This is a genomic window from Planotetraspora phitsanulokensis, assembly GCF_016863295.1.
In the GTDB taxonomy this organism is placed as follows: domain Bacteria; phylum Actinomycetota; class Actinomycetes; order Streptosporangiales; family Streptosporangiaceae; genus Planotetraspora; species Planotetraspora phitsanulokensis.
Genome location: NZ_BOOP01000041.1, coordinates 54,946 through 105,422, shown reverse-complemented (window position 1 = coordinate 105,422; position 50,477 = coordinate 54,946). Strand labels below are relative to the sequence as shown.

43 protein-coding genes (1 of these 43 running past the window's edge) are annotated in these 50,477 nt (G+C 70.8%); 25 read left to right on the top strand and 18 right to left on the bottom strand.

Annotated features, from left to right (window positions below; genetic code table 11):
• Positions 1-327: 327 nt before the first annotated feature.
• Together Pph01_RS43050 and Pph01_RS43045 are read left to right on the top strand one after the other, a co-directional pair.
• Positions 328-537: a hypothetical protein gene (locus Pph01_RS43050; RefSeq protein WP_239117280.1), complete on the top strand. Its 210-nt coding sequence runs from the start codon at positions 328-330 to the stop codon at positions 535-537.
• 5 nt (positions 538-542) lie between these two features.
• Positions 543-941, top strand: coding sequence for an HNH endonuclease signature motif containing protein (locus tag Pph01_RS43045; RefSeq protein WP_239117279.1), 399 nt, complete (start codon positions 543-545; stop codon positions 939-941).
• A 352-nt stretch (positions 942-1,293) separates the two neighbouring features.
• Here the strand turns inward: Pph01_RS43045 and Pph01_RS36195 are convergent, their stop codons facing one another.
• The 3 genes from Pph01_RS36195 to Pph01_RS36185 all read right to left on the bottom strand — a co-directional run bounded on the left by Pph01_RS36195 (position 1,294) and on the right by Pph01_RS36185 (position 3,457).
• Positions 1,294-1,767 (bottom strand): VOC family protein, encoded by a 474-nt coding sequence (locus tag Pph01_RS36195; protein ID WP_204077723.1) that lies wholly within the window; start codon positions 1,765-1,767, stop codon positions 1,294-1,296.
• A gap of 117 nt (positions 1,768-1,884) precedes the next feature.
• Positions 1,885-2,532, bottom strand: coding sequence for a hypothetical protein (locus Pph01_RS36190; protein ID WP_239117278.1), 648 nt, complete (start codon positions 2,530-2,532; stop codon positions 1,885-1,887).
• A gap of 145 nt (positions 2,533-2,677) precedes the next feature.
• Positions 2,678-3,457 (bottom strand): HAD-IIA family hydrolase, encoded by a 780-nt coding sequence (locus Pph01_RS36185; protein WP_204077722.1) that lies wholly within the window; start codon positions 3,455-3,457, stop codon positions 2,678-2,680.
• A gap of 198 nt (positions 3,458-3,655) precedes the next feature.
• Here Pph01_RS36185 and Pph01_RS36180 point away from each other — a divergent pair, with 198 nt between their 5' ends.
• Positions 3,656-4,675 carry an LLM class flavin-dependent oxidoreductase gene (locus tag Pph01_RS36180; protein ID WP_239117277.1) on the top strand — a complete coding sequence of 340 codons (1,020 nt, stop codon included), beginning with the start codon at positions 3,656-3,658 and terminating at the stop codon, positions 4,673-4,675.
• A gap of 88 nt (positions 4,676-4,763) precedes the next feature.
• On the opposite strand, the gene Pph01_RS36175 is transcribed toward Pph01_RS36180, so the two are convergent.
• A complete protein-coding gene (locus Pph01_RS36175; protein WP_204077720.1) occupies positions 4,764-5,660 on the bottom strand; it encodes a TIGR03619 family F420-dependent LLM class oxidoreductase in 897 nt (298 codons plus the stop codon).
• Between the two features lie 60 nt (positions 5,661-5,720).
• On the opposite strand from Pph01_RS36175, the gene Pph01_RS36170 reads away from it, so the two are divergent.
• Both Pph01_RS36170 and Pph01_RS36165 read left to right on the top strand, forming a co-directional pair.
• Entirely contained in the window at positions 5,721-6,839 is a 1,119-nt protein-coding gene (locus Pph01_RS36170) for a protein kinase family protein (protein ID WP_204077719.1), read from the top strand.
• 2 nt (positions 6,840-6,841) lie between these two features.
• Positions 6,842-7,111 (top strand): TFIIB-type zinc ribbon-containing protein, encoded by a 270-nt coding sequence (locus Pph01_RS36165; protein ID WP_204077718.1) that lies wholly within the window; start codon positions 6,842-6,844, stop codon positions 7,109-7,111.
• 83 nt (positions 7,112-7,194) lie between these two features.
• On the opposite strand, the gene Pph01_RS36160 is transcribed toward Pph01_RS36165, so the two are convergent.
• On the bottom strand, positions 7,195-8,172 hold the full coding sequence (locus Pph01_RS36160; protein ID WP_204077717.1) for a hypothetical protein: 978 nt from the start codon (positions 8,170-8,172) through the stop codon (positions 7,195-7,197).
• A gap of 179 nt (positions 8,173-8,351) precedes the next feature.
• Between Pph01_RS36160 and efeU the strand changes: the two genes are divergently transcribed.
• The 7 genes from efeU to Pph01_RS36125 all read left to right on the top strand — a co-directional run bounded on the left by efeU (position 8,352) and on the right by Pph01_RS36125 (position 16,315).
• Complete coding sequence (gene efeU / locus Pph01_RS36155) at positions 8,352-9,233, top strand: iron uptake transporter permease EfeU (RefSeq protein WP_239117275.1); 882 nt, start codon at positions 8,352-8,354, stop codon at positions 9,231-9,233.
• A gap of 30 nt (positions 9,234-9,263) precedes the next feature.
• The gene (gene efeO, locus Pph01_RS36150; RefSeq protein WP_204077716.1) at positions 9,264-10,403 is read left to right on the top strand and encodes an iron uptake system protein EfeO; all 1,140 of its coding nucleotides are present in this window, start codon (positions 9,264-9,266) and stop codon (positions 10,401-10,403) included.
• A complete protein-coding gene (gene efeB, locus Pph01_RS36145; RefSeq protein ID WP_239117274.1) occupies positions 10,400-11,656 on the top strand; it encodes an iron uptake transporter deferrochelatase/peroxidase subunit in 1,257 nt (418 codons plus the stop codon). The genes efeO and efeB overlap by 4 nt, the downstream gene beginning before the upstream one ends.
• Before the next feature lie 157 nt (positions 11,657-11,813).
• Positions 11,814-12,932 carry a hypothetical protein gene (locus Pph01_RS36140; protein WP_204077714.1) on the top strand — a complete coding sequence of 373 codons (1,119 nt, stop codon included), beginning with the start codon at positions 11,814-11,816 and terminating at the stop codon, positions 12,930-12,932.
• Between the two features lie 26 nt (positions 12,933-12,958).
• Entirely contained in the window at positions 12,959-14,125 is a 1,167-nt protein-coding gene (locus Pph01_RS36135) for a toxic anion resistance protein (protein ID WP_239117273.1), read from the top strand.
• A complete protein-coding gene (locus Pph01_RS36130) occupies positions 14,122-15,708 on the top strand; it encodes a vWA domain-containing protein (RefSeq protein ID WP_204077713.1) in 1,587 nt (528 codons plus the stop codon). The genes Pph01_RS36135 and Pph01_RS36130 overlap by 4 nt, the downstream gene beginning before the upstream one ends.
• Positions 15,695-16,315 carry a hypothetical protein gene (locus tag Pph01_RS36125; protein ID WP_204077712.1) on the top strand — a complete coding sequence of 207 codons (621 nt, stop codon included), beginning with the start codon at positions 15,695-15,697 and terminating at the stop codon, positions 16,313-16,315. The genes Pph01_RS36130 and Pph01_RS36125 overlap by 14 nt, the downstream gene beginning before the upstream one ends.
• 60 nt (positions 16,316-16,375) lie before the next feature.
• On the opposite strand, the gene Pph01_RS36120 is transcribed toward Pph01_RS36125, so the two are convergent.
• The 5 genes from Pph01_RS36120 to Pph01_RS36100 form a co-directional block, all read right to left on the bottom strand.
• A complete protein-coding gene (locus tag Pph01_RS36120; RefSeq protein WP_204077711.1) occupies positions 16,376-18,421 on the bottom strand; it encodes a CehA/McbA family metallohydrolase in 2,046 nt (681 codons plus the stop codon).
• A 167-nt stretch (positions 18,422-18,588) separates the two neighbouring features.
• A complete protein-coding gene (meaB, locus tag Pph01_RS36115) occupies positions 18,589-19,554 on the bottom strand; it encodes a methylmalonyl Co-A mutase-associated GTPase MeaB (RefSeq protein WP_204077710.1) in 966 nt (321 codons plus the stop codon).
• The gene (gene scpA, locus Pph01_RS36110) at positions 19,551-21,815 is read right to left on the bottom strand and encodes a methylmalonyl-CoA mutase (protein ID WP_239117272.1); all 2,265 of its coding nucleotides are present in this window, start codon (positions 21,813-21,815) and stop codon (positions 19,551-19,553) included. The genes meaB and scpA overlap by 4 nt, the downstream gene beginning before the upstream one ends.
• Positions 21,812-23,626 carry a methylmalonyl-CoA mutase family protein gene (locus Pph01_RS36105; RefSeq protein ID WP_204077709.1) on the bottom strand — a complete coding sequence of 605 codons (1,815 nt, stop codon included), beginning with the start codon at positions 23,624-23,626 and terminating at the stop codon, positions 21,812-21,814. The genes scpA and Pph01_RS36105 overlap by 4 nt, the downstream gene beginning before the upstream one ends.
• 131 nt (positions 23,627-23,757) lie before the next feature.
• Positions 23,758-24,528, bottom strand: coding sequence for a peptidoglycan recognition protein family protein (locus Pph01_RS36100; RefSeq protein WP_204077708.1), 771 nt, complete (start codon positions 24,526-24,528; stop codon positions 23,758-23,760).
• Between the two features lie 162 nt (positions 24,529-24,690).
• Between Pph01_RS36100 and Pph01_RS36095 the strand changes: the two genes are divergently transcribed.
• From Pph01_RS36095 to Pph01_RS36070, 6 genes are all read left to right on the top strand, one after another.
• Positions 24,691-25,842, top strand: coding sequence for a DUF5925 domain-containing protein (locus Pph01_RS36095; RefSeq protein WP_239117271.1), 1,152 nt, complete (start codon positions 24,691-24,693; stop codon positions 25,840-25,842).
• Between the two features lie 245 nt (positions 25,843-26,087).
• Positions 26,088-27,317 (top strand): elongation factor Tu, encoded by a 1,230-nt coding sequence (gene tuf / locus Pph01_RS36090; RefSeq protein WP_204077707.1) that lies wholly within the window; start codon positions 26,088-26,090, stop codon positions 27,315-27,317.
• Positions 27,318-27,494: 177 nt separating this feature from the next.
• The gene (locus Pph01_RS36085) at positions 27,495-28,598 is read left to right on the top strand and encodes a C39 family peptidase (RefSeq protein WP_239117270.1); all 1,104 of its coding nucleotides are present in this window, start codon (positions 27,495-27,497) and stop codon (positions 28,596-28,598) included.
• Positions 28,595-30,544 carry a prolyl oligopeptidase family serine peptidase gene (locus Pph01_RS36080; RefSeq protein ID WP_239117269.1) on the top strand — a complete coding sequence of 650 codons (1,950 nt, stop codon included), beginning with the start codon at positions 28,595-28,597 and terminating at the stop codon, positions 30,542-30,544. The genes Pph01_RS36085 and Pph01_RS36080 overlap by 4 nt, the downstream gene beginning before the upstream one ends.
• Positions 30,541-31,827 (top strand): M20/M25/M40 family metallo-hydrolase, encoded by a 1,287-nt coding sequence (locus tag Pph01_RS36075; RefSeq protein WP_204077705.1) that lies wholly within the window; start codon positions 30,541-30,543, stop codon positions 31,825-31,827. The genes Pph01_RS36080 and Pph01_RS36075 overlap by 4 nt, the downstream gene beginning before the upstream one ends.
• 66 nt (positions 31,828-31,893) lie before the next feature.
• The gene (locus Pph01_RS36070; RefSeq protein ID WP_204077704.1) at positions 31,894-32,388 is read left to right on the top strand and encodes a hypothetical protein; all 495 of its coding nucleotides are present in this window, start codon (positions 31,894-31,896) and stop codon (positions 32,386-32,388) included.
• Between the two features lie 49 nt (positions 32,389-32,437).
• On the opposite strand, the gene Pph01_RS36065 is transcribed toward Pph01_RS36070, so the two are convergent.
• From Pph01_RS36065 to Pph01_RS36055, 3 genes are read right to left on the bottom strand one after another with little or no spacing between them, the layout of a single operon-like run.
• Entirely contained in the window at positions 32,438-33,277 is an 840-nt protein-coding gene (locus tag Pph01_RS36065; protein WP_239117268.1) for an ABC transporter permease, read from the bottom strand.
• Positions 33,264-34,193, bottom strand: a complete 930-nt coding sequence (locus Pph01_RS36060; protein ID WP_239117267.1) for an ABC transporter permease — start codon at positions 34,191-34,193, stop codon at positions 33,264-33,266. Before Pph01_RS36060 ends, Pph01_RS36065 begins: the two co-directional genes overlap by 14 nt.
• Positions 34,190-35,770, bottom strand: coding sequence for a peptide ABC transporter substrate-binding protein (locus Pph01_RS36055; protein ID WP_204077703.1), 1,581 nt, complete (start codon positions 35,768-35,770; stop codon positions 34,190-34,192). The genes Pph01_RS36060 and Pph01_RS36055 overlap by 4 nt, the downstream gene beginning before the upstream one ends.
• Before the next feature lie 121 nt (positions 35,771-35,891).
• Here Pph01_RS36055 and Pph01_RS36050 point away from each other — a divergent pair, with 121 nt between their 5' ends.
• The 3 genes from Pph01_RS36050 to Pph01_RS36040 all read left to right on the top strand — a co-directional run bounded on the left by Pph01_RS36050 (position 35,892) and on the right by Pph01_RS36040 (position 38,616).
• Positions 35,892-36,863, top strand: coding sequence for a helix-turn-helix transcriptional regulator (locus Pph01_RS36050; protein WP_204077702.1), 972 nt, complete (start codon positions 35,892-35,894; stop codon positions 36,861-36,863).
• A 51-nt stretch (positions 36,864-36,914) separates the two neighbouring features.
• Positions 36,915-37,727, top strand: coding sequence for a DUF4253 domain-containing protein (locus Pph01_RS36045; protein WP_204077701.1), 813 nt, complete (start codon positions 36,915-36,917; stop codon positions 37,725-37,727).
• A 76-nt stretch (positions 37,728-37,803) separates the two neighbouring features.
• Positions 37,804-38,616 (top strand): SAM-dependent methyltransferase, encoded by an 813-nt coding sequence (locus Pph01_RS36040; protein WP_204077700.1) that lies wholly within the window; start codon positions 37,804-37,806, stop codon positions 38,614-38,616.
• An 18-nt stretch (positions 38,617-38,634) separates the two neighbouring features.
• On the opposite strand, the gene Pph01_RS36035 is transcribed toward Pph01_RS36040, so the two are convergent.
• The 3 genes from Pph01_RS36035 to Pph01_RS36025 all read right to left on the bottom strand — a co-directional run bounded on the left by Pph01_RS36035 (position 38,635) and on the right by Pph01_RS36025 (position 40,721).
• Positions 38,635-39,660, bottom strand: a complete 1,026-nt coding sequence (locus Pph01_RS36035; RefSeq protein ID WP_204077699.1) for a lactonase family protein — start codon at positions 39,658-39,660, stop codon at positions 38,635-38,637.
• A gap of 87 nt (positions 39,661-39,747) precedes the next feature.
• Positions 39,748-39,978: a hypothetical protein gene (locus Pph01_RS36030; protein WP_204077698.1), complete on the bottom strand. Its 231-nt coding sequence runs from the start codon at positions 39,976-39,978 to the stop codon at positions 39,748-39,750.
• A gap of 89 nt (positions 39,979-40,067) precedes the next feature.
• Positions 40,068-40,721, bottom strand: coding sequence for a hypothetical protein (locus Pph01_RS36025; RefSeq protein ID WP_204077697.1), 654 nt, complete (start codon positions 40,719-40,721; stop codon positions 40,068-40,070).
• A gap of 26 nt (positions 40,722-40,747) precedes the next feature.
• Here Pph01_RS36025 and Pph01_RS36020 point away from each other — a divergent pair, with 26 nt between their 5' ends.
• Positions 40,748-40,927: a hypothetical protein gene (locus Pph01_RS36020; protein ID WP_204077696.1), complete on the top strand. Its 180-nt coding sequence runs from the start codon at positions 40,748-40,750 to the stop codon at positions 40,925-40,927.
• A gap of 102 nt (positions 40,928-41,029) precedes the next feature.
• On the opposite strand, the gene Pph01_RS36015 is transcribed toward Pph01_RS36020, so the two are convergent.
• Both Pph01_RS36015 and Pph01_RS36010 read right to left on the bottom strand, forming a co-directional pair.
• Entirely contained in the window at positions 41,030-41,767 is a 738-nt protein-coding gene (locus Pph01_RS36015) for a sulfite exporter TauE/SafE family protein (protein WP_204077695.1), read from the bottom strand.
• A 237-nt stretch (positions 41,768-42,004) separates the two neighbouring features.
• A complete protein-coding gene (locus Pph01_RS36010) occupies positions 42,005-45,466 on the bottom strand; it encodes a discoidin domain-containing protein (protein WP_204077694.1) in 3,462 nt (1,153 codons plus the stop codon).
• Positions 45,467-45,737: 271 nt separating this feature from the next.
• Here Pph01_RS36010 and Pph01_RS36005 point away from each other — a divergent pair, with 271 nt between their 5' ends.
• The 3 genes from Pph01_RS36005 to Pph01_RS35995 all read left to right on the top strand — a co-directional run.
• Positions 45,738-48,182, top strand: a complete 2,445-nt coding sequence (locus tag Pph01_RS36005) for a glycoside hydrolase family 3 C-terminal domain-containing protein (RefSeq protein WP_204077693.1) — start codon at positions 45,738-45,740, stop codon at positions 48,180-48,182.
• 147 nt (positions 48,183-48,329) lie between these two features.
• On the top strand, positions 48,330-49,382 hold the full coding sequence (locus tag Pph01_RS36000; protein ID WP_204077692.1) for a LacI family DNA-binding transcriptional regulator: 1,053 nt from the start codon (positions 48,330-48,332) through the stop codon (positions 49,380-49,382).
• A gap of 307 nt (positions 49,383-49,689) precedes the next feature.
• Positions 49,690-50,477, top strand: the 5' portion of a protein-coding gene (locus Pph01_RS35995) for a DUF1996 domain-containing protein (RefSeq protein ID WP_204077691.1). 565 nt of this gene lie beyond the right edge of the window; only the first 788 of its 1,353 coding nucleotides appear in the window; its start codon is at positions 49,690-49,692; its stop codon lies beyond the right edge, outside the window.

The window sequence follows — 50,477 nt, the reverse complement described above, 5'->3', positions numbered from 1 at the left end:
CTGAGTCTCTGCCCGACGACCACCCCGCCAACCCTGCCAACGCCGACCCCGCGAACGCTGACCACCCCGCTACCGCTGCTGACCCCACGAACTCTGACCAGCCCGCTAGCGATCCCCCGGACGCGGACCCGGCGAACGCCGGCCTTGGGAGCGCCAGCCCAGGAAGCGCCGATTCCGCCGACGCGCATCGTGGCGGCGGTCGTTCCGCCGATAGCAGCCGGTTCCATGCTCGCGCATCCGGAGCCGCCACCCGCACCACCCGCACCGGCAAGGTCAGCAGTGGCGATTCCGCGCCGGCGGGCGCGTATGACGATGTGGGCAGCGGAGATGCCTGCAGTGCTGGTCCCGGTCCCTGGTCTAGTGGCGATGGCCTCGGCCGGGGTGATCCTGGCGGGGATGGGGGCGATGGTGGTCGCAGCGGTGGGTGTGGCCGGTGCGGGCATGCCCCGAACCGGGCGGCGCCGGGTCTGCTACTGGCCACCGGCCAACTACTGCCGGTCTCCGATCTGCATCGGCTGGCCCGCACCTCGTCGCTGACCCGGATGGTGCTGGACGCCGAAGGCCAGGTACTCGACATGGGCCGGGCCGTACGGCTGGCCACCGCACCCCAGCGGCGAGCGGTCTTCGCCCGCTACTCCACCTGCTGGGTCGACGGCTGCCCGCTTCCCGCCGTCTTGTGCCAGATCGACCACGCCGACAACTGGAGCGACGGCGGCCGCACCGACCTGCGCCTGCTCGGACCCGCCTGCCAGTTCCACAACCGCGACCGCTACCGCCACCCCGACCGCTACCAACGCCGGAAAGCCGGCAAAGACCGCTGGGCCTACGCCTACACCGGCCGCCGCTACCGCCGCGGCACCCCCAACCCCATGCCCAGCCAGACAGCCGGACAAGAAACGAACGTCACCCCGAATCCACTCGACGAACCCCGAAGAACATGAGCCAAAGACATGAGCCGAAAGCCGGGGCATCGACCACGCGGCCGCAACCAACGGATCGCAGACCCCAGACACCGGCCGACACCCCCGGTGCGCACTCGTCCGCCACCGACGCGTGCGCACACAGGGGCAACCACCCCGGGAAGGCGCAGACCCACGCGGCACGCACCAGGCAGCGGGCACTCAGGCGGCACCCACGCGGCGCTCGCTCAGGCAGTGCGCTCAGGCAGTGCGCTCAGGCAGGGCGCTCAGGACGCGCACCACACGGCACGCGCCGACAGCCACTTGGTGCGCAGCTCAGGCGTGGGCACGATCCGGATCCGGCCTGCTCCCGTCCACTCATCCGGCGTCGGTCTCACGGGCCAAGTTGCGCGCGAACCTGCTCCTGCATCATCACGCTGAAACGTTCGTCCAGTTCATGCTCTGCGCGCCGTGCCGTGTACACGACCGTGTACCCGTCCGGGTCGGTGACGCGCAGGTCCCTGGTGTTCCATGGGGTGTCGACGGGACCGTGCACCACACCGCCGCCGTGCTTCCGTGCCCGCTCGGCGAGCCCGTCGAGCTGCTGTCGCGTTGCCATCATGCTGATCGTCCACTCTCCGCCTCCTGACGCTTCACCGAGGCGGACCAGAATGTCCTGGTAGCGCCAGCGGCGCAGGTGCACCAGCGCCGGCTTGCCGGTGGGATCGGGCACGGTGAACAGCACGACGAAGTCCAGGCCGTTCACATACCAGTCGATCGTGCGATCAAGATCGGTGACGGCCAGCGTGACGAACGCGGGCATTCCGTAAATATCCCGGTTGATCTCCGGGGCGACGCCTTCATCCATAGCGACCATGGTGGAATCTCACGTCGCGTGGGGGTCAAGACGCCCCGGCCAAGGGAGCAACACCCAAGGACGCCACACCCGATGGAGCAACACCCGATGAAGCCCGGACCCGGGCCTTCAGGTCGCCCGATCCTCCATCTCCCAGATGTGGTCGATGACATGCCAGGCGATCCGGCGAGCCGCGTAGCGGGCCGACCAGCCGCGCTCGGACATCTGCGCCCCGTCCGACGGCCGGCCGAGGACCTCGGCGATGTCGGCCCGCAGGGCGGCGAGGGCGGCCGTGTCCTTCACCGGCCCGAGCTTGAACGGCTTGTGCCGTACGCCGATCATCCTGGCGTAGGACCGCTCGGCCTCGATCACGTGGGCGATCATCTTGTCCCGGTCGCGGCCGCCGCCTCGTGGGCCCTTGCGCAGTTCCTCCGGCGAGACGGCGCCGACCTCGGCGAACACGGCCCACGCGGCCTGGAGCACGGCGACGGTCCTGGCGGCCTCGTCCAGCGGCACGGGCTCGGCGTCGAGCTCGGGCATGACCGCGGGCGCTCCGAAGTCGGTGGTCGAGTTGCCCTTCGCCCGCTCGACAACCACCGGATCGCCGGGCTCGAACACCAGGCCCGCGCGCTCGGCGATCACGCGGTACCTCGGCACGTAGTGCATGAGGTTCTCGAGAGCGTCCTCCTCGGACCTGCCGATCCTGCACCAACCAGGCCAGTCGACCGAGCAGGCGAAGACCTTCTTGGGGCCGAGTTCGAGATACACGCGGTTCATACGGCCCAGCGTCACACACGTACCTGCCAGGTCGTGACAGGTACCGCGGAACGCCGGGCCGTACTCATAGCGCCCGCGGAACTCATGGCGCCCGCGGAACTCATGGCACGTGCGGAAAGCCGGCGATCAGGCCGGTCCGGCAGCCTCAGACCAGATCGATGAGGTCGGCCACCGAGTTGACCACCTGGGACGGCCGGAACGGGTACCGGTCGATCTGATCCTTCTGGGTGACCCCGGTCAGCACGAGGAACGTGTGCAGGCCCGCCTCGATACCGCAGACCACGTCCGTGTCCATCCGGTCACCGATCATGGCCGTGGTCTCGCTGTGCGCGTCGATCTGGTTGAGCGCGCTGCGCATCATCATCGGGTTGGGCTTGCCCACGAAGTACGGGTCCACCCCGGTGGCCTTGGTGATCATGGCCGCCACGGCGCCGCAGGCGGGCAGCGAGCCCTCGTTCGACGGCCCCACGGCGTCGGGGTTGGTCGCGATGAAGCGGGCGCCGTTGTCGATCAGCCGGATGGCCCGGGTGATCGCGGTGAAACTGTACGTCCGCGTCTCCCCCAGCACGACGTAGTCGGGGTCGAGATCGGTGAGCACGTAGCCCACCTCGTGCAACGCGGTGGTGAGGCCCGCTTCGCCGATCACGTAGGCGGAGCCCTCAGGCCGCTGATCGGCCAGGAACTTCGCGGTGGCGAGCGCGGAGGTCCAGATCGCCTCCGGCGGCACCTCGAGCCCCGCCGCGCGCAGCCGTACGGACAGGTCCCTGGGTGTGTAGATCGAGTTGTTCGTCAGGACGAGGAACCGCTTCCCCGACTCGCGCAGACGCCTGATGAACTCGTCGGCGCCCGGCACCGGCTGGCCCTCGTGGACCAGCACCCCGTCCATGTCGGACAGCCAGGACTCGATCGGCTTTCGCTCGCTCATGTGCCCAGCATGTCAGCTCGGCATGACTCCGGCATAACCGGAGATCCTCGCCGGGTCCAGAAGACCCACCTCTGGCGGAGCCGGCGAGAACCCGAACGCGGAAAACACCCGAAAATGTCGCGGAACCAACGGAGACGACGAAATAACCGGAGCCGACCGCCGGTTGCCCCCACCATGGGCAAGGACAACATCCGTGGTGTGCCGCGTGGGTCGGCCGAGGTTCCGCTGTCGATTCTGGAGCTGGCGACCGTCAGTGAGGGAAGCTCCCCCTCCGAGTCGCTCGCCGACGCCACAGAGCTGGCGCGTAGCGCGGAGGACTGGGGCTATCACCGGATCTGGGTCGCCGAACACCACGGCATGCCCGGTATCGCCAGCTCGTCCCCGGCCGTCGTCATCGCCCACCTGGCGGCGGCGACCCGCTCGATCCGCATCGGGTCCGGCGGAGTGATGTTGCCCAACCACGCGCCACTGGTCGTCGCCGAGCAGTTCGGAACCCTGCACGCGCTGCACCCCGAGCGCATCGATCTCGGTCTCGGCCGTGCTCCCGGCACCGACATGGCGACCGCCAACGCCCTGCGCCGCTCGGCCGAGGTGGATCCGGACGACTTCCCCCGCGCGCTGGCCGAGCTCACCGGCTTTCTCGACGGCTCCTTCCCCGACGGGCACCCGTACGCGAAAATCCAGGCGGTGCCCGCCGCCTCCACGCGTCCGCCGATCTGGCTCCTCGGTTCGAGCGGCTTCAGCGCGCAGCTCGCCGGCCTGCTCGGCCTGCCGTTCGCGTTCGCGCACCACTTCAGCGCCGTCAACACCGAGCCCGCGCTGGACCTCTACCGGTCGACGTTCCAGCCGTCCGAGGTGCTCGACGAGCCGTACTGCCTGATCGGGGTCGCCGCGGTCGCAGCCGACACCGACGAGGAGGCTCTGCGCCAGGTCATGCCGAGCGCGCTGTCGTTCCTGCGCCTGCGGTCCGGCCGCCCGGGCCGGTTCCCGACGCCGGAGGCCGCGCAGGAGTACGCGTACTCGCCCCTGGAAGCCGAGTTCGTCCGAGAGCGCCTGTCCACCACGGTGTACGGCAGCCCCGACACGGTCAGGAGCGGCCTGGAAGAGCTGCGCAAGCGCACCGGCGCCCACGAACTCATGATCACGACCATGGTGCACAGCGCCGAGGTGCGCCGGCGGTCCTACGAGCTCATCGCCAAGGCGTACGGCATGGCGTGAGGCCCTGACCTGACAGGGAGAGGGCGCCCCTCGAGAGGGGGGCGCCCATCACGCCCGGGAGGCGTCTCCCACAGTGGGGGAACGCCCTTCACGATGAGGGGGCGAGCTCTTCCAGCGCCTCCTCGGCGCGGCGCATCGCCTCCACGGGGTCGGCGAGGGGGTTGCCGAACTCGGGGTTGAAGTTGAAGTCGTGGAACACCTCGGTCACTCCCTTGGCCGCCAGATCGTCGATGTCCTCGCGGATCTTGGCGTACGGCCCGACCAGCGGTCCCGCGGCCTCCTTGCCCGGCTGGGTGACCCCGCGGACGATGAACCGCAGCGTGCCCGGGTCCCGGCCGGCCTCTTGAGCGGACTCCTTCACGATGGAGATCTGCTCGTCGATCTTCGACAGGTCGGCCCGGCTGGAGCTGATCCAGCCGTCCGCCAGCCGTCCCACCCGCCTGAGGGCCACCGGGGCGGTTCCGCCCAGGAGGATCGCCGGCAGCGTGGACGGCTTGGGGTCCTGGTTGGCCGGGGGCACCTCGTAGAACTCGCCCTCGTGCTGGACCAGGTCCTCGGTCCACAACCTCCGTATCAGCTCGATCGCCTCCTCTCCCCGCTTCCCGCGCCGCTCGATCGAGACGCCGGAGGCGGCGAACTCCTCGGGAAGCCAGCCGAGCCCGAAGCCCGCGTCCAGCCTGCCGCCGGAGACGATCTGCAGGGTGGCGAGCTGCTTGGCCAGCAGCGCCGGAGAGTAGAAGGGCAGGTTCACGATGGCGACGCCCAGCCGGATCCGCTCGGTGATCCCGGCGAGGAACGACAGGACGACGGTGGGATCCTGCACGCTGCGGTAGGCCGGCGCCAGCGGGTTCTCCGCCGGGTGCAGCAACCGCTGGAAGGTCCACAGCCCGGAGTAGCCGAGGTCCTCGGCCCGAGCCGCTATCCGCTTCATGTTGTCCGGCGTGGCCCACGAACCAGAGACCGGAACGGCAAAGCCAATCTTCATATCCGCACCCTAGGCTAGAGCGGTGAACGATCAGCATCTCCCCGTCCCCGTCGGCTGATCATGTTGAGGGAGGACGCCGCCTCGGCGACACTCGTCGACGAACTCGTACGGCTCGCGCCCCGCAGCGGCCCCGTGACGGTGCTGAAGGACACCCGCGTGCTGGTCGTGCGGGTCGGCGACGTGGTGGTCAAGGCCCACCCGCCCGGCACCGAAGAGGGCGATCTGCGCCGCCGCCTGGACGCGGCCGGCGAACTGCCGGGCGTGATGCTCGCCCCCCTCGGCCTGCACCGCTTGGACAGTCCGGACCGCTTGGATCGTCTGGATCATTTAGGGCACGCAGAGGCCCCGCACGCGGGGCGTCCGAGCGGCCGGCTCGTCACGATCTGGCCCGCCGGCGAGGCCCTCTCCCCCGACGACCTCGCTGACGGAACCATGCCGCAGGACGCCTGGGAGTCGGGGGCGCGGCTGCTGGCACACCTGCACGCCAGTCCTCCGCCCGCCGCGATGCCACCGGCGGGCGGTCCGGGACGGCTGGTCAGGGCCATGGTCGAGCTCGCTCAGGTCGGCGACTCGGCGGAGACCCGCCAGATCCGGGAGGCGTACCGGACTCTGGCCGAGCCGCTGCACGTCCCCGATCCGCGCGCTGCCGGCCGCCCCACCGACGACCACCCCACTGCCGGCCCCTCTTCTGCCGACCACCGCGCCGCCGAACATCACCCCGCCCGACACATCTCCGCCGGACACCGCGCCGCCGTTCGGGGTCCCGAGCCGTCGCGGGGCCGGCGGCACGCGCTGACGCACGGCGACTGGCACCTCGGCCAACTCGTCCGCCATGAGGGCGCGTGGCTGCTCATCGACCCGGACGACCTGGGCGTGGGCGATCCCGCGTGGGACCTCGCACGTCCCGCTGCGTGGTTCGCGGCCGGACTGCTCGACCCCGAGCTGTGGCACACCTTCTTATCCGCATATGTCGGTGCGGGCGGAATCGCCGTGTCACCCGACGACCCCTGGCGGGAACTCGACCTGCCGGCTCGGGCGTTGACCGTCCAACTGGCCGCGACGGCCACGGTCACGGCGATGAGAGCGGGAAGCGCCCTCGACGACGTGGCCGCGGCGCTGGTGTCCTCCTGCGGAAGGATCGTCGCGGCGGCCGGAGAGAGACGACAGGGAGAGGGTTAGTAATGGAGTGTCCCAAGTGCCGGGGCCACATGCGGACGTTCGACCGCAACGGGATCCACATCGAGCAGTGTGACAACTGCAAGGGGATCTTCCTCGACTACGGCGAGCTGGAGTCGCTGACCCGGATGGAGACCCAGTGGGCGCAGCAGCAGTACGCGCCCCCGCCGCCCGCCCACGGCGGACCCGCCTGGGGAGCGCCGCACGGCGGCGGGCACTACGGTCACCACGGTCACCGCAACCGCAGCTGGGTGGGAATGCTCTTCTCCAGCTGAGCCCCCGAACTTCATGAGAAAGGCCGCAGTCCTTGCGACCGCGGCCTTTCCACGTCCTGCCCCGCACCCGGCAGGGAAACCGGTCAGGTCGGGAAGTCGTCCGGGTTCACGGCGCTGGACCGGGCGTTTCCGCCCTTCACCCGGTTGAGAGTGATCGTCCAGACGCTCCAGCGGACCTGTGTGGACGTGTACGTCGTGCGGAACGGCAACGAGTCGTCGAACCGCTGGAAGGTGCAGTTCCGGGTGAAGGTACGCGCCGCGCGGTCGTAGTCGACCCCGGTGGTGAAGTAGACGCGGTAGCTGCCGTCCCGGATGTTGGAGAGCCTGGCCGACGACTTCTTCCGCACGTAGACGCTGACGGCCTTCTGCTTGCCCTTGAGCAGGGTGACGACGCCGTCCTGTGAGCCTCCGTTCTTGACCGTCAGGCTTCCGCGGCCGCCGCGGATGCGCGAGGTCAGCACCGTCCCGGAGCCGAGGCGGCGGCTGCGTTCCTTGGACGGCTTCAGCCCGATCGCGGCGCTGCCGTAGTCGCCCTTGTCCGCGAGGGCAGCGCCCGCCTTCTTGAGGCCGGTGAACTCGTCCGATCGGCCGAGCCGGGCCAGCACGGCCCCGGAGGTGCACAGTGTCTGGTCGCTGATCGCGTCGCGAAGCGTGACCAGTTCACCGTCCATTTGTCGCAGCGCCTCGACGTAGCCGGCGTGCTCGGAGACCGTCTCCGCGGGCGCCTGGAGGTCGCCTAACCGGTCCACGGCACCGTCGACGGCGTCCTGCGCCTGCTGAATCCGCTGGTCGAGCCCCTTGAAGGTGCGGGCCTTCGCGATGGCGGCGAGCGCCGCGCCGACGGGCTTGCCGGCGGTGTCCAGATCGACCTGGTACGCCTCGGGGGTCATTCCCGCGGGGGCGGTCTCCGCGGGGGCCTGCGACGCCTGGGAGGTGGTGCCCGCCTCCGTCGGCGTGTCCGAGCCGTCAGAGCCGTCGTTTCCGGTGCATGCCGTCAGAGCGAGCATCACGACCAGGGACGCGACCGTGAGGCGGGAGGTGATCACCACACCACTTTTCACGGATTGATCAGGTTGTGTCAATGAATGCGAAGTGTCAATACGGACACCTCTCGGACCGCCCGTCCCGGCCCCCCGATGTGGCTCTGCGGATGGTCCCAGGTGACCCGTAGGTGACAGAGGACACCCCTGTCACAACGATGCTCACCTCTTGCGAGTAAGGTAACCCTGACCTAATTTAGGTGAGGCTAACCCCCATCCTCGGAGGCGAAGTGTTCGCGAGTTACCTGATCGGCCTCCGAGAAGGCCTGGAGGCCACGCTGGTGGTCTCCATTCTGGTCGCATTCCTGGTCAAGAGCGACCGCCGCGACAGGCTCCCCCTCGTGTGGGCGGGAGTCGGCGCGGCCGTGGTGCTCTCGGTGGGGTTCGGCGCGCTGCTCACCTTCACCGCCGCCCATCTGAATTCGCAGCAACACGAGTTCTTCGACGCCGTGACGTCTCTGGCCGCCACGGTGTTCGTGACCTTCATGGTCTTCTGGATGCGCACGGCCGCACGCCGGATGTCCGGGGAGCTCCGCGAGAAGCTCAGCGAGGCGCTCAAGCTCGGCGCCGGCGCGGTCGTCGTCATGGCCTTCCTCACCGTCGCGCGTGAAGGCCTGGAGACCACGCTGCTGTGGTTCGCCGCGGTCCAGGGTGCGACGACGAGCGCGACCCCTCTGACCGGCATCAGCCTGGGCCTGCTCACGGCGGTCGCGCTCGGCTGGGGCATCTATCGCAGCGCGCTGCGGATCAACCTCACCAAGTTCTTCACCTGGACCGGCCTCCTGCTGATCCTCGTGGCCGCCGGCATCTTCAAGTACGGCATCCACGACCTGCAGGAGTCGGGCGTCGTGGGCGGCCTGGCCACCCACGCGTTCGACATCAGCGGCGTCCTCGACCCGAGCGCGTGGTATTCGGCGCTGCTCAGCGGCATGTTCAACATCACCGCTCAGCCCACGGTCCTGGAGACCGTCGCCTGGGTCGTCTACGCCGTGCCGGTCCTCGTCCTGTTCCTCCTTCCCGCCGGGCGGCGACCGGCCAGCCCTGCGGCGAAGTCCCCCACTCCCCCTGTCACCGCTGCCTGACATTCATCTCCTTCCTTTCTGGAGTACCTGATGCGCACCACCCCCGCCGTCGCAGTCGCCATCGTTTCCCTGGGGCTGCTCGCAACGGCGTGCTCCAGTAGCGACACCCCCACCGCCGCGTCGGGCGGCGCATCCAAGCCCGGCAAGATCACGGTCGCGGCCAACGACACCGACTGCAAGGTCGCCACGACCCAGATCCCCGCCGGCACCTCGACGTTCACCGTCACCAACGGCGGCAGCAAGGTCACCGAGTTCTACGTCTACGCCGCGGGCGACCGAGTGATGGGCGAGGTCGAGAACATCGTCCCCGGCCTCACCCGGGACGTCATCGTCGAACTGCCCGCGGGCACGTACGAGACCGCCTGCAAGCCCGGCATGATCGGCAACGGCATCCGCAACCCGCTCACGGTGATGGGCGAGCACAAGCCGCTGACCGACGACGCCGCGCTGGCCGACGCCACCGCCAGCTACAAGCGGTACGTGAAGACCCAGTCCGAGACACTGCTCACCAAGACCCAGGAGTTCGTGGACGCCGTCAAGGCGGGCGACATCGACAAGGCCAAGAGCCTCTTCCCGGTCGCCAGGACGTACTGGGAGCGCATCGAGCCGGTCGCGGAGGTGTTCGGCGACCTCGACCCGGCCATCGACGCCCGTGAGAACGACGTCGAGAAGGGCCAGGAGTGGACGGGCTACCACAGGATCGAGAAGGATCTGTGGGTCGAGAAGGACATCAGCAAGGACGGCCCGCTGGCCGACAAGCTGATCGCGGACGTCACGACGATCGTCCAGAAGGCGAACGCCGCCGAGCTGTCCCCCGTGCAGCTCGGCAACGGCGCGAAGGAGCTCCTCGACGAGGTCGCCACCGGCAAGATCACCGGTGAGGAGGACCGCTACTCGCACACCGACCTGTGGGACTTCGACGCGAACCTCCAGGGCTCCGAGGCGGCCGTGCAGTCGCTGCGGCCGGTTCTCGAGGAGCGCGACCCGGCGCTCGTGAAGACCCTGGATGAGAAGTTCGCCGCGGCCGAGGCCGCTCTCGAGGCGCACCGCCAGGGCGACGGATGGAAGCTGCACAACGAGCTGACCAAGGACGACCTGAAGAAGCTCTCCGACACCATCAACGCGCTGGCCGAGCCGATCAGCAAGGTCGCAGCGGTGATCGCCCAGTGAGCAGGATCAGCCGGCGCGGGTTGCTCGGCCTCGGGGCCGCCGGCGTCGCGGGCGTGGCCGCCGCGGGCGCCGGGGCCGTGGTGTCCCGTTCGCTGATCGACGAGCCCGCGGCGCACGCCGCGTCCACGGCCGACCCCTTCCCGTTCTACGGGGCGCACCAGGCGGGCATCACCACGCCCGCGCAGGACCGGCTCCACTTCGTCGCGTTCGACGTGATCACCTCGGACCGCGCCGAACTCGTCGACCTGCTCCAAGACTGGACGTCCGCGGCCGCGCGGATGACCCAGGGAAAGGACGCGGGGACGTTCGGCGCGGTCGGCGGGTCCCCCGAGGCGCCGCCGGACGACACGGGCGAGGCGCTCGGCCTGCCCGCGTCAGGTCTGACGCTGACCGTCGGCTTCGGCCCGTCGCTGTTCGACAAGCGGTTCGGGCTGGCCGATCGCCGGCCTCCGGCGCTGGCCGACCTGCCCGCCTTCCCCGGTGAGAAGATCTCGGCCGACATCTCCGGCGGGGACATCTGCGTGCAGGCCTGCGCGCACGATCCCCAGGTGGCCGTGCACGCGATCCGCAACCTGGCCAGGATCGGGTTCGGCAGGGTGTCGGTCCGCTACTCGCAACTCGGCTTCGGTCGTACGTCCTCGACCTCCCGGGCGCAGGCGACGCCGCGCAACCTGATGGGGTTCAAGGACGGGACGGAGAACATCAAGCTCGAGGACACCTCGATGCTGACCGACCACGTCTGGGCGGCCTCCGGCGACGGTCCCGCGTGGATGGACGGCGGCAGCTACCTGGTCACCCGCAAAATCCGCATGCACATCGAGACCTGGGACCGCACCTCGCTCGGCGAGCAGGAGGCGATCTTCGGCCGGGACAAGGGCAAGGGCGCCCCGCTGACCGGCAAGAACGAATTCGACCAGCCCGACTTCGCGAAGACCGGCCCGGACGGCCTGCCCGTCATCGCCGCCGACGCGCACGTGCGGCTGGCGCACCCGTCCGTCCACGGCGGGGCCCGACTGCTGCGGCGCGGCTACAACTTCGTCGACGGATCCGACGGCCTGGGCCGGCTCGACGCCGGGTTGTTCTTCATGGCCTACCAGCGTGATCCGCGCAAGCAGTTCGTCCCCATCCAGATGGGACTCGCCACCAAGGACTCGCTGAACGAATACATCCAGCACGTCTCCACCGGACTGTTCGCGTGCCCGCCCGGCGTGACCGACGGAGGCGATTTCTGGGGCCGTGCACTATTCACATGAAAATTCGGTGAACGACAACTGAATTCTTTCGACGGTCCCTTTCTCTTCGTGCACCAGTAATTTCCGTTCAACCCCGAGATCGCACAACGACTTAGTCGGTACTGCATAATTCGGGTTGCGGGCCAATTGGCCTACGGGAGTGCGCGAAGGAACACGAATGAAACGATGGATCGGCGTCGGGTTGGCGCTGCTCCTCGCCGGGGCCGTCGTGGTGGCCATCGTCCTGGGCGGCGGGGGCGACGGAGACGGGGGCGGCGGCACGAAGGATCTCGCCACGGTCCGTGGCGTCATCGGATCGGAGAAGAAACCGTTCTTCGACGACCCACAGGTCCAAGCCGCCTTCGCCAAACACGGCCTGCGCGTCGAGGTCGACACGGCCGGGTCGAGGCAGATCGCCACCTCGGTCGACCTCGGGAAATACGACTTCGCATTCCCGTCCAGCGTCCCGGCGGCGGAGAAGATCAAGCAGGATCGCAAGGCCTCCCAGACCTTCTCGCCCTTCTATTCGCCGATGGCGATCGCCACCTTCGAGCCGATCGCGGACGTGCTGACCAAGGCGGGCGTGGTCCGCGACTCGGGTTCCGGCTACCAGGTGCTCGATGTCAAGAAATATCTGGACCTGGTGGCCAAGGGCACCCGATGGGACGCCCTGCCCGGCAACACGGCCTACCCGGCGCGCAAGCGCGTCCTGCTCACCACCACCGACGTGCGGACGTCCAACTCCGCGGCCATGTACCTGGCCATCACCAGCTACGTCGCGAACGGCGACGACGTGGTGAACTCCTCGGCGCAGACCGCGAAGGTCGCCCAGACGATCTCCCCGCTGTTCCTCGACCAGGGATACTCCGAGTCGTCGAGCGAGGCCCCCTTCGAGGACTACCTCGCGATGGGCGCGGGCAAGACGCCGATGGTCGTGATCTACGAGGCGCAGTACGCCTCCCATCTCTTCGCCGGCGACGGGGCCATCCGGCCGGACATGCGGCTGATCTACCCGTCCCCGACCGTGCTCAGCAAGCACACGCTCGTGCCGTTCAACGACCGGGCCGCCGAGGTCGGCAGGCTGCTGCAGGAGGACCCGGAGTTCGCGCGACTGGAGACGCGGTACGGCTTCCGCACCGCCGATCCGAAGGTCTTCGCCGACCTGGTGGCCTCGTCCAAGGCCGGAATACCCGGCGGTCTGGTCGACGTGGTCGAGCCGCCCACCTACGAACACCTGGAGCGGCTGATCTCCACCATCGAGCAGCGCTACCTGGCGAGCGCCAAGCCCTCCTCGTGAACCACCCCCCAAAGGAGAACCGAACAGTGTCGAACGACCTGGTGCTGACTCCGCCCGCTCCCGTGGCGGCGGTGCCGGCTGAGAAGGCTGCCACGATGCTGCCGCTGCCGGACGAGCGCGGCGCCGAGCTGGCCCAGAAGGCGGCGGGCTTCGCCGACGAACTCGCCGCGATCGACCCGCGGTCGCCGGAGTTCACCAAGAAGGTGCACGACATCTCCTCGATGGGCGACTCCGAGATCAGAGCGTCCTCGCAGGTCGCCAACCGCATGTTGAAGCGACCGGTCGCCGCGCTGGCCTCGGCGAAGGGCGAGGGCGCGGACGGCCAGGTCCAGGTGGCCAACCAGCTCGTCGCGCTGCGCCGCACGATCGTGGACCTCGACCCCAAGCAGGCCGCCAGCGGGACCAAGCGGCTGCTCGGCCTCATCCCCTTCGGCGACAGGCTGCGCGACTACTTCGCCAAATACCAGAGCGCGCAGAAGCACATCGACGACATCATCCGGGCGCTGAAGTCGGGCCAGGACGAGCTGCTCAAGGACAACGCCGCCATCGAGGGCGAGAAGGCCAACCTCTGGGAGTCGATGACCAAGCTGCAGGAGTACGCGGTGCTCGCGGCGGCGCTCGACTCCGCGCTGGAGCAGAAGATCAACGAGATCGAGCTGACCGACCAGGAGAAGGCGACGGCGCTTCGGTCCGACGCGCTGTTCGGCGTGCGGCAGAAGCACCAGGACCTGCTGACCCAGCTCGCCGTCTCCGCGCAGGGATACCTCGCGCTCGACCTGATCCGCAAGAACAACCTCGAGCTCATCAAGGGTGTGGACCGCGCCACCACCACGACGGTCGCGGCGCTGCGGACGGCCGTCACCGTGGCCCAGGCGCTCGCCAACCAGAAGCTGGTGCTCGACCAGATCTCGGCGCTCAACGCCACGACGTCGGACCTGATCCTCGCCACCAGCGAGATGTTGCGCACCCAGGCGGGCCAGATCCAGACCCAGGCGGCCTCCACCACGGTGGACATGGACGCGCTGCGCAAGGCGTTCGACAACATCTACTCGACCATGGACATGATCGACTCCTTCAAGGCCAAGGCCGTGGAGAGCATGGCCGTCACGGTCGACAGCCTGACCGTGGAGATCGACCACGCGAAGACGTACCTGGAGCGTGCCCGGCGCGGCGACGAGGCGATCGGCTCATGAGGCTGTTCACCGGCAGGCGGCTCGCCGCCGCCGCGCTCGCGCTGCTCGTCGCGTCGGCGACGGCGGCCTGCTCGGGCGACGAGCAGGACCCGGCGAAGCAGGACGGCCCCGACGTCCTGCGCGTGCTCGCCGGCAGCGAGGTCAAGGACCTCGAACCGCTGCTGAAGGAGGCCGCCGGGGCCGTGGGCGTCCGGGTCAGACTGACCTACACCGGCACCCTCGACGGCGCCGAGCAGGTCGCGAGCGGCGGCGCGGACGGCCACTACGACGCCACCTGGTTCTCCTCCAACCGTTACCTGTCGCTGATCGACGGGGCGCCCGCCCGGCTGTCGACGCAGACCAAGGTCATGGTCTCCCCCGTCCTTCTGGGGCTGAAGAAGAGCAAGGCCCACGCCCTGGGCTGGGACACCAAGCAGGTCACCTGGGCGGACATTGCGACCGCCGCCAGGGAGAAGAAGTTCACCTTCGGCATGACCAATCCGGCGTCGTCCAACTCGGGCTTCTCCGCCCTGGTCGGGGTGACCGCCGCCCTCTCCGACGCCGGCGAGGCGCTGGACCGGGCGCAGATCACGGCCGCCACGCCGAAGCTCAAGGAGTTCTTCTCCGCCCAGACCCTCACCGCGGGCTCGTCCGGCTGGCTGGCCGACGCGTACGCGAAGCAGGAGTCCGTCGACGGGCTGATCAACTACGAGTCGGTGCTGCTCGGCCTGGAGGGCAGGGTCAAGGAGCCGCTCACGATCATCTACCCGAGCGACGGCGTGGTGACCGCCGACTATCCGCTCACGCTCCTCGCCTCCTCCGCCCGGAAGGACCTGTACGGCAAGCTCGCGACCTGGCTGCGCACGCCGGACGTCCAGCGCAAGATCATGACGACCACGTTCCGGCGGCCGATCGTGCCCGAGGTGCGGCCCGACCAGAGGTTCGGCTCGGCGCAGCTCGTCGAGCTGCCCTTCCCGAACCGGCGCAGCGCCGCCGACGAACTGATCAGCGCGTACCTCAACCAGGTCCGCCGTCCCTCGCGGACGCTGTTCGTCCTGGACACCTCCGGTTCGATGGGCGGCGACAGGATCGCCTCGCTCAAGCAGGCGCTCAGCACGCTGACCGGTGCGGACACGTCCGCGTCCGGCCAGTTCTCCCGCTTCCGCGACCGGGAGACCGTCACGCTGCTGCCGTTCAGCGGCCGCCCCGGCGTCCCGCGGACGTTCACCGTGCCGGAGCAGGGCCCCGACCCGGTCCTGCGCCAGATCAGGTCGTACGGCGACAGCCTGTCCGCCCAGGGCGGCACCGCGATCTACGACAGCCTCCGGGCCGCCTACGACATGGTGACGCTGCAGCCGAGCGACGGCGACTTCACCTCGGTCGTGCTGATGACCGACGGCGAGAACACCGACGGCTCGTCGTATGAGGATTTCGCCGCGTACTACGGCACGACGCCGCGGAACGTGCGGACCTTCGTGGTCCTGTTCGGCGACAGCGACGTGGAGGAGATGGGCAAGGTGGCGTCCCTCACCGGCGGAGCCACGTTCGACGCCCGCGAGGGCTCCCTCTCGTCGGCGTTCAAGGAGATCCGTGGCTACCAGTGACCGGGTCCTCGCCTATCTCGGGTCGACGAAGAACATCGTCGGCTCGGGCCTGGCCATCGGCGGCCTCGTGCTGCACTTCGTCGGCCTCGCCGGCTCCCTGTGGCCGATCGTCGTCGGCGGGCTGTACGGGGTCGGCGCGCTCCTGGCGCCGCCCGACCGGGTGCGGCTGACGATCTCGCACGCGGAGGTCGAGACGAAGCAGCTCCGGGCCGACCTCGACGCGCTCGTGTCCAAGGTGTCGGGCGCCCGGTTCCCCGAGGACGTCGTGGCCAGGGTCGAGGCCCTGGCAGGGATCCTGCGGGACATCCTGGCCCGGGCCGAGGCGCTCACCTCCTCCCCCGACCAGCTCCACGTGGTGTCGCAGGCCATCCGCGACTACCTCCCGACGAGTCTGGAGGCCTACGCCAACCTGCCCAGGTCGTACGCCCTGACGCGCCGGGGCGAGCGCGAGCGCAGTGCGCACGAGGAGCTGATCTCCCAGCTCGATCTGCTGGACAAGGGTCTGTCCACCATCGCGGACGCCGTCTACAAGGGCGACGAGCAGGCGCTCAGGGACCAGGGCAGGTTCCTGCGGGACCGGTTCGGGGGCTCCCAGCTCGACCTGTGACCGATCCCCTCTGACCGACCCCTGTGACCGATCACCCTGCACCCGATCCCCTCTGCGGGGTCATCCGGAGATCGCCAGGCGCGCCGCGTAGACCGTCCGGGCCTTCTCGACGAGGTCGAGGTGGTCGTCGAGTTGCGTGGCGTCCTCAAGCCGGGCGTGACCGCTCACGAGGTCCTCGAGGAGGTCGAGCCACCTCATGCACCACCGGACGTCCTCCGGGCGGGCGACGTGCCTGCCCGCGACGTCGAGGTAGACGGGACTGGTGTGCGCGAACGTCTCGCCGTTCGCCGCCAGTGGATGGCCGCCTCCCGTCGCCACGGCCACGACGTAGGTGGGCGCGTCCACGACGAGGGAGGTGACGAGCTCGCCTCCGGGACCGGCGGCGAGCAGGCCGTCCGCCGTCCGGATCTCCAGGCTCTCCACCCCGTGGCCGGACGCCCGTGCCGTGATCGTCACCCGCTCGCCCGGGGCCAGGTCGAGCGTCTCCCCCGGTTCGCCGCCGTCCACCGCGAGCTCCAGCCAGGGGCCGTTGGTGGCGAAGGTCCTGCCCTGCCGCAGGGCACGGGCGAACGACTCGGCCGACAGGGGGCCGTCCGTGCGGGCGTAGACCCGCTCCCAGCCCGGCGGGTTGGACACCGTGTCCTGACACGTGAAGGAGAGCATCGTGTCGGTGCCCGCCAGCGCGGCGAGCCGGTTGCCCGCGCCGATCAGCCTCCGGTACACCTCCACCGTGCCGGACAGCTCGGAGAAGTGCAGCAACTCCATGCCGTCCATCAGGCCGAGCGCGGCGTCGACGACCAGTGCCAGCGCCGCGCAGTTCCTCCGCCCGTCGGCGATGACGTCCTCCGGCGAGGAGATGGGCCCGTGGAAGGGGTGGGCGTATCCCAGCACCGCGTTCAGCTCACGCAGTTCGCCGCAGGCGGCGGCGTTCGGCGGCCAGTCGGGGGTGCCGGAGAAGCCCGTGTGGTAGATCGACGGCGGGGCCGCCAGGCCGAACGCGTGGACGTGGCCCAGCAGGTCGTTGCGGTACTCGACGCCCATGCGGGCGATGTGGGTGGCGTCCGACCACGGCAGGTCGCGGCCGGCCCAGTGCTGGAGAGCCTCCCGGTCGTACACCCGTTCGCCGGACACGTTGCCCGCGACGAGGTTGAGAACGTGCAGGTCCTCGCCGTGCTGCGCCGCCGCCGCGTCCGCGGGACCCGCGACCAGGTCGCCCGCCCAGTTGAGGTGCACGTGGAGGTCGGCGCCGTACCACCCGCGCGCGGCGGAGTCGAAGACCCGCTCCGGCGTCAGCTCGACGAGCATCTCGCGCCACGCCGTGGGGGTCACGGACACCTCCGCGGTGCCGTACTCCATGCCGCGGGTGACGCTGACGGTGACGGGCTCGGCCGGGACGTCGAGCACGAGGTCGTCACCGTGGAAGAACGGCACCCCGTGGTAGTCCCGCCGGCGCGGCGCACCCTCCGGGTACCACCCCTGCCCGCCCGCCGAGACCACGGTCCATCGGCACGGGAACCCGGCGCGCAGCCGCAACCGCGCGGGCACGGCCGCGCGCGTCAGGCGCGCCAGGTCGACCGCCTCGCCGTCGACGGTGACGGCCGCGGCGCTCGTGGCCTCCAGCAGCACGGCACCGCGCGGCCCGATCTCGTACGGCACGCCGTCGACGGTCACCAGGGCCCCGGCGTCACGGGCCGAGTCGACGAGCAGGATGACGGGCACGGGGTCGGCCGACAGGACGGCGCTCGCGCGGGACGCCTCCAGCCGGTGCCCGTCCTCGGACAGCCTGAGCGCCGTCAGCCCGCTCGGCACCCGTCCGCCGAGTGCCCGGCGGAACGCCTCGCCGAGCGCGCCGGCACCGGCGGAGCCGTCGGAGGCACCGGGGTGGTCACGGGCGTCAGGGTGGTCACGGGCGTCGGGGTGGTCGGGGGCGTCGGGGCCGTCCGGGACGGCCATTCGCCCGGCCTCTTCGGGGAACCTGAGGAAGGGCATCGAACGGACGTAGGGCACCGGCGGCTCGCCCCAAGTGATCCCGTGCTCGGCCAGCAGCGCCCGATACTCCTGCAGAGCTCTCGCCACCGGCGGCGGTGTCATCGGATCCTGATGCATCGTGCCTCCCCGCTTCGACGACATCACGATCGTCTCCGCGGGGGTTCTACCTCGGCAAATATGCAATCGTGCATTAACAGTGACGTAGGTAGGCATCTCTACAACCGAGGAGTAAACGTGATGCCCCGAACGGCAATCGGCCTACGCCCGGTACTCACTCGGCGGGCTCACTCGGCGGGCGTCTCCCCCTCCGGCAGGAAGGCCCTGAGGATCCGGTCGGCCGCCAGCGACGGCGTGAGGGTGCCGTCGAGCACCTGCCGTTCGATCGAGGGCGCGATCGGGGCGGCCTTGTCCCGCAACCGGGACAGGAGCCGGTCCCGGACGAGCGCCCAGGTCCACTCGACCTGCTGGCGGCTGCGCTTGGCCGCCAGGTCGAGGCCCTCCTGGTGGCGGATGATCTGACGCCACAGCTCGTCGAGCCCCGCGCCGGTCATGCCGCTGCACGTGAGGACGGGCGTGGGCGAGCGCAGCAGCCGCAGCGCCCCCGCGAGCTCGCCGGCCGCCTTCCGCGCGGCCTGCTCGTATTCGCCGTCCGCCTTGTTGACCGCGATCACGTCGGCGAGCTCCAGGACGCCCTTCTTGATGCCCTGGAGCTGGTCACCCGTACGGGCGAGGGTGAGCAGGAGGAACGTGTCCACCATGTCGGCCACCGCGGTCTCGGACTGGCCCACGCCGACGGTCTCGACGAGCACGATGTCGTACCCGGCCGCCTCGACGACGACCATCGCCTCACGGGTGGCCGTGGCGACGCCGCCGAGGGTGCCCGCCGTCGGCGACGGGCGGATGAACGCGTTCTGGTCGGCCGCCAGCCTCGCCATGCGCGTCTTGTCACCGAGGATGCTGCCGCCCGAGCGCCTGGAGGACGGGTCGACCGCGAGCACGGCGACCCGGTGCCCCTGCGCGGTGAGGGACGTGCCGAGGGCCTCGATGAAGGTGGACTTGCCGACGCCGGGCACGCCGGAGACGCCCACTCTGCGTGCCCTGCCCGCGTGCGGCGTCAGCTCCACCAGGAGCCGCTGCGCGAGGTCGCGGTGGTCGGCCCTGGTGGACTCCACCAGCGTGATGGCGCGGGCGATCCAGCGCCGGTCGCCCTTGAGCACGCCCCGCAGGTAGTCCTCGCCGTCTGGGGTCACGGCGACGCGGGGTGGCGGAGGGAGGCCGACAGGTCCTTGAGCAGTTCGAGGGCGGCGTCGGCGATCACCGTGCCGGGGAGGAAGATCGCGGAGGCTCCGGCGGCCCTCAGCTCGTCGATGTCACCGGGCGGGATCACCCCGCCGACCACGATCATGATGTCGTCCGCCCCCAGCTCGGCCAGGGCCCGCTTCAGCTCGGGCACCAGGGTCAGGTGCCCCGCGGCCAGCGACGAGACGCCGACGATGTGAACGTCCGCCTCGACGGCCTGGCGCGCGACCTCCTCCGGCGTCTGGAACAGCGGGCCGACGTCCACGTCGAAGCCCAGGTCGGCGAAGCCGCTCGCGATCACCTTCTGGCCGCGGTCGTGGCCGTCCTGGCCCATCTTGGCGACCAGGATCCGGGGCCGGCGGCCCTCGGCCTTCTCGAACTCGGCACACGCCGCGCGGACCTCGTCCACCGCGTCACCGGCCTCCTGACGGTACACACCGGAGATCGTACGGATCTCCGCGGCATGCCGTCCGAAGACCTTCTCCAGCGCGTCCGAGATCTCGCCGACGGTGGCCTTGGCGCGCGCGGCGTTCACCGCCAGCTCGAGCAGGTTCCCGCCGCCCGCCGCCGCCTTCGTCAGCGCCTCCAGCGCCTCGGCCACCGCGGCGGGCGAGCGCTCCTCGCGGAGCCTGCGCAGCTTCTCGATCTGCTGGTTCCGGACGGCCGTGTTGTCGACCTTCAGCACCTCGATGGGCTCGTCCGCCTCCGGCCGGAACAGGTTGACCCCGATGACCGGCTGGCGGCCGGAGTCGATCCGGGCCTGGGTCCGCGCCGCGGCCTCCTCGATGCGCAGCTTGGGCAGCCCCTCGCCGATGGCGCGGGCCATGCCGCCCGCCTGCTCGACCTCCTGGATGTGCCCCCACGCCTTGCGCGCGAGCTCGTAGGTCAGCCGCTCCACGTAGTAGGAGCCGCCCCAGGGGTCGATCACCCGGCCGGTCCCCGACTCCTGCTGGAGGAGCAGCTGGGTGTTGCGGGCGATCCTGGCCGAGAAGTCGGTCGGCAGCGCGAGGGCCTCGTCCAGCGCGTTCGTGTGCAGGGACTGGGTGTGCCCCTGGGTGGCGGCCATCGCCTCGACGCAGGTGCGGACCACGTTGTTGAACACGTCGTGCGCGGTCAGCGACCAGCCGGAGGTCTGGCTGTGCGTCCGCAGCGACAACGACTTGGGGTTCTTCGCGCCGAAGCCCTTCACGAGGGTGGCCCAGAGCAGGCGGGCGGCGCGGAGCTTGGCGACCTCCATGAAGAAGTTCATGCCGATGCACCAGAAGAACGACAGGCGCGGCGCGAACGCGTCGATGTCGAGCCCGGCCCCGACGCCCGCCCGCAGGTACTCCACCCCGTCGGCCAGCGTGTAGGCGAGCTCCAGGTCGAGGGTCGCCCCCGCCTCCTGGATGTGGTAGCCGGAGATGGAGATCGAGTTGAACTTCGGCATGTTCCGCGAGGTGTACTCGAAGATGTCGGAGATGATCCGCATCGACGGGCCCGGCGGATAGATGTAGGTGTTGCGGACCATGAACTCCTTGAGGATGTCGTTCTGAATGGTCCCGGCGAGCCGGTCGGGCGTCACCCCCTGCTCCTCGGCCGCCACGATGTAGAGCGCGAGGATCGGCAACACCGCGCCGTTCATGGTCATCGACACGCTCATGCGGTCGAGGGGGATCCCATCGAACAGCTGCCGCATGTCGTAGATCGAGTCGATGGCCACACCGGCCATGCCCACGTCGCCGGCGACCCGGGGGTGGTCGGAGTCGTAGCCCCGGTGGGTCGCGAGATCGAAGGCGACGGACAGGCCCTTCTGCCCGGCGGCGAGGTTGCGCCGGTAGAACGCGTTCGAGTCCTCGGCCGTGGAGAACCCCGCGTACTGGCGGATCGTCCACGGCTGGGTGGCGTACATGGTCGGATACGGGCCGCGCAGGAACGGCGCGAGGCCCGGGTAGGTCGGCAGGTAGTCCAGCCCGTCGAGGTCGGCGGCCGTGTACAGCGGCCTGACCGAGATCCCCTCGGGCGTCTCCCACGATTCCTCTCCGGAACCTGGCTCGCCGGAACCGGAGCCGCCGGGCGTGCCGCCGGAAACAGAGCCCCCGGAAACAGGGCCTCCGGGAACAGGACCGCCGGAAACAGGACCCTCGGGAACGGGGCCGCCGGGCGTGCCGTCGAGGTCCGGCGCGGCTTCCGCCTCCGGCTTCAGCTCAATTGCCGAAAAATCCGGAATCATCGGCTCACTCCAAGATCGTCGAAGGTCGTGCGGAGCACGTCGAGCGCGTCACATCCGGCGTGGAGCGTGGCGTCCACACCCTCATACTGACCCTTTCCCGCCAGCCAGACCTTGTCGGCCCCGGCCTCCCGGAGCGCGGCCGCCACGGCCGCCGCGTGCTCGCCGTACATCCGGTCGCTGGAGCACAGGCACGCGATCGACGTGCCCGAGTCGCGGAAGGCCTCGGCGATGGCCGCCGGGGCGGTGCCGGGCCCGCTGGTCACGGTCGCGACGCCTCCGGCCGCGAAGAGGTTGGCCGCGAACGAGGCCCGTGCCGTGTGGACGGCCACGGGACCGATGGTGGCGAGGAACACGGTCGGGCGGGTCTCCTGCGCGTCGGCCAGATCGCGCAGCGCCTCGAACTCCTCGGCGTACCGCATGACGGGCAGCCCTCCGGGCGCGGCCCGCCGCGCGAGCCCGCGGCCGCCCTTCCGGGCCACCGGGCGCTCCTTCAGGTCGGGGAACTCGCTGACGCCCGTGACGGGATCTCTCCGGTGGGCGATGTTCGCGGCTCTGCCCGCCCTGGTGGCCGCCAGCCGCCCGGGGACGAGCCGCTCCAGCGCGTCGGCCATCCCGCCCGCGCGCTCGATCTCCTGGAACCACTCCCACGCCTTGCCGGCCAGGTCGGCCGTGAGCCGCTCGACGTACCAGGAGCCTCCCGCCGGGTCGATCACCCGGCCGACGTTCGACTCCTCCATCAGCAGCGACTGGGTGTTGCGGGCGATCCTCCTGGCGAACCCGTCCGGCAGGCCCAGGCACGCGTCGAACGGCTGGACGGTCACCGCGTCGGCCCCGCCCACGCCCGCGCCGAAACACGCGAGGGTGGTGCGCAACATGTTCACCCAGGGATCGCGGGCGGTCATCATGGCCGAGGAGGTCACCGCGTGCTGGCGCTGCTCCGCCGTACCGCCGACCACCTGGACGACCCGCGCCCACATCCTGCGGGCCGCCCGGAGCTTGGCGATCGTGAGGAACTGGTCCGCGCCGGCCGCGTAGCGGAACTCCAACTGGTCGAGCGCGCTCTCCACGGGCATCCCCGCGTCCGTCAGCGTGCGCAGGTAGGCCACCCCCGTGGCGACCGAGCAGCCGAGCTCCTCCACGTCACTGCCGCCCGCGTCGTGGTACGGAAGGGCGTCGACGGTGATCGCGCGCAGGCCCGGGTGGTCGTCCGCGCAACGACGGGCGAGCGAGACCGCTCCTGCCATGTCCCCCGCGGGCACGCCCGCCCGCGCCGCCAGGCCGATCGGGTCCGCGCCCAGATTGCCGCCCGTCAGTGCCGTACCGGCCGCGAGATCGAGGAAGATCTCCGCGGCCTCGCCCGTGCGGCTGCCCGCGTCGAGGACGACGGGTGCGAGGTCGAGATAGACGTCCCGGAGCACGTCGGGGAGCGCCGTGGGGTCCAGCGCGGTCAGGTCGAGCCAGAGCGAGGTGGCGCCGTTCTCGAGATCGGCGCGGATCGCCGTCCGGGTGACGTCGGGATCGGGGTCCGCGTGCCGCTGCCGCACGTCCCAGCGGCCGGCGGAGCGGACGACACGCGGTCCGTCCGGCAGGTCGGACGGGTCGTGCAGCGCCGCGATCGGCACGCCGTCGTACGTCGTGGTGGACAGCAGTTCCTCCACGACGGCGGCGTCACCGGAGTCACCCGGCTCACCGGGCGGAACGGCCAGCCCGGATTTCCTGAGCACGCCCAGGGCGAGGTCCCGCCACTGCGCCCGGGTGGCGGGGGGGAAATCCGAGGCGAGGTCGGCGAGTTCGTGAGGCGGCACCGTCATGCACCGGATGCTAAGCGGAGGCCGGGGCGATCAACGCCATGGGCCCCCGCCTAGCGTGTCGTGGCCGTTCCGGCCGTCCGCGTCCCACTGGGCGGGACATCCGGCCGGACCTGCGGCTTCGACCGTTCTGATCACTTGGCGGCGAACGACGCCTTCCAGGTGATCGGTCCGACGATCCCGTCGGCGTCGAGATGCTCGGCCTTCTGGAACTTGACGCACACGGCCTTCGACTTGGGCCCGAAGTAGCCGTCCACGACGAGGTCGTAGCCGATCTTCTTCATCTGGGCCTGCCACTTGCGGACGTCCTCGCCATGCATGATCGGCGGGTACTTCAGCAGGCGGCCGGGATACTTGGGCGCCTGCGTCGAGGGCGGCGGGCTCTGGGTGCCGCCGCCGGGCCGGGGAGCGCCCTTCTTGACCCAGGCGTAGAGCTGGTCACCCGGGCAGTCGGTCGAGTACCCGTCGCGGTGTCCCTTGATCTCCTTGCCCGCGTTGCCCTTGTCGCGGAGGTACTCGATCGCGTCGAGGATCGCGAGCAGCTGGGTGTCGCTCGGCTTGACCAGCCCGGAGTTGCCCACGAGGGCCAGCACGGCGTAGTGGCCGGAGTTGAGTCCGGCGCCGTTGGCGGCGGGAAGGTGCTTGGGCCCGCGGCCGACGAAGACCTTCCGGTGGGGGCAGGCGACCATGGAGTAACCGATGTCGAGCCAGCCGTTGCCGTCCATGTGGAAGTTCTGAATCGACTTCACCATGGCGACACACTTCTTGTGGTCGTCGACGATCGCGGGGTCGACCCGCCCGCCGGTGTAGTGGACCTTGACGCCCTTCGTGGAGGCGAGTGAGGAGTAGGAGCCTTTGGGGGCGCGGGCCCCCCATTCGGCACGGGTCACGAGATCGATGGCCACAGCATTCTCCACCAGGGGGATTAAATTTTCGGGTTGATCGTAATCGGGATCGGTCCAACAGGTATGCCCTTTTACCGATATTCGCCTGCCTAAACACCCGGTAATGGCGGTCGGATCCATAAATCGATCGACATCGGGATCATCGCCAGAGATCATGGATATATGTCCGTTCTTAAGGAGGTTCACTTCTCCCCCAGCTCAGAGCCGGTGCCCACGCCGCGCCCGGTGTCCGAATCCCTCCCGATGCGCGTGTGGCTCGACGACGGCGACAGCCCGGCCGACGTCATCGACGCCCTGGCCCTTTCTCCCTTCGCGACCGGCACCCAGCCCTGGTCTCGCACCGCCAACCTCGACCGCGTGCGCTCCGAGGCCCTCCTCACCGCCGCGGGCGGGCGCGTGCTGCGCGTCGCCCAGCACGTCGACGGTCACGAGTCCAAGCTCATCGAGGGCGACGGCTGGACGCTCCGCGTCGTACGGCACGGCAACCGGTCGGCCACCGTCACGGTCACCGCCGTCAGCGAGGACCTGGTCCGCTCGGTTCTCGACGAGGCGATCCACGACGCCGAGGAGCCGATGCCCGACGACGACGATCACGTCGAGATGGGCTTCTGGTGGATGTCGGCCCACGGCCCGCGCCGTTCCAACAAGCCGATCACCACCGCCACCTGGCAGTCGGTGCGCCGGAACTACCCGCGGGCGGCCGCCGACCGGCTCGACGCTCTCATGGCGGTCACACCGGACGACATCTCCGGCAGGCTCCTCCTGCTGCACGGACCGCCGGGCACGGGGAAGACGACGCTGCTGCGCAGCCTCGCGCGGGAGTGGGCGTCATGGTGCCAGGTCGACTGCGTGCTGGACCCGGAGCTGCTCTTCGGCAGTCCCGGCTACCTGATGAGCGTGGCGGTCGGCCACGACGGGCCCGACCAGGAGGAGGCCCGCTGGCGGCTGCTCATCCTGGAGGACTGCGACGAGCTGATCCGCACCGAGGCCAAGCAGTCGACGGGCCAGGGCCTGTCGCGCCTGCTCAACCTGACCGACGGCCTGCTCGGGCAGGGCAGGGACGTGCTCGTCGCCATCACCACCAACGAGGAGTTCAACCAGCTGCACCCCGCGGTCGTACGGCCCGGCAGGTGCCTGGCCCAGATCGAGGTCGGCAAGCTGGACGCCGACCAGGCCGCGACCTGGCTCGGCACCCGCGACGGCATCGGGGCGGACGGCGCCACGCTGGCCGAGCTCTTCGCCCTCCGCGACGGCCGGGCGCCCGCGCCCGCCGAAGTCCCCGCCGGCTCCGCCGAAACGGGCCTCTACCTCTGACAGCCCTCTCCACATGGAAAACCGGTTGCCCCGGCTTCGGGGATCACGGGACCATGAACACATGTTCCGGCACGCCTTCCTTGTGACGCCCGCCACCGCGGGCGCACTCGCGCGTGCCTCGATGCCGCTCGACGGCGCGGAGCGCTGACCCTTTCCCGTTCGTCCTCAGTGACCCGGCGGGGAGGGGTCGACCATCCGCGCGGGTCACGATCTGAGACGAGCATCGAAGGAACAAGGAAAGGGACATGGCCACCAACACGGCCAAGCAGGCTTACGTCAGGGCCAAGCCGCACCTCAACATCGGGACCATGGGGCACGTCGACCACGGCAAGACGACGCTGACCGCGGCCATCACCAAGGTCCTCAGCGAGCGGGGCGGCGCGAAGTACGTGCCGTTCGACCGGATCGACCGGGCTCCTGAGGAGGCCCTGCGGGGGATCACGATCAACATCTCCCACGTCGAGTACGAGACGGCCACCCGGCACTACGCCCACGTCGACATGCCCGGCCACGCCGACTACGTGAAGAACATGATCACGGGGGCGGCGCAGCTCGACGGGGCGATCCTCGTGGTGTCCGCCCTGGACGGGATCATGCCGCAGACCAGGGAGCACGTGCTGCTCGCCCATCGCGTGGGGGTGGAGCACGTCGTCGTCGCGCTCAACAAGGCCGACGGCGCGGACCCGGAGCTGGCCGACCTGGTCGAGCTGGAGTTGCGGGACCTGCTCGCCGAGCACGGCTACCACGGCGTTCCGATCGTGCGGGTGTCCGGGCTCCGGGCGCTCGAGGGCGACCCGGAGTGGGAGGCGTCCATCGTGGCGCTGCTGGAGGCCGTCGACGACACGGTGCCCGTGCCGGTCCGCTACACGGACGCGCCCTTCCTGCTGCCGGTGGAGAACGTCATCACCGTCACGGGCCGCGGGACGGTCGTCACCGGGGCGATCGAGCGCGGCACGGTCAAGGTCGGCGACACCGTGCAGGCGGTCGGGATCGGCGAGGGCTTCACCGCCGTGGTCACGGGGGTGGAGACCTTCGGCAAGACCATGGAGAGGGGCGAGGCGGGCGACAACGCCGCGCTGCTGCTGCGCGGTGTCCGCCGCGAACAGGTGCGCCGCGGCCAGGTGCTGGCGGCTCCCGGCAGCCAGACCGCTCACCGGCGGTTCACGGCCAGGGTGTATCTGCTGACGGCCGCCGAGGGCGGGCGGCACACGGCCGTCGCCGACGGCTACCGCCCGCAGTTCTTCCTCCGGACGGCCGACGTGCCCGGCCGGATGGACCTGGCTCTTGAGGCCGGGCCGGGAGGCGGCACGGAGAACGGTGGGCCGACCGGCACGGGGATCGCGCTGCCGGGCGACACCGTCGAGGTGACCGTCGAGCTGGGCAGGCCGGTGGCGATCGAGGCCGGCCTCGGCTTCGCCATCCGTGAAGGCGGCAGGACCGTCGGCGCGGGAACAGTACTCGCCGCGCTCGACTGAAGGGCGGCGGAGGGGTTCCACCTGGAGTCCCTCCGCCGTGCCGGCGTCCCCTTGGGGTGCCGGACCCCGGCGTACGGTCACCGTGAGCTACCACCCGGCGGCCCCTGTAACGTTCCATATGACGGATACGTAAACCATCCGATGTGTCCCATCAGGGGGGAAAGAACAATCGGCGAGGTGGTCACCCTGCTGCCGGCCGGACTGAGCCGCGTCGTCCTTCACCGGTGGGCCGTCGAACCGCGGGAGAGCGGGGTGGCGACGTACACCGACCCTTTCGGAACCGGGGGGACCACGACCTGGCCGTACGTCCGGTGGACGTCCGAGGAACGGGAGATCGGCTTCCCCGCGACCTCACTGGTGCCCTCGTGGATCGCGCGGACGCCTCCCGGCACGTGGCTGGAGATCGAGTTGCGCGCCCGTACGGCGGGCGGCGCCCTCACCAAGTGGTACGTGATGGCCCGCTGGGCGGAGGGCGACACCGACATCCACCGCACGTCCCTGCCCGGCCAGGGTGACGAGGACGGCGACGTCGCGGTGGACACCTTCGTGGCCGCCCGGCCGGTCACGGCCTACCGGATCCGGGTCACCCTGTACGGCGAGGGCGCCCGTGTGGGCTCGATGGGCGTGATGGCGTCGGCCGTACGGCGGGGAACCCGGGTGAGCGCGCCGGGGACGACCGGCATAGAGCTGGACGTGCCGCCGAGGTCGCAGAAGCGCCACTCCGGCCACTACCCCGAATGGGACGGGGGCGGCGACTCGTGGTGCGGGCCGGCCTCGCTCGCCATGGTGCTGGGCTACTGGGGCCGGGGGCCCTCCCCGGCCGAGCTGAGCTGGGTGCGGCCGGAGGACCCGTGTCCCTCGGTCGACCACGCGGCCCGTGACGTGTACGACCACAGCTACCAGGGCACCGGGAACTGGCCCTTCTGCGTCGCGTACGCGGGCCGTTACGGGCTCGAGGGGTTCGTGACCCGGCTGCGCTCGCTGAACGAGCTGGAGAGGTTCGTCGCGGCCGCGATCCCGGTCGTCACCTCACAGTCCTTCAGGGAGCACGAGCTGCCCGGATCGGGCTACTCGACGAGCGGCAACCTCATGGTCGTCGTCGGCTTCACGCCCGAGGGCGACGTGATCGTCAACGACCCCGCCGCGCCGACGGACGACGCCGTGCGGAGGATCTACCCGCGCGCCGCCTTCGAAGGGGTCTGGCAGCGCGGAAGCGGGGGCATCGTCCATGTGGTGCATCCGCCCGGCATTCCGCTTCCGGACTCCGAGGGAAACTGGTGAGTATTCACGCCTCCGACGTCGCTCGTACGGATGACCACCCGCTTTGGGTCGAGATCTCCGGTGACGAGGCCTGGTGGGACGAGTCGCGCCCCCATGAGGGCGGCCGGCGCTGCGTCGTGCGCAGGACGGCGAGCGGGACGGTCGAGGACGTGCTTCCCCAGGGCTGGAACGCCAGGAACAGGGTCATCGAATACGGCGGGCGGTCGTGGCGCGCGCACCGGGGCCGGCTGATCTTCACCAACTGGGATGACGGGCGGATCTACGTGTGCGCCCCCGGCGAGGAGCCGGTGCCGATCACCCCCGAGGGCCCGGCGCGCTACGGCGACCTGGTCGTCCACGCGAGCGGGCACGCGAACGGTGACGGGCGCGGGGAGGCACCGGGCGACGCGCTGGACGGCGAGGTCCTGTGCGTCCGCGAGATCGGCGTCGGGCGCGACGTCACGAGGGACATCGTGGCGGTTCCGCTCGACGGCGTCTCCCCGATGCGCAGCCTGATCAAGTCACATCATTTCCTTATGAATCCACGCATTTTGCCTGACGGGCAGCACATCGCGTGGATCGGCTGGAACCACCCGGACATGCCGTGGGACGCCACCGAGCTCTGCGTCGCGCCCGTCGAAGGCGGCCCGTACCGGATCCTCATGGGCGGCGAGAACGGCCGCGTCTCGGTCGTGCAGGCCGAGTGGCGCGACGCCGGGAGCCTCTACGCGGTGGCCGACCCGACCGGATGGTGGAACATCCACCTCGTCGGCCTGGACGGCGCGAGCCGCGACCTGACCCCGATGGACCAGGAGTTCGGGGACGCCTCCTGGAGGATCGGGAACACCTTCTTCGCCCTGGCGGGCCACCGGATCGTCGCCATGCACGGGACGGGCGACGAGCGCCGCCTGGGTGTGATCGACGATCCCGAGGCGGGCACGCCGATCAGGGACGTCGGCGGCTCCTATACGTTCTGGACCCCGACCCTGTCGGCGGACGGCCGTCATGTGGTCGGCGTGGGCGCGTCGCCGTACCGGCCGCACGAGGTGGTCCGCATCGACGTGGAGACCGGCGAGCCGACCGTGCTGTCCACGGGCAAGCGACTGCCGCCGGCCGAGTTGCTGCCCACGCCGGAGCCGGTGACGATCGAGGGCGTCCACGTCCACCTCTACGCGCCACACGGCTCGGCGGCCCGGGAGAACGGGGCCGGCGGGCCCGCGCCGTACGTGGTCTTCGTGCACGGTGGCCCGACCAGCTCGGCCGCCCCGGTGCTCGACCTGACGGTGGCCTACTTCACGAGCAGGGGCATCGGGGTCGCCGAGGTGAACTACGGCGGCTCGTCCGGGTACGGCAGGGCCTACCGCGAGCGGCTCAGGCACAACTGGGGGGTCGTGGACGTCCGCGACAGCGAGACGGTGGCGCGATGGCTGATCTCGTCGGGACGGGCGGCGAAGGTGGCGATCCGGGGCGGCAGCGCGGGCGGATGGACCTCGCTGGCCGCCCTCGTGCACAGCGACGTGTTCTGCGGCGCGGTGTCGCACTACGGCATCTCCGACCCCGAGGGCTGGGCGGCCGAGACGCACGACTTCGAGTCGCGTTACCTGGACGGGCTGATCGGCCCGCTTCCCGAGACCCGCGCGCGGTATTCCGACCGCTCCCCCGTCCTGCACGCGGCCAGGGCGTCCGGCCCGGCCCTGCTCATGCACGGCCTGGAGGACGCGGTCGTCGACCCGTCCCAGTCCGAGCGGTTCGCCGAGGCCCTGGCGCGGCACGGTGGCCGGTGGGCGTACCGTACATTCCCCGGAGAACAGCACGGATGGCGGCGCGAGGAGACGATCGTCGCCGTCCTGGAGACCGAACTCGCCTTCTACGGCCTGATCTTCGGCTTCCCGACGCCGGAGGTCCCCCCGCTCACCCTGGAGGGCGCCCTGGACGGGAACGCGGGCCGAACAGAGGAGAAGACATGACCGACGTGGCGACGATCTGCTCGGATCTGCTGCGGATCGACACCACCAACGACGGCACGGGCGGCGGGCCGGGTGAGCGGCAGGCCGCCGAATACGTCGCGGGGCTGCTCGACGAGGTCGGCATCGAGCCGATCGTGTTCGAGTCGGCGCCGCGCCGCGCCAGCGTGGTCGCGCGGATCCCCGGCGACAGCGACGACGCGCTGCTGATCCACGGGCACCTCGACGTGGTCCCCGCCGACACCTCCGAGTGGCGGATCCATCCCTTCTCCGGCGAGGTGGCGGACGGGTGCGTGCACGGGCGCGGCGCCGTCGACATGAAGGGCACGCTGGCCATGACGCTCGCCTGGGCGAGGCAGGGCAGGCGGCCCAAGCGCGATCTCGTGCTGGCCTTCCTCGCCGACGAGGAGGCGACCGGTGAGTACGGCGCAGGGCACGCGGTCGAGCGGCACCGCGACCTCTTCGAGGGCTGCTCCGAGGCCATCAGCGAGTCGGGCGGATTCAGCTGGCACGACGGCGGCACCCGGATCTATCCGATCGCCGTCGGCGAGCGCGGCACGGCGTGGATGCGGCTCACCGCGCGGGGAGTGGCCGGGCACGGCTCCAAGCCCGCGGTGGACAACCCCGTCGCGGAGCTCGCCCGGGCGGTCGCCAGGATCGCCGACCACACCTGGCCCGTACGGCTCACACCCGAGGTCGCGAGGCTGATCGACGAGCTGTCCCAGGCCCTGGGCACGCCGATCGACCTCGAAAGGCTGGACCAGGAGATCGAGCGGCTGCCCCGGGCGGGCGTCCTGTTCAAGGGCGTGCTGCGCAACTCGGCCAACCCGACGATGCTCGACGCCGGATACAAGGTCAACGTCATACCGGGGACGGCCGAGGCCCACGTCGACGGCAGGTTCCTGCCGGGGCTGCGGGACGAGTTCCTGGCGACGATCGACCGGCTGCTCGGTCCCAAGGTGACCCGGGAGTTCGTCAGCTTCGAGGAGGGCGTCTCCTCCCCCGCCACCGGGCTCTTCGACGAGCTCTCCGCCGCCCTCCTGGCGGAGGACCCCACGGGCCGGCCCGTGCCGTACGTCATGACGGGCGGGACCGACGCGAAGTCGTTCGCCAGGATCGGCATCAAGGGGTACGGCTTCGCGCCCCTCCTGCTGCCGCCCGGCCTCGACTACTTCGGCATGTTCCACGGCGTCGACGAGCGGGTCCCCGTCGAGGGCCTCGAGTTCGGCGTCCGCGTGCTCGACCGGCTGCTCGCCGCGGAGCCCGCCGCCGAATCCGCCGCGTGATCCACTGCTTGATCTGTGGGCGCGGACGGCCCGCCGAGCGGGTAGAACGTTCATGGGAGGTGGTCCATGAGCGACGGGCTGCGTGTGGCGGTCACCGGCCACCGCGACCTGACCCCCGCGACCACCGACCTGGTGGGCTCGGCGATGCGGCGCGAACTCGCCGAGCACGCTCCCGCCATCGTCGGGGTGTCGTGCCTGGCCCCCGGCGCCGACCAGATCTTCGCGGACCTGGTGCTGCGGCTCGGTGGGGCGCTGGAGGCGATCGTCCCCGCCCGCGACTACGGCTGCCGCCTGCCCGCCCCTGACCGGGAGGCCTTCGAGCGGCTGCTCGGATCGGCGCGCAAGGTCCTGCACCTGCCGTACGACGCTCCCACCCCGGCGACCTACGACGAGGCGAACACGGCCCTGCTCGTGGACGTCGACCTGCTGATCGCGGTCTGGGACGGCCGGCCCGCGCAGGGGCAGGGCGGCACGGCCGAGGTCGTCAGCGCGGCGCTGGCGCGCTCGATCGAGGTGCGGATCCTCTGGCCGGAGGGCGCCGGCCGTACCGGCGCTCCCTGACCCAGCCCGTGAACCAGCCCGCGAACCCGTCTGGGCGGCCGGGCGGGTGTCAGCGGAGGCGGGGGTCCAGCGCGTCGCGGACGACGTCGCCGAGCGTGAGGAAGCTCAGGACCGCGGCGGTGAGGAACAGCGCGGGGAAGACGAGCAGGTGGGGATACTCGGCGAAGAACGACTGGGCGACGTTGAGCTGCAGGCCCCAGGAGACGTCGGGGTACTGGAGGCCGACGCCCAGGTAGTCGAGGGTCGCCTCGCCGGCGATGACGTTGCCGACGTTGAGCATGGCGACCACGAAGACGGGCGCGATCGCGTTCGGGAGGATGTGCCGGAACATGATCCGGCGGTCGCTCGCTCCCAGCATGCGGGCCGCCTCGACGAAGTCCATGTTCCGGACCGCGATGACCTGGCCCCGCATCAGACGGGTCATCGTCGTCCAGCCGAGCAGGACGAGCACCAGCGTCATCGCCCAGATGCCGTGGTCGGGAAAGGCCACCAGGACCACGGTGGCGCCCAGCACGAAGGGGATGCCGAAGAAGACGTCGGTCACCCGCGAGATGAGGGCGTCGAGGAGACCTCCGTAGTAGCCGCCGAGCAGGCCGAGCACGATCGCGATGGCCAGGGCGGCGACGGTGACCGCGATGCCGATCATGATGGACGCCCGCGTGCCGTGGACGATCTGCGACCAGTAGTCGCACCCCTGGAGGTCGTAGCCGAACACCGCGCCGGACGCGGGACCCCTCTTGGACATGCGCAGCTCGCAGCGTTCGTTGGGTCCCATGGCGGCGAAGACGCCGGGGACGGCCGCCATCGCCACGGCGAGGGCGAGGACGACCGCCGACAGCCAGAAGACGACGCGGCCGCGCATCTCCCGCCAGGCGTCACGCGCGAGCACGGCGGATCCTCGGGTCGAGCACGCCGTACAGGAGGTCGACGGCCAGGTTGGCCGCGATGAAGATCATGACGAGCACGGTGGTGACGCCGACGACGACGGGCCCCTCCTGGAGCTGGATCGACTGGAACACCTGCTGGCCGATCCCCGGCAGGTTGAAGATGCCCTCGGTGACGACCGCCCCCGCCATCAGGTTGCCGAAGTCGACCCCGAGAAAGGTGACCACCGGGATCAGCGAGTTGCGCAGGGCGTGCACGCCGACGACCCGTCTCCTGCGCATGCCCTTGGCCGTGGCCGTGCGGACGTAGTCGGACCGCAGGTTCTCCACCAGGGCGGTCCGCGTGAGGCGGGCGACGTAGGCGAGCCCGAACGAGCCGAGGACCATCCCGGGCAGCAGGTAGCTGCCCGGCCAGCCCTCGTCGGTGCCCGCCGTCGGGAACAGCCCGAGGTTGAGCCCGAACACGATCTGCGCGGTGTAACCGACGACGAACACCGGCGCGGCGATGACGAACGTCGTACCGGCGAGGACGGCGGTGTCGGCGATCCCGCCCCTGCGCAGCCCGGCGACGACGCCGAGAGCGATGCCCACGGCCAGCTCGAAGATCCAGGCCGTCGCCGCGAGCTGGGCGGTCACCCCCCAGCGGTCCTGGAGCAGCTCGCTCACCGGCTGGCCCGTGAACGTCTCGCCGAGGTCGCCGTGCAGCAGGCCGAGCATGTAACGGCCGTACTGGACCAGGAGCGGCTCGTCGAGGTGATAGTGCTCCCGCATGACGTCCAGGACCTGGTCGGGCACCGGCTTGTCTCCGGCGAGCGCGAGGATCGGGTCGCCGGGCAGGACGAACACCATCGCGTAGATCACAAAGGTGGTGGCGAAGAAGACCGGCACGGCCTGTGCCAGGCGGTGCGCGGCGTATCTCACTGCCCCTTGACCGTGATCTTGTCGAGGTTCGCGCTGTAGGGGGTGATCTGGACGTCGCCGAGCCGCGTGGAGTAGCCGATCTGGTCCTGCCAGTTCCACAGCGGCATCATCGGCATCTCGGCGAGCGCGATGTCCTCCGCCTGCTGGTAGATCGGGATGCTCTCGTCGAAGCTCGCCGCCGCGTTCGCCTGCTTGACGAGGTCGTCGAACTCCTTGTTCTCCCAGCCCATCCGGTTGCCGGCGCCCCACATGTACTCGAGGTAGTCCTGCGGGCTCGGGTAGTCCATCACCCAGTTGTTCCGGTACGGGCCGTCCTGCTTGTGCGCGCGGAGCGTCGGGAGGTAGTCGGCGGCCGGGAGCTTCTTGAACGCGATGTCCTGGATGCCGAGGTTCTGCTTGAGCTGGTTGGCGACGGCCGTCATCCACTGCTCGTAGCTGGGGTCGGCGTTGGAGAAGTAGAGGTTAAGGGTGCCGCTGAATCCGCCGGCCTGGTCGAACAGCTGCTTGGCCTTCGCGGGGTCGTACACGCAGGCCTCGCCGCACGCGTCGGCCCGGTAACCGGGGACCAGCGGCGCGAGCAGCGACGACATGGGCTGGAAGGCGCCGTTGAAGACGGCGTCCACGATCGCCTTCCTGTCGATGGCCATCGAGAACGCCCGGCGCAGATCCGCGCTGGCGAACCGCTTGTCGAACAGCGGGAAGCCGAGGTAGTCCATCGTGCCGCCCGGCGTCGCGAGGAACCGGTCGCCGAGCAGCCGCTTCGCCTCGGTCGCGCTGGCCGGCGGGATGGTCTGCAGCAGGTCGACCCGGTCGGCCCGCAGGTCGGTGTACGCGGTGTCGCGGCTGGCGTAGATCTTGAACAGGACGGCGTCGGAACGCGCCTGCCGCTCACCGGTGTACGTCGGGGACTTCTTGATCTTGATCTGGCGGTTGTGCTCCCACGCCCCGTCGAGGACGAAGGGGCCGTTGCCGATGGGCGCCTGGTCGTAGGCCTTGAGGTCCTTGAACGCGGCCTTCGGCATCGGGGCGAACGCCATCCAGCCCAGCGTCACGGGGAACTGGCTGAACGGCCCGGTGAGCGTGACCTCCAGCGTCTCCGGGTCGACCACCTTGAGCCCGCTCATGGTATTGGTCGCCGGCTCGCCCTCCTCGGGGTTGAGCGCGTCGTACCCCTCGATGTTGGCGAAGTAGTAGTTGTTGGTCCAGCCGTTCGGGGCGTAGGCGGCGGCGTTCCACGAGTCGGCGAAGCTCTGGGCGGTCACCGGCTCGCCGTTGCCGAACTTCCGGCCCGGCTTGATCTTGATCGTCCACACCTTCTGGTCGGTGCTGGTCACCGACGCGGCGGCCCGCATCTGCGGCTTGCCCTGCGCGTCGATGTAGACCGGCGTGTCGAACAGCGCGTCGATCACGGTCTGGGAGTAACTGCTCGAGGTGTTGCCCGGAGTGAGATGGTCGGGCTCGGTCAGCGCGACCGAGAACTCGCTCGTCGCCGGCGTTTCCGGCGTGCCCCCGCACGCGCCGCCGAACATGACCGCCGCCACCGCGAGGGCCACGGTCCCTCTGCCGCTGATTCTCATCGGCCCCCGCCTCTCCGCGTCGTGTTGCCGGTGAGGGTAGATAACGGGCCGGTCCGTTACATCGGAAGCTTTACGTATTCCTTTGCAGTGTGTGGTGCGGGAGGCTGACCATGGAGGTCCCATGGAACGGATCAGCCTGAGCGCGCGCCACCTCCAGGCCTTCGCGGAGCTGGGTTTCCAGGTGGCCCGGCAGGGGGCGCACGGCGCGATGGCCGCGCTGCGTGAGGTCATCGCGGTGGACGCCTACGAGTTCGTCGGGTTCGACCCGGCGACCGGCCGCCACCGATCGTTGGTGTGCGAGGGCTACGGGCGCGTGGACGACGACGCGGCGGAGGAGTACGCGAGCCTGGCGCCCTATCGCAGGGCGATGACGCGCAAGGAGCCGCTCGCCATGGGCGCCCCCGGCACCGAGCGCTACTTCCGCCGCCACCTCGAGCCGTACGGCTGGCGCGCCGGGATCACCACGCCGCTGTTCCTGAGCGAGGGCCGTTACACCGGCCTGCTGCATCTCGGCTCGCGCGACGACCTCCCGCCGGAGACGGCCGCGGTCGTCAGCGCCGTCTCCCCCGCGCTCGCGCACCTCACCGACCTCACCCGGTGCGTCGTCGACCCGCTCGGGCTGCCGCCGGGCTTCCGCGCGGCCGCCTTCGAGCGCAGCGGACGGCGCAGGGACGTCGCCGGCTGGCCCTCGTCGGAGGCCCTCGCGTCCGAACCCGCCGTGGCGGAGCTCGCCCGGTCGTTCATCGACTCGCGTGAGCTGTCCCGCCGCGGGCTCTGGCTGGACGGCGGCGGCCAGTGGAGAGAGATGCGGATCCACCGGGCCGGTGTCGGGTTCCGCGGCGCGATCCAGGGCGCCGTCATCGCGGAGCGTCCGTGCGCGCTGCCGTACGATCTGACGGCCAGGGAGGTCGAGGTGCTCACGCGGGTGGCAAGGGGCGACTCCAACCCGCAGATCGCCGCCGCGCTCGTCCTCAGCGTCCGAACGGTGACCACCCATCTGGAGCACATCTTCGCCAAACTGGGCTGCGACAGCCGCACCCGTCTGACGACGAAGGTCATCGCCGAAGGGCTCTGCCGGCTCGACGTGGCATAGGGAGATGCCCCTCGCCGGGCATCTCCGCACAAGGTCCGACATTATTGGCGCATGGCGGATCACGAGCTACGGCAGCTTCCGCTCGATCTGGAGCTGCTGTTCGGCGGCGGAGGCGACGCGCGGGCGTTCAGCGTCGACCTCCCGACCGGCTCACTCGTGTGGCCGGATCCCGAGTACGACACGCTGCGGACGCATCACCGGCCGTCGTTCTGGCTCAGCGACGCGCCGGTTCAGGCCGGCTTGTGGACCCGGCTCCGGCAGGAGCACCAGTGGTCGGGCCTGTGGCCGGTGCTGCTGGAGGACGGCGTGCAGCCGTGGGCGGCCGGGCAGATCGCGCCGGACTCGATCGCCGAGATCGACCATTACACGGCCGCGGGGTTCATGGCCGAGACGTGGCGCGACCTCATCAACAGAGACGCCGACCTGGCGCCGTTCGGAGACGACTGCCCGGGACCGGCCGAACCCGGCGAGCCGGTCGCGCACCCCGACGTCGTCGCGGACTGGTACGCCGGGGTCGTGGCCGAACGCAGGACCCCGCTCGGCCTGGCGGCGGTGGACCGGGGAGCGGACGCGCTCGTCGCCATCGGCTGGCAGGGCGCGCTGCACCACAACGAGTGGACGGTGCCGCTCGCCGCCGTCGTGCGCAGCTGGGAGGAGCGGTTCGGGGCGCGGGTGGTCGGCCTCGGCTTCAACACGCTGGACCTGAGCATCGCCGCGCCCCCCGCGACCCCGGAGCACGCGCTGCGCGTCGCGGCAGAGCACTGGACCTTCTGCCCGGACAGCCTCCTGCAGGGCCCCGGAACGCTCATCGACTACGCCCACGAGATCGTCGGACAGAACGCATGGTCATTCTGGTGGGATTAACCGGCGTTATATGGGCACAAACCAATATCCGTTAGGCAATAATCGTCAAGGCACAGTCCATGGCAAGGAGGCTCCTGTGAGTAGCGCGGAGCGGCGCGGAGTGGCGGGTTTCGACACGAGCACGGCCAACATCGCCCGCATGAGCGACTACCTGTTAGGGGGCAAGGACAACTTCGCCGCCGACCGGGAGCTGGCCGAACGGCTGCTCACGATCGCCCCCGAGATCAAGGACATGGCGACCGAGGTCAGGGACTTCGTGGAACGCGCGGTGCGCCACCTCGTCGACCAGGGCATCACGCAGTTCGTCAACGTGGCGTCCGGTCTGCCCACCCAGCGCAACACCCACGAGGTCGCCCAGTCACTCGTCCCCGACGCCCGGGTCGTGTACGTCGACGACGACCCCGTCGTCCTCACGCACGGACGCGCCATCCTCGCGACCAACCCTCACACCGCCGTCGTGAAAGGCAACATCCTCCAGCCGGCCGAGATGCTCGACAATCCCGACCTCCGCCGCCTGATCGACTTCGACCGGCCGGTAGGGCTGCTGATCCCCGCCCGGCTGCAGTACCTCCCGGACTCGAGCGACCCGTACAAGTGCGTCGCCTACCTGCGCGACCACGTCGCCCCAGGAAGCCACCTCGCCATCGGCCACGCGGTCTTCGACGCGCGCCCCGACCTGGTCGGCCCCATCGTCGAGGCCTTCCGCCGCATCCTCCCCAACGCGGACGACGCCCCGCGCAAGCGCGAGGACGTGCTGCGTTTCTTCGACGGCACGGAGCTGGTCGACCCCGGCCTCGTCTACATCCGGCAGTGGCGGCCCGACAGCACCGCCGCCGCCTCGCGCCCCGACAAGGCGTGGATCGTCGGAGGCGTCGCGCTCATCCCGTGAGCGGCGCGCGGGCCGTCCTCACCGCGTGAGGACGCACGAGGGGCTGCCCGTCTCGATGGTCGTGCCGGTCGCCGTGGGCACCCCGTCCTCCAGCCGGAGTACGGCTATGGCGTCCGACCGCTGGTTGGCCACGTAGAGCCGGTCGTCGTCGAGGGCGAAGTGCCGCGGCCACGTCCCGCCGGCCGGCGCCTCCGCGACCCGGACCGGCCGCGCGCCGTCGAATGCGAAGACGGACAGGGTGTCCGGCCCTCTGTTGGCGACGTAGAGACGGCGGCCGTCCTCGGAGACCGCGATGTGCGAGGGATGGTTGCGCGCGTCGCTCCCACTGGCGGGCACCCGGATGACCTCGCGCCAGTCCTCGTCGTAGACGCCGACCATCCCGTCCAGCTCTCCGGCGACGTACCAGTGGCCCTCGTGATGGACGAAGTGCCGCGGCCCGGACCCCGGCGTCAGCCGTACGGGACCGCCGGGGTGGGGCGTCATATCGGGAAGGAAGCGCCGAACCTCGTCGGTGCCGAGGTCGGTCACGTGAAGGACGCCGTCCGGCCCGAAGACGGCCTGATGGGCGTGCGGCCCCTCCTGCCGGTCCGGGTCGGGGCCATGTCCCTCGTTGGGGAACAGCAGCGGCTCCGGGCCGGGCATGCCGTCCGCCGCGAGCTGGAAGACCGCGACGGTGCCGTCGCCGTAGTTGGCGACCGCGAGCCGGGCCCCGGCGGGGTCCACGGCGACGTGGCAAGGCAGCGAGCCGCCGCTGGAGTGCTCCACGAGCAGGCGAGGGCCTGCGGGGTCGTCCGCGAACACCGCCACTCCGCCCGCCTCCCGTTCGAGCACCGCGTAGAGCAGGGGCAGCCGGGGGTGCGCGGTGACGAACGACGGCCCGGGGACAGCGGTCCGCGCGACGACCTCCGGCCGGCCCTCCGCGTCGACGCGCACGCGGGTCAGCCCAGGTCCCGTACCACCGGTGTCCGGCGTGTATCCGCCGATGACGAGGTCCCGGGGCGCCGCGTGGCCGTTCGCGCCGGTGCCGGGAAGGGGTCGCGTCATCGTCGCTCCATCGGGGTAGCCGGTCCGTTCCGCCGCCGATGTTATCGGCGAACGTCGTCGGCGAACCCCCCTCGCGGATCTCGGCCGCTACGGCGCCGGCCGCTCGTGGAGCCGGGCCAGGTCGCTCTCCATCTTGGAGATGACCCGCTGGTAGCCCTCCCAGCCGTACAACCGGACCAGTTCGGACTTCATCCGGAGCGTCTCCTCCTCCACCGCTTCAGGGCCCTGGCGGCGTACCGCGTCGAGCGCCCGGCGGGCTCGCAGTTCCGTTTGGAGGAGACCGTCGAGGCCGTCGCCTCGGAAATCAGGAGTAGGCATAAGGCCCTGCCATCTTGCGTCTGGACTAACGATGCCTAGTCCTGACGCACTAGTCGGGCCTGAGGTTGACCGCCTAGGTGAAATCTTGATTAGCGAGTGACGGAGGCCACGCCGGGCGCGGGAGCGGGCGGGATCTCCACGGCGATCTCGCCGCCCAGCCGTGCTCCGTCCAGCAGGGCGAGGTCGTCGCCGCTCCAGAACCTGCCCGGGTCGTACCAGTTCGGTCGGCGCCCCCGGGGAAGCAGGCCCATCGCCTCATAGGTGAGCGCGACAACTTCGGCGCAGTAGGCCGTCTCGAGAGCGGTGTCACCGCGCAGGAAGTTGGGCAGCCGCCCGCGCAGCCATCTGCCGGCGAGCTGGGCCGTCGAAGGGAAGGGCGTGCCGTCCAGCCGGGCGATCACGCGCAGCGCCGCGTCCTCCATCGAGCGCGACGCGGGCGGCTCGAGCTGGCGAAGCCACGCCCGCTGGCCGTACCTGTCAGCCCACACGCGGACGGCGTCCCGCATGTCGTGGAGTTGCACGCCACGCTGGTGGGTGCCCGTCCACATGTCGGGCAGCGACCGGCCGAGTTCCGCGTGCCACATGAGCGGCGGCATGTCCTCGATGACGACGGCCATGCCCACATGGTTGACGGGGCTGTTGGTCGTCATCTGGATGGCCCGGTCCGGGACGGTGCGACCGCGGAAGACCCACACGTCACCCGTACGGCTGAGATCCACGGCTTCATCGAGACTTATCCGCATATCTGGCACAGCAGTAGCCTAGAGAAATGCGGTGGTGGAAAGTGCTCGGACTCGCGGCCTTCGCGGGCGTGGCGGCGACCGGTGTTGTAGTCGTGCGCGCGGAACGCCGCCGGCGGGCGTACACGCCGCAGGAGGTCAGAGACCGGCTCCGCGCACGCGTGGCGGAGGCGGGCGAGAGCTCCGACGCCTCCGCGTCCGTGTCCTAGCGCTTCCTGGCGAGCACTCTGGCGAGCGCGGCCTGGCTCGAGCGCACGACCTGCCGAGCGCACGGCCCGGCTGCGCACGGTTTGCCGACCGCCTGACGACGCTCAGGCGGTGAACGCGTCGAAGGCGAGCTTGGCGGCGACCGCGAGACCGCAGAGGGCGGCGACGATCCTGAGCGACTGCCCGGGAAGCCGCCTCGCGATCGCCGGGCCGAGCCAGCCCCCGATGAGGAAGCCCAGGGCGAGCGGGGCCACGGCCGTCCACTGCACCGGTCCGAAGAGCGCGAACCCGATCGCGGCGACGCCGTTCGCCAGCGCGGACACGACGTTCTTCACGGCGTTGACCCGTGCGGGAGCCTGGTCGAGCGCAGAGCCGAGGGCGGCGAACATGAGGATCCCGCCTGCCGCTCCGAAATAGCCCACATAGACCGCGACGGCGAACAGGGCAACCCGCAGGGCTCGGCCGTTCTCCCCGCCGAGTCGCACACGACCCGCCTTCCAGCGGCGGGTCAACAGCAGCAGGGAGGCGCCCGCGATCAGGAACGGGGCGATCGCCTCGAACGTGTCGGCCGGCGTCGCGAGCAGGAGCCCCGCCCCGGCCGCGCCCCCCAGTGCGGTGACCCACCCCAGGCGCAGGACCAACCGGCCCTGCCCGGCGAGCTCCGGCCGCGACCCCGCGGCCGCACCCAGCCCGGTGAACAGCAGCGCGACGGTGTTGGTGACGTTCGCGCTGAGCGGCGGGATGCCGAAGGCCAGCAGCGCCGGATAGGAGACGAGCGACGCCAGGCTCACCACCGTGCTGACCACTCCCGCCGCCAGGCCCACGGCGACCAGTCCGAGCACGTCCCCCATCACAGGGACGACCCAACCACACCTCTCCCGTCAGGCCGCACGCGGCATCCGGCATGGCACGGCGCCGGCATCCGGACCGATCTGCTCAGCATCGAGGTCATCTCCGGCGGAGGGCGGTTCAGCATCGCCACCCAGCTGCACTAGCCGGGGAGTGCGCCCAAGTGCCGCCAAGCGGCCCCGCCCGCCCGGGCGGGGCCGCGCAGCCGATATAGAGCCGCTGTTCCAGTGCTACTTGTAAACCCCGAACTCCCACAGCGAGTAGCCGTACGCCGTCCCGCGCTGGGTGAGGTTCAGCCGCACGTACCTCGCGGAGACGGCGAGATCGAGGTCGTCGAACCCGCCGTCGCCCGTCGTGGTCGAGTAGACCGTGGTCCAGCCGGCGCCGTCGTTCGACGTCTGGATCTGGTATGCCTTGCCGTACGCGGACTCCCAGCCGAGCTGGACGTGCTTGATCGCCGTCGCCTGGCCGAGGTCGACCTGCAACCACTGGGGGTCGCTCCACTCGCTCGCCCAGCGGCTCGTGAAGCTGCCGTCTGTGGCCCTGCCCGGCGTGAACGGCCCGCCGTCACCGGTCGCCTGGTAGCTCGAGGCGGTGGTGGGCCTGCCGAGTGCCGCGTTGGTCCCGGCGACCTGCGGGGGCACGACCTTGAACGACCTCTGCTCGATGCCGACGTTTCCCTGCCCGTCGTAGGCGTAGACGTACACCTTCCACACGCCCATCTGCTGCGGCGCGGTCACGGAGAACTGGCCGGGGCCCGTCTGCGTGAACCGGACGTGCCGGAAGCCGGTGCCGCCGCTGATGTGCTTGTCGCTCATCATCAGGTTGTAGCGGATCGGGTCCCCCTGCGGATCGGCGGCCGTCACTCCGACGGTGAACTGCCCGCCCGCGGGGACCGCCGTCTGGGATCCGACGGTCATGGCGGTGATCTCCGGCGGAGTGTTCGCCGCCTGCTGGCCGGTGTAGGCCTGGCGCAGCGCGTAGTAGCCCAGCCGGCGCCAGCCTCCGGTGAAGGTGCTCAGCCAGACGCCGCCGAAGTCGTTCTCCAGGCCGTAGTGGAACTCGGTGGCGCCGAGGGCCACGCCCGGATGCGCCTTGATGGCGTTCCAGCTCGCCGTGTAGCCGGCTCGTTTCTGCAGGTCGGCCGGTTCGGTCGGCACACCGTTGACGTCCGCGGGCACCTCCCACTCGCCGGCCGGGCCGCCCTCGGTCAGGATGTACGGCTTGGTGTATCCGCCGTCGATCCAGGCCTGCTTGACCCCGCCGACGGCGCCGTAGGAGTTCACCGCGAGCAGGTCGAGCGCCGGGGCGTACGCCTTGTAGTACGGCCACGCGCCCGTCCAGGCGTCGGTCGAGGTGACGGGGTGGTTCGGATCGGCGGCGTGGACGGCGACGGCGACCTCGTTCACGAACTTCGCGTAGGCGACGCGTCGCGCCTCCACCTCGGCGGCCGGCAGGCCGTGGTCCTGCATGGTGAGGATGACCTCGTTGCCCACGTCCCACATGAGAACGCCCTGGTAGCCCTTGAGCGCGTTGACCCGGGCGACGATCTCGTTCTTCACGCTCGTCTTGTACGCGGTGTCGTTGACGTAGTCGGCGCCCTGGTTGAGCCAGTGGCCGACGATCACCTTGATGCCCTGCTGCGCCGCCCTGTTCAGCAACGTCGGCGTCGCCGCGTCGTCGACTCCCCAGGTGCGGATCGTGTTGACGCCCATCGACTTCAGGTCGCGCATGTAGCCGTCCGCCGCCGCCTGCGGCGGGCCGTAGGTCAGTCCCCTGATCTCGTACGGCTGGCCGTTCACCGACAACTGCCAGTTGCCCTGTCCGCCGGTGACCCGGACGTTGCTCGGACCGGCGGGGGTGGCCGGATCGGTCATGGCCGGCGGGGCGGAACCGGTCTTCTTCGCCACCGAGACCGACTCGACGCTCAGGACGCCACCCGACGTGGTGGTGGCGGTGGGCGTGGTGAATCCCGCGACGGCGTTCGGCAGAGAACCGCCGATCGCCAGGTCGAACCGCAGATAGAAGCCGTGGTGGACCGCGGCCTGCCAGGCGGTGACGCCGACCTGGCTCTCGCGGACGACCCAGGTCTGCACCCCGTCGAGGTAGAAGCGGATCTGCTCGTCGGTGGTGCTGCGGTCGATCACCTGGGTGTACTCGTGGTAGCCCGTCTGACAGCCCGCGCAGGTCGCGAACCCGCTGGTCCTGCCGTCGTACTCGTTGCACGGCCCGCCCGGCGCGGTGCCGCAGTGCAGGGTGTTCGAGAGCTGGCTGCGGCCGTTGACGTCGGTCATGATGTCGGTCTCGCCGACGCCGGGCCAGTTCGTGTAGACGCCGCGGTAGGCCGCGCCCGTGGCGCGGAAGCCCGGCCAGTAGCCGTTGGCGTCGGCGACGTCGGGCTGCTTCAGTCTCGCCGTGAACCTGACCTGCTCGCCGGGCTGGGCGGCGAAGTCGGTGCGCTGGGTCTCCAGACGGCCCGAGGTCCAGTTGCCGGCGCCGTCCCTGATCGCCTTGATGTTGAGCCGTCCCGCGCCGTCGAGATAGACGTTGGCGGTCGACGCGGTGGCCGTCTCGACCTCACCGGTCCCCCACTTCTCCGCGCCGCCGGGGAACTGCGTTCCGGTACGAAGGATCCAGTTGGCGGCCGACGGTGAGGTGCCGGCGGCCCCGTCGAAGTCGTCCTTCCACACCTCGGTCCAGTCCCCGGTGCCGGGGCCGGGGCCGCCGCCGGTGCCGGTGTTGACGGTGACCTCCCAGAGGGAGTAGCCGTATCCGGTGGCTCTGGCGGTGCCGTACACGCGGAGGTAGCGGCCGGTGCCCGACACGTCGAGAGTCTGGGTTCCGCCGCTCGCGCTCGTCGTGGAGTAGACGTCGGTCCAGCTCGATCCGTCCGCGGACGTCTGGATCCTGAACGCGGTCGCGTACGCGGTCTCCCAGACCAGCACCACCCGGCAGATCTGCTGGGACGAGCCCAGGTCGACCTGGAGCCACTGCGGGTCGCTGTACGCGCTGGCCCAGCGGGTGCCGGTCGCGTCTCCGTCGAAGGCGGCCGAGGCGGGAGTGCCCGCGCCTTCGGTCGAGGAGGCGGTGGCCGGCCTACCGAGGGCCGCGTTCGCGGAACCGCAATCGGCGGACGGGCTCGGTGTGGGGGTCGGCGACGGAGTCGACGTCCCGCTCGTGCCGTAGATCTTGAATTCCCAGAGGGAGTAGCCGTAGCCGGTGGCTCTGGCGGTGGTGTACAGGCGGACGTAGCGGCCGGTGCCGGTGAGGGTGATGGTCTGGGTTCCGCCGGTGCCGGTGGTGGTGCTGTAGGCGTCGGTCCAGGTCGTGCCGTTGGGGGAGGTTTGGATTTTGAAGGCGGTGGCGTAGGCGGATTCCCAGGTCAGGACGGCCTGGCTGATCGTGGCGGTGGCTCCCAGGTCGACCTGTAGCCATTGCGGGTCGCTGAACGCGCTTGCCCAGCGCGTCCCCGGGTCGCCGTCGACGGCGAACGAGGCGGCGTACCCGGCGCCCTCGCTCGACGACGCGGTCGCCGGCTTCCCCTGGGACAACAACGCGTCCGCCGCGACCGCGCGGCCCACGAGCGCGGAGCCGGCCCCGGTCACGGCGGCGAGCACGGTGACCAGCACGGTGATCAACGTGGCGATGACCAGGCCTGACCGCGGGCGGCCTGGACGACGAGATGGAAGCACGACCTCTCCTCACTACCGGGGGGTGCCTGCCGTACCCGTGCTCGGACGTGGCAGGAGATGGGAGAGCGCTCTCCAGTGGAGAGTGGACCCATGACAGGACGCCTGTCAAGTCCCTTCACTTCCACCCGAAACCTCCCGCTCGCATTCCGGGAACGTTCGCGACACCACACGCCGACCCCCGGCGTGATTGACAGTCCGCCTCCGCCACACCGACGCTGTAACGATGGAGAGCGCTCTCCACCACGGGCCGGATGAGACGAAGGGGTGCCGCGTGACCGACGACGAGCTCGACCACCTGGTGGGAAAGCTGGACCTCGACCAGAAGGTGCGGCTGCTCACCGGCGCGACCGTCTGGCGGACCGGCGCGGAGCCGGACATCGGGCTGCGTTCCATGGTGACCTCGGACGGCCCTGCCGGCGTGCGCGGCGAGGGCTGGGACGAGCGCGACACGTCGTTGACGCTCCCCTCCGCCACGGCGCTGGCCGCGACGTGGGACGGCGACCTCGTCACGCGACTCGGCGCCCTGCTGGCCGGCGAGGCACGGCGCAAGGGCGTCGACGTCCTGCTCGCGCCGACGCTGAACCTGCACCGCTCCGCCCTCGGCGGCCGCCACTTCGAATGCTTCTCCGAGGACCCGCTGCTGGCCGGGTGGATCGGCGCGGCCTTCGTCCGCGGCGTGCAGTCGGGCGGCGTCGCCGCGACGGCCAAGCACTACGTCGCCAACGACTCCGAGACCGAACGGCTCACCCTCGACGCCCGCGTCGACGAGCGAACCCTTCGCGAGGTGTACCTCGCGCCGTTCGAGGCCGCGGTCGAAGCGGGCGTGTGGGTGGTGATGTCGGCGTACAACGGCGTGAACGGCGTCACGATGTCGGAGAACGCCCTGCTGGCCGAGCCACTCAAGGGCGAGTGGGGGTTCGACGGTGTGGTGGTGTCCGACTGGGGGGCAGTGCGGTCCACGGTGGCGTCCGCGGCGGCGGCCCAGGATCTCGCCATGCCGGGTCCCAACGAGCACTGGGGCGGCGGGCTCGCGGCGGCCGTACGGTCGGGCGAGGTCCCCGAGTCGGCCGTCGACGACAAGGTGCGCCGCCTGCTGCGGCTCGCCGCCCGCGTCGGCGCACTCAGCCCGCATGCGGAGTCCACTCATGGGGATTCCACGCCTGAGGAGACCGCTGGTGAGGCGAGCCGTGCGCTGCTACGCCGTGCCATGAGCGCGAGCACGGTGCTGCTCCGCAACGAGGGCGGGCTGTTGCCGCTCGACGCGCGGCGGCTGCGCCGGGTCGCGGTGCTCGGACCGAACGCCGCGTCCGCCCGGATCCAGGGCGGCGGGAGCGCGGGCGTGTACCCGGCCTCGGCCGTCTCCCCGCTGGAGGGCATCCGCACCGCCCTGGCCGGGAGGGCTGAGGTGACCCATGCGGCCGGCGCACACCCGAGCGATCTCCCCACCCCCCTGGACACGGGCAATGCGCGTGATCTGCGAAGCGGCCTGCCGGGAGTGCTGGTGCGGCTGCTCGACGCCGACGGCGGGGAACTCCACGCCGAGCGCCGCCTCACCGGGAGGATCCTCGAATCCGCGCCCGTCCGCGGGGCCCGCACCGTGGAGATCCGCGCTCTCGTGCGCCCGGACGCCGGGGGACGGTGGAGCGTGGCCGTCGGAGGGTGGGGCCACGTCTCACTCGCGGTGGACGGGCAGGTCGTCCTCGACGCCGACGTGGCGCTCGACACCGCCGATCCCGCGACCGTTCACCTCTCCCCTCCCTACCGGCGAGCGGAGGTGGACCTCCAGCCCGGCCGCGAGGTCGAACTGGTGGCACGGCGACGCCTCGACCGCGGCACCGGGCGCGCCTCCGTGCTCGCCATGGACCCACCCCGGCTGAGCGACGACGACGAACTCGCGGCGGCCGTGGCGCTCGCGCGTGACAGCGATGTCGCGGTCGTCGTCGTCGGCACCGACGAGGCGGCCGAGAGCGAGGGACGCGACCGCGAGTCCCTCGACCTGCCCGGCAGGCAGGATGATCTCGTCCGTGCCGTGGCCGCGGCCAACCCGAACACCGTCGTGGTCGTGAACTCCGGGGGACCGGTCGCCCTGCCGTGGCGCGAGCGGGTCTCCGCCGTGCTGCTGAGCTGGTTCCCCGGGCAGGAGGGCGGCCACGGGCTGGCCGACGTCCTGCTCGGCGCGGCGGAGCCCGGCGGCCGCCTGCCGACGACCTGGGCCGATGAGGCCGTGGTCGGCACCGCGCCGGTGGACGGCGTGCTCAGCTACACCGAGGGCCCGCATCTCGGCTACCGGGCATGGGCGCGCGGGACCGGCACCCCGGCCTACTGGTTCGGTCACGGACTCGGCTACACGTCCTGGTCGTACGAGGATCTGACTGTGCCGCCGGAGGTCGAACCCGGCCGCCCGTTCACGGTCACCGTACGGCTGCACAACACCAGTGACCGTGCGGGGCGCGAGGTGGTGCAGGTCTACCTCTCGCGCTCCCGGAGCGAAGTTGAACGGCCCGCGCGATGGCTGGCCGGCCACGCCGTCGCCGAGGCCGGGCCGGGTGAGGAGACCGAGATCGAGGTCGCCGTGGCGGCGCGCGCCGTCCAACACTGGTCCGTGGCGGATGGCGCCTGGCGCACCGAGCCGGGACCCTTCCGTGTGCTCGTCGGGCGCTCCGCCGGCGACCTCCCCCTCACCGCCACGACCATCGCCGGGGAGGCGCGCCCGTAGCCGCTCCCGTACCCGGGCGGGCAGGGGTACGGGAGCACGGGTGACGACAGCGCGGGTACGGAAGCACAGGTACGGGAGCACGAGTACGGAAGCGCGGGTATGAGAAGCAGGGGGAGAGCGCTCTCCGGTTCGTGTTATAAAGACCGTATGAGTACGGATCTCCCGCCGGCGCAGGCGACTCCGACGCTGGAGGACGTGGCCCGCGTGGCGGGGGTCTCCCGGGCGACGGTGTCCCGCGTGATCAACGGCATCCGCAACGTCGCGCCGGACATCCAGGAGACCGTCCAGCGGGCCATCGCGGCCACCGGATACGTGCCGAACCGTGCGGCCCGTTCCCTGGTCACGCGGCGGACCGGGTCGGTGGCGCTCGTCGTCTCGGGCGCCGGCGGCGACGAGGGCGCGGAGCCGTTCGAGAGCCAGGTCTTCGCCGACCCGTTCTTCGGGCGGGTGGCGGGCGGCGCCGTGGCCTTCCTCCGCCCCCGGGGGATCCACCCCGTCCTGATGTTCGCCGAGACCGCCCACGCCCGCGACCAGGTGATCGGTTATCTGCGGCAGGGCAGCGCGGACGGCGCGCTGCTCGTGTCCACCCACGGCGAGGACCCCCTGCCCCGGCTCATCGTGGAGGCGGGGCTTCCTGCGGTGTTGTGGGCCCGGCCTGCCCGGCCCACGCCGATCAGCTACGTCGACCTGTCCCATCGGGCGGGGGCCGAGCTGGCCGCCGACCGCCTCGTAGCACGGGGCTGCCGGCGCGTGGCGACGATCTCCGGCCCCTTCGACGTGCGCGCGAGCCAGGACCGGCTGTCCGGCTTCCAGGACGCCATGGCCCGTTACGGTCATCCGTACATCCCCGGGGTCGAGGGCAACTTCACCCATGACAGCGGCGAGGCCGGCATGCATCGGCTGCTCGCGGAGCATCCCGACATCGACGGGGTGTTCGCGGCCAACGACCTGATGGCGCAGGGGGCGCTCCTCGCGCTCCGGGAGCACGGCCGCGCGGTGCCCGACGACGTCGCGGTGATCGGCTTCGACGACAGCAGCGCCGCGACGGCCTGCCGGCCGCAGCTGACCACGGTCCGCCAGCCCATGGAGGACATGGCAGGCGAGATGGCCCGGCTGCTGCTGGCCCACATCGAGGACCCGGACTTCCAGGTGACCTCGGTCATCTTCCCGCCCGTCCTGGTGGTCCGCCAGTCCGCCTGAGCGTCGCGTCGATCGCGCCCGCGCGGGTCGGGCGCTCATGGAGAGCGTTCTCCGACGCGGGCCGTCAGAGGGCGGCGACGCGGTGCGCGACGCCTCTCCACCGGCTCGCGACCCCTCGAACGACGCCCCGCCCGACCGGACGATCTCGTCGATTTTCTCGTTTCCAGCGGATGAACCGCGAATTTCACCGAGTTCAAACGAGCTTCTTGACAACCCCTGACAGCCCGGTCCACTCTCGTGGAGAGCGCTCTCCCACCTCCTTCGCCGTCGCCGCAGGGCCCAGCACCCCCCGCAGTGAGGAGAGAACATGCACCCACCCCGCAGTCCCGGCCGGCTCCGGTTCGCGCTGGTCGTCGCGGCCGCGGCCGCCATGGTCGCGGCGCTCGTCGCGGTCGTCAGCCCCGCGGTCGCGGCCGACGCCCTGCTGTCGCAGGGCAGGCAGGCCACCGCGTCGTCCAGCGAAGGAGGGGCCTACGCCGCCTACCTCGCCGTCGACGGCAACCCGGGGACGCGCTGGGCAAGCGCGTTCAGCGACCCGCAATGGCTACAGGTCGACCTGGGAGCCACCGCCACGATCAGCCAGGCCGTCCTGACCTGGGAATCCGCCTACGCCACCGCCTTCAAAATCCAAACCTCCCCCAACGGCACGACCTGGACCGACGCCTACAGCACCACCACCGGCACCGGCGGAACCCAGACCATCACCCTCACCGGCACCGGCCGCTACGTCCGCCTATACGCCACAGCCAGAGCCACCGGATACGGCTACTCCCTCTGGGAATTCAAGATCTACGGGACCGGCGGATCACCGGCTCCGACCCCCTCCCCCACGGGCACCTCCCTGGTCACCCACCACGAGTTCCAGGCGAACTGCAGCGTGACGCAGAGCCGTCCCGACGACCCGATCGTCTACCCCGGCCTGCCGGGGGCGTCGCACATGCACACGTTCGTCGGCAACGTGACGACCACGGCGAGCTCCACCCTCGCCTCCCTCCTCGCGGGAGGAACATCGTGCGTCGTCCCCGCCGACAAGTCGAGCTACTGGTTCCCCCCGGTCTACAAGGGTGACCAGCTCATCGTGCCGGTCGGCCCGCA

What these genes read in the sequence shown, in the direction of transcription:
- Pph01_RS43050 (WP_239117280.1), top strand. Translation starts at nt 328, where the DNA reads ATGCCTGCAGTGCTGGTCCCGGTCCCTGGTCTAGTGGCGATGGCCTCG.
- Pph01_RS43045 (WP_239117279.1), top strand. Translation starts at nt 543, where the DNA reads ATGGTGCTGGACGCCGAAGGCCAGGTACTCGACATGGGCCGGGCCGTA.
- Pph01_RS36195 (WP_204077723.1), bottom strand. Translation starts at nt 1,767, where the DNA reads ATGGATGAAGGCGTCGCCCCGGAGATCAACCGGGATATTTACGGAATG.
- Pph01_RS36190 (WP_239117278.1), bottom strand. Translation starts at nt 2,532, where the DNA reads ATGAACCGCGTGTATCTCGAACTCGGCCCCAAGAAGGTCTTCGCCTGC.
- Pph01_RS36185 (WP_204077722.1), bottom strand. Translation starts at nt 3,457, where the DNA reads ATGAGCGAGCGAAAGCCGATCGAGTCCTGGCTGTCCGACATGGACGGG.
- Pph01_RS36175 (WP_204077720.1), bottom strand. Translation starts at nt 5,660, where the DNA reads ATGAAGATTGGCTTTGCCGTTCCGGTCTCTGGTTCGTGGGCCACGCCG.
- Pph01_RS36170 (WP_204077719.1), top strand. Translation starts at nt 5,721, where the DNA reads ATGTTGAGGGAGGACGCCGCCTCGGCGACACTCGTCGACGAACTCGTA.
- Pph01_RS36165 (WP_204077718.1), top strand. Translation starts at nt 6,842, where the DNA reads ATGGAGTGTCCCAAGTGCCGGGGCCACATGCGGACGTTCGACCGCAAC.
- efeO (WP_204077716.1), top strand. Translation starts at nt 9,264, where the DNA reads ATGCGCACCACCCCCGCCGTCGCAGTCGCCATCGTTTCCCTGGGGCTG.
- Pph01_RS36140 (WP_204077714.1), top strand. Translation starts at nt 11,814, where the DNA reads ATGAAACGATGGATCGGCGTCGGGTTGGCGCTGCTCCTCGCCGGGGCC.
- Pph01_RS36130 (WP_204077713.1), top strand. Translation starts at nt 14,122, where the DNA reads ATGAGGCTGTTCACCGGCAGGCGGCTCGCCGCCGCCGCGCTCGCGCTG.
- Pph01_RS36120 (WP_204077711.1), bottom strand. Translation starts at nt 18,421, where the DNA reads ATGCATCAGGATCCGATGACACCGCCGCCGGTGGCGAGAGCTCTGCAG.
- scpA (WP_239117272.1), bottom strand. Translation starts at nt 21,815, where the DNA reads ATGATTCCGGATTTTTCGGCAATTGAGCTGAAGCCGGAGGCGGAAGCC.
- Pph01_RS36105 (WP_204077709.1), bottom strand. Translation starts at nt 23,626, where the DNA reads ATGACGGTGCCGCCTCACGAACTCGCCGACCTCGCCTCGGATTTCCCC.
- Pph01_RS36095 (WP_239117271.1), top strand. Translation starts at nt 24,691, where the DNA reads ATGTCCGTTCTTAAGGAGGTTCACTTCTCCCCCAGCTCAGAGCCGGTG.
- tuf (WP_204077707.1), top strand. Translation starts at nt 26,088, where the DNA reads ATGGCCACCAACACGGCCAAGCAGGCTTACGTCAGGGCCAAGCCGCAC.
- Pph01_RS36075 (WP_204077705.1), top strand. Translation starts at nt 30,541, where the DNA reads ATGACCGACGTGGCGACGATCTGCTCGGATCTGCTGCGGATCGACACC.
- Pph01_RS36070 (WP_204077704.1), top strand. Translation starts at nt 31,894, where the DNA reads ATGAGCGACGGGCTGCGTGTGGCGGTCACCGGCCACCGCGACCTGACC.
- Pph01_RS36055 (WP_204077703.1), bottom strand. Translation starts at nt 35,770, where the DNA reads ATGAGAATCAGCGGCAGAGGGACCGTGGCCCTCGCGGTGGCGGCGGTC.
- Pph01_RS36050 (WP_204077702.1), top strand. Translation starts at nt 35,892, where the DNA reads ATGGAACGGATCAGCCTGAGCGCGCGCCACCTCCAGGCCTTCGCGGAG.
- Pph01_RS36045 (WP_204077701.1), top strand. Translation starts at nt 36,915, where the DNA reads ATGGCGGATCACGAGCTACGGCAGCTTCCGCTCGATCTGGAGCTGCTG.
- Pph01_RS36035 (WP_204077699.1), bottom strand. Translation starts at nt 39,660, where the DNA reads ATGACGCGACCCCTTCCCGGCACCGGCGCGAACGGCCACGCGGCGCCC.
- Pph01_RS36030 (WP_204077698.1), bottom strand. Translation starts at nt 39,978, where the DNA reads ATGCCTACTCCTGATTTCCGAGGCGACGGCCTCGACGGTCTCCTCCAA.
- Pph01_RS36025 (WP_204077697.1), bottom strand. Translation starts at nt 40,721, where the DNA reads ATGCGGATAAGTCTCGATGAAGCCGTGGATCTCAGCCGTACGGGTGAC.
- Pph01_RS36020 (WP_204077696.1), top strand. Translation starts at nt 40,748, where the DNA reads ATGCGGTGGTGGAAAGTGCTCGGACTCGCGGCCTTCGCGGGCGTGGCG.
- Pph01_RS36000 (WP_204077692.1), top strand. Translation starts at nt 48,330, where the DNA reads ATGAGTACGGATCTCCCGCCGGCGCAGGCGACTCCGACGCTGGAGGAC.